The organism is Enterococcus sp. XAF26B05_ASV22, from assembly GCF_056727285.1.
This window is the reverse complement of sequence record NZ_CM161538.1, coordinates 2,191,041-2,248,711: the sequence shown is the minus strand read 5'-3', so window position 1 is coordinate 2,248,711 and position 57,671 is coordinate 2,191,041. Positions and strand designations below refer to the sequence as shown.

Annotated in this window: 51 protein-coding genes, 2 tRNA genes, 2 pseudogenes and 1 riboswitch (2 of these 56 cut by a window edge); of the genes and pseudogenes, 46 read left to right on the top strand and 9 right to left on the bottom strand. The window is 36.6% G+C overall.

What is annotated here, in order from left to right; all coding sequences use genetic code 11:
- From AC1PU0_RS11115 to AC1PU0_RS11095, 5 genes are all read left to right on the top strand, one after another.
- On the top strand, nucleotides 1-335 hold the 3' end of the coding sequence (locus AC1PU0_RS11115; RefSeq protein WP_206848151.1) for a hypothetical protein. The gene continues 520 nt to the left of window position 1, outside the view; only the last 335 of its 855 coding nucleotides appear in the window; its start codon lies beyond the left edge, outside the window; the stop codon is at nucleotides 333-335.
- 144 nt (nucleotides 336-479) lie between these two features.
- The gene (locus tag AC1PU0_RS11110; protein ID WP_206848152.1) at nucleotides 480-713 is read left to right on the top strand and encodes a DUF2969 domain-containing protein; all 234 of its coding nucleotides are present in this window, start codon (nucleotides 480-482) and stop codon (nucleotides 711-713) included.
- 90 nt (nucleotides 714-803) lie between these two features.
- Nucleotides 804-884 (top strand) — tRNA-Tyr (locus tag AC1PU0_RS11105).
- Between the two features lie 10 nt (nucleotides 885-894).
- Nucleotides 895-966 (top strand) — tRNA-Gln (locus tag AC1PU0_RS11100).
- Nucleotides 967-1,090: 124 nt separating this feature from the next.
- On the top strand, nucleotides 1,091-1,276 hold the full coding sequence (locus AC1PU0_RS11095; protein ID WP_206834051.1) for a hypothetical protein: 186 nt from the start codon (nucleotides 1,091-1,093) through the stop codon (nucleotides 1,274-1,276).
- A gap of 76 nt (nucleotides 1,277-1,352) precedes the next feature.
- On the opposite strand, the gene AC1PU0_RS11090 is transcribed toward AC1PU0_RS11095, so the two are convergent.
- The gene (locus tag AC1PU0_RS11090; protein WP_069655573.1) at nucleotides 1,353-1,961 is read right to left on the bottom strand and encodes a TetR/AcrR family transcriptional regulator; all 609 of its coding nucleotides are present in this window, start codon (nucleotides 1,959-1,961) and stop codon (nucleotides 1,353-1,355) included.
- A gap of 191 nt (nucleotides 1,962-2,152) precedes the next feature.
- Between AC1PU0_RS11090 and AC1PU0_RS11085 the strand changes: the two are divergent.
- Together AC1PU0_RS11085 and AC1PU0_RS11080 are read left to right on the top strand one after the other, a co-directional pair.
- A pseudogene (locus AC1PU0_RS11085) lies at nucleotides 2,153-6,401 on the top strand (acyl-CoA dehydratase activase-related protein).
- A gap of 353 nt (nucleotides 6,402-6,754) precedes the next feature.
- A complete protein-coding gene (locus AC1PU0_RS11080) occupies nucleotides 6,755-7,462 on the top strand; it encodes a GntR family transcriptional regulator (protein WP_069655575.1) in 708 nt (235 codons plus the stop codon).
- A 68-nt stretch (nucleotides 7,463-7,530) separates the two neighbouring features.
- Here AC1PU0_RS11080 and AC1PU0_RS11075 read toward each other — a convergent pair whose 3' ends face one another.
- From AC1PU0_RS11075 to AC1PU0_RS11060, 4 genes are all read right to left on the bottom strand, one after another.
- Nucleotides 7,531-8,037, bottom strand: coding sequence for a QueT transporter family protein (locus tag AC1PU0_RS11075; RefSeq protein ID WP_069655576.1), 507 nt, complete (start codon nucleotides 8,035-8,037; stop codon nucleotides 7,531-7,533).
- Nucleotides 8,038-8,230: 193 nt separating this feature from the next.
- Nucleotides 8,231-8,995 (bottom strand): 3-oxoacyl-ACP reductase, encoded by a 765-nt coding sequence (locus AC1PU0_RS11070; protein WP_206848154.1) that lies wholly within the window; start codon nucleotides 8,993-8,995, stop codon nucleotides 8,231-8,233.
- Nucleotides 8,996-9,201: 206 nt separating this feature from the next.
- Nucleotides 9,202-9,438 carry a DUF2829 domain-containing protein gene (locus AC1PU0_RS11065; RefSeq protein WP_069655578.1) on the bottom strand — a complete coding sequence of 79 codons (237 nt, stop codon included), beginning with the start codon at nucleotides 9,436-9,438 and terminating at the stop codon, nucleotides 9,202-9,204.
- Nucleotides 9,428-10,087 carry a YigZ family protein gene (locus tag AC1PU0_RS11060; protein ID WP_111247347.1) on the bottom strand — a complete coding sequence of 220 codons (660 nt, stop codon included), beginning with the start codon at nucleotides 10,085-10,087 and terminating at the stop codon, nucleotides 9,428-9,430. The genes AC1PU0_RS11065 and AC1PU0_RS11060 overlap by 11 nt, the downstream gene beginning before the upstream one ends.
- 196 nt (nucleotides 10,088-10,283) lie before the next feature.
- Between AC1PU0_RS11060 and AC1PU0_RS11055 the strand changes: the two genes are divergently transcribed.
- From AC1PU0_RS11055 to AC1PU0_RS10940, 24 genes are all read left to right on the top strand, one after another.
- Nucleotides 10,284-10,589 (top strand): DUF7662 domain-containing protein, encoded by a 306-nt coding sequence (locus tag AC1PU0_RS11055; RefSeq protein ID WP_206848155.1) that lies wholly within the window; start codon nucleotides 10,284-10,286, stop codon nucleotides 10,587-10,589.
- 103 nt (nucleotides 10,590-10,692) lie between these two features.
- A complete protein-coding gene (locus AC1PU0_RS11050; protein WP_069655581.1) occupies nucleotides 10,693-11,016 on the top strand; it encodes a PTS sugar transporter subunit IIB in 324 nt (107 codons plus the stop codon).
- A 243-nt stretch (nucleotides 11,017-11,259) separates the two neighbouring features.
- Complete coding sequence (locus AC1PU0_RS11045; protein ID WP_111247348.1) at nucleotides 11,260-12,588, top strand: ATP-dependent helicase ComFA; 1,329 nt, start codon at nucleotides 11,260-11,262, stop codon at nucleotides 12,586-12,588.
- Between the two features lie 358 nt (nucleotides 12,589-12,946).
- Nucleotides 12,947-13,264: a ComF family protein gene (locus AC1PU0_RS11040; protein ID WP_479998325.1), complete on the top strand. Its 318-nt coding sequence runs from the start codon at nucleotides 12,947-12,949 to the stop codon at nucleotides 13,262-13,264.
- 137 nt (nucleotides 13,265-13,401) lie between these two features.
- Nucleotides 13,402-13,953: a ribosome hibernation-promoting factor, HPF/YfiA family gene (hpf, locus tag AC1PU0_RS11035; RefSeq protein ID WP_010760772.1), complete on the top strand. Its 552-nt coding sequence runs from the start codon at nucleotides 13,402-13,404 to the stop codon at nucleotides 13,951-13,953.
- A 262-nt stretch (nucleotides 13,954-14,215) separates the two neighbouring features.
- Nucleotides 14,216-16,747 carry a preprotein translocase subunit SecA gene (gene secA / locus AC1PU0_RS11030; RefSeq protein ID WP_206848160.1) on the top strand — a complete coding sequence of 844 codons (2,532 nt, stop codon included), beginning with the start codon at nucleotides 14,216-14,218 and terminating at the stop codon, nucleotides 16,745-16,747.
- 80 nt (nucleotides 16,748-16,827) lie between these two features.
- Nucleotides 16,828-17,929, top strand: a protein-coding gene (prfB, locus tag AC1PU0_RS11025) for a peptide chain release factor 2 (protein WP_111247351.1) whose coding sequence is annotated in 2 segments (ribosomal slippage) — nucleotides 16,828-16,899 and nucleotides 16,901-17,929 — 1,101 coding nt in all. Because the reading frame shifts where the segments join, the coding sequence is not laid out codon by codon here.
- Nucleotides 17,930-18,036: 107 nt separating this feature from the next.
- Nucleotides 18,037-18,723, top strand: coding sequence for a cell division ATP-binding protein FtsE (gene ftsE / locus AC1PU0_RS11020; protein WP_069655586.1), 687 nt, complete (start codon nucleotides 18,037-18,039; stop codon nucleotides 18,721-18,723).
- On the top strand, nucleotides 18,716-19,600 hold the full coding sequence (ftsX, locus tag AC1PU0_RS11015; RefSeq protein WP_277989329.1) for a permease-like cell division protein FtsX: 885 nt from the start codon (nucleotides 18,716-18,718) through the stop codon (nucleotides 19,598-19,600). The genes ftsE and ftsX overlap by 8 nt, the downstream gene beginning before the upstream one ends.
- A gap of 204 nt (nucleotides 19,601-19,804) precedes the next feature.
- The gene (cls, locus tag AC1PU0_RS11010) at nucleotides 19,805-21,253 is read left to right on the top strand and encodes a cardiolipin synthase (protein ID WP_069655588.1); all 1,449 of its coding nucleotides are present in this window, start codon (nucleotides 19,805-19,807) and stop codon (nucleotides 21,251-21,253) included.
- Between the two features lie 181 nt (nucleotides 21,254-21,434).
- Complete coding sequence (locus AC1PU0_RS11005; protein WP_069655589.1) at nucleotides 21,435-22,289, top strand: phosphate ABC transporter substrate-binding protein PstS; 855 nt, start codon at nucleotides 21,435-21,437, stop codon at nucleotides 22,287-22,289.
- Nucleotides 22,290-22,661: 372 nt separating this feature from the next.
- Entirely contained in the window at nucleotides 22,662-23,582 is a 921-nt protein-coding gene (gene pstC, locus AC1PU0_RS11000) for a phosphate ABC transporter permease subunit PstC (protein ID WP_069655590.1), read from the top strand.
- Nucleotides 23,582-24,466, top strand: a complete 885-nt coding sequence (gene pstA, locus AC1PU0_RS10995) for a phosphate ABC transporter permease PstA (RefSeq protein WP_069655591.1) — start codon at nucleotides 23,582-23,584, stop codon at nucleotides 24,464-24,466. The genes pstC and pstA overlap by 1 nt, the downstream gene beginning before the upstream one ends.
- 16 nt (nucleotides 24,467-24,482) lie before the next feature.
- Nucleotides 24,483-25,283 carry a phosphate ABC transporter ATP-binding protein PstB gene (gene pstB / locus AC1PU0_RS10990; protein WP_069655592.1) on the top strand — a complete coding sequence of 267 codons (801 nt, stop codon included), beginning with the start codon at nucleotides 24,483-24,485 and terminating at the stop codon, nucleotides 25,281-25,283.
- 10 nt (nucleotides 25,284-25,293) lie between these two features.
- Entirely contained in the window at nucleotides 25,294-26,052 is a 759-nt protein-coding gene (pstB, locus tag AC1PU0_RS10985) for a phosphate ABC transporter ATP-binding protein PstB (RefSeq protein WP_069655593.1), read from the top strand.
- A gap of 18 nt (nucleotides 26,053-26,070) precedes the next feature.
- The gene (phoU, locus tag AC1PU0_RS10980) at nucleotides 26,071-26,742 is read left to right on the top strand and encodes a phosphate signaling complex protein PhoU (protein WP_069655594.1); all 672 of its coding nucleotides are present in this window, start codon (nucleotides 26,071-26,073) and stop codon (nucleotides 26,740-26,742) included.
- 200 nt (nucleotides 26,743-26,942) lie between these two features.
- Nucleotides 26,943-28,322 (top strand): hexose-6-phosphate:phosphate antiporter, encoded by a 1,380-nt coding sequence (uhpT, locus tag AC1PU0_RS10975; RefSeq protein WP_069655595.1) that lies wholly within the window; start codon nucleotides 26,943-26,945, stop codon nucleotides 28,320-28,322.
- Between the two features lie 15 nt (nucleotides 28,323-28,337).
- On the top strand, nucleotides 28,338-29,099 hold the full coding sequence (locus AC1PU0_RS10970; protein WP_111247353.1) for a tyrosine-protein phosphatase: 762 nt from the start codon (nucleotides 28,338-28,340) through the stop codon (nucleotides 29,097-29,099).
- A 70-nt stretch (nucleotides 29,100-29,169) separates the two neighbouring features.
- Nucleotides 29,170-30,108 (top strand): sugar-binding transcriptional regulator, encoded by a 939-nt coding sequence (locus AC1PU0_RS10965; protein WP_206848202.1) that lies wholly within the window; start codon nucleotides 29,170-29,172, stop codon nucleotides 30,106-30,108.
- A 105-nt stretch (nucleotides 30,109-30,213) separates the two neighbouring features.
- Entirely contained in the window at nucleotides 30,214-30,885 is a 672-nt protein-coding gene (deoC, locus tag AC1PU0_RS10960) for a deoxyribose-phosphate aldolase (RefSeq protein WP_111247354.1), read from the top strand.
- Between the two features lie 36 nt (nucleotides 30,886-30,921).
- Nucleotides 30,922-32,223 (top strand): pyrimidine-nucleoside phosphorylase, encoded by a 1,302-nt coding sequence (locus tag AC1PU0_RS10955; RefSeq protein WP_206848162.1) that lies wholly within the window; start codon nucleotides 30,922-30,924, stop codon nucleotides 32,221-32,223.
- A 262-nt stretch (nucleotides 32,224-32,485) separates the two neighbouring features.
- Complete coding sequence (gene liaX, locus AC1PU0_RS10950) at nucleotides 32,486-34,084, top strand: daptomycin-sensing surface protein LiaX (RefSeq protein WP_111247356.1); 1,599 nt, start codon at nucleotides 32,486-32,488, stop codon at nucleotides 34,082-34,084.
- 194 nt (nucleotides 34,085-34,278) lie between these two features.
- Nucleotides 34,279-34,602: a PspC domain-containing protein gene (locus tag AC1PU0_RS10945; protein WP_069655600.1), complete on the top strand. Its 324-nt coding sequence runs from the start codon at nucleotides 34,279-34,281 to the stop codon at nucleotides 34,600-34,602.
- Nucleotides 34,602-34,961 carry a phage holin family protein gene (locus AC1PU0_RS10940; protein WP_206848163.1) on the top strand — a complete coding sequence of 120 codons (360 nt, stop codon included), beginning with the start codon at nucleotides 34,602-34,604 and terminating at the stop codon, nucleotides 34,959-34,961. Before AC1PU0_RS10945 ends, AC1PU0_RS10940 begins: the two co-directional genes overlap by 1 nt.
- A gap of 41 nt (nucleotides 34,962-35,002) precedes the next feature.
- Here the strand turns inward: AC1PU0_RS10940 and AC1PU0_RS10935 are convergent, their stop codons facing one another.
- Entirely contained in the window at nucleotides 35,003-35,971 is a 969-nt protein-coding gene (locus AC1PU0_RS10935) for a GIY-YIG nuclease family protein (protein ID WP_206848164.1), read from the bottom strand.
- Nucleotides 35,972-36,224: 253 nt separating this feature from the next.
- Between AC1PU0_RS10935 and hprK the strand changes: the two genes are divergently transcribed.
- The 6 genes from hprK to AC1PU0_RS10905 all read left to right on the top strand — a co-directional run bounded on the left by hprK (nucleotide 36,225) and on the right by AC1PU0_RS10905 (nucleotide 41,923).
- Entirely contained in the window at nucleotides 36,225-37,163 is a 939-nt protein-coding gene (hprK, locus tag AC1PU0_RS10930) for an HPr(Ser) kinase/phosphatase (protein ID WP_206848203.1), read from the top strand.
- A 249-nt stretch (nucleotides 37,164-37,412) separates the two neighbouring features.
- The gene (lgt, locus tag AC1PU0_RS10925) at nucleotides 37,413-38,243 is read left to right on the top strand and encodes a prolipoprotein diacylglyceryl transferase (protein WP_069655604.1); all 831 of its coding nucleotides are present in this window, start codon (nucleotides 37,413-37,415) and stop codon (nucleotides 38,241-38,243) included.
- 256 nt (nucleotides 38,244-38,499) lie between these two features.
- Nucleotides 38,500-39,516, top strand: coding sequence for an NAD(P)H-dependent glycerol-3-phosphate dehydrogenase (locus AC1PU0_RS10920; RefSeq protein WP_206848165.1), 1,017 nt, complete (start codon nucleotides 38,500-38,502; stop codon nucleotides 39,514-39,516).
- Nucleotides 39,517-39,535: 19 nt separating this feature from the next.
- Nucleotides 39,536-40,432 carry a UTP--glucose-1-phosphate uridylyltransferase GalU gene (gene galU / locus AC1PU0_RS10915; RefSeq protein ID WP_069655606.1) on the top strand — a complete coding sequence of 299 codons (897 nt, stop codon included), beginning with the start codon at nucleotides 39,536-39,538 and terminating at the stop codon, nucleotides 40,430-40,432.
- Nucleotides 40,433-40,866: 434 nt separating this feature from the next.
- Nucleotides 40,867-41,304 (top strand): DUF948 domain-containing protein, encoded by a 438-nt coding sequence (locus AC1PU0_RS10910; protein WP_069655607.1) that lies wholly within the window; start codon nucleotides 40,867-40,869, stop codon nucleotides 41,302-41,304.
- Nucleotides 41,305-41,332: 28 nt separating this feature from the next.
- A complete protein-coding gene (locus AC1PU0_RS10905; RefSeq protein WP_206848166.1) occupies nucleotides 41,333-41,923 on the top strand; it encodes a YtxH domain-containing protein in 591 nt (196 codons plus the stop codon).
- A 51-nt stretch (nucleotides 41,924-41,974) separates the two neighbouring features.
- Here AC1PU0_RS10905 and AC1PU0_RS10900 read toward each other — a convergent pair whose 3' ends face one another.
- Nucleotides 41,975-43,075 (bottom strand): aminopeptidase P family protein, encoded by a 1,101-nt coding sequence (locus tag AC1PU0_RS10900; RefSeq protein WP_111247148.1) that lies wholly within the window; start codon nucleotides 43,073-43,075, stop codon nucleotides 41,975-41,977.
- Nucleotides 43,076-43,288: 213 nt separating this feature from the next.
- Here AC1PU0_RS10900 and ccpA point away from each other — a divergent pair, with 213 nt between their 5' ends.
- The gene (ccpA, locus tag AC1PU0_RS10895; RefSeq protein ID WP_069655610.1) at nucleotides 43,289-44,290 is read left to right on the top strand and encodes a catabolite control protein A; all 1,002 of its coding nucleotides are present in this window, start codon (nucleotides 43,289-43,291) and stop codon (nucleotides 44,288-44,290) included.
- Nucleotides 44,291-44,401: 111 nt separating this feature from the next.
- Here the strand turns inward: ccpA and AC1PU0_RS10890 are convergent, their stop codons facing one another.
- Both AC1PU0_RS10890 and AC1PU0_RS10885 read right to left on the bottom strand, forming a co-directional pair.
- A complete protein-coding gene (locus AC1PU0_RS10890; RefSeq protein ID WP_069655611.1) occupies nucleotides 44,402-46,864 on the bottom strand; it encodes a transglycosylase domain-containing protein in 2,463 nt (820 codons plus the stop codon).
- A gap of 151 nt (nucleotides 46,865-47,015) precedes the next feature.
- Nucleotides 47,016-47,345 (bottom strand): iron chaperone, encoded by a 330-nt coding sequence (locus AC1PU0_RS10885; RefSeq protein WP_206848168.1) that lies wholly within the window; start codon nucleotides 47,343-47,345, stop codon nucleotides 47,016-47,018.
- Nucleotides 47,346-47,775: 430 nt separating this feature from the next.
- Here AC1PU0_RS10885 and AC1PU0_RS10880 point away from each other — a divergent pair, with 430 nt between their 5' ends.
- The 8 genes and pseudogenes from AC1PU0_RS10880 to mgtA all read left to right on the top strand — a co-directional run.
- A complete protein-coding gene (locus AC1PU0_RS10880) occupies nucleotides 47,776-48,228 on the top strand; it encodes a DUF1801 domain-containing protein (RefSeq protein WP_206848169.1) in 453 nt (150 codons plus the stop codon).
- 87 nt (nucleotides 48,229-48,315) lie between these two features.
- A complete protein-coding gene (locus AC1PU0_RS10875) occupies nucleotides 48,316-49,206 on the top strand; it encodes a deoxyribonuclease IV (RefSeq protein ID WP_206834034.1) in 891 nt (296 codons plus the stop codon).
- 254 nt (nucleotides 49,207-49,460) lie between these two features.
- The gene (locus AC1PU0_RS10870) at nucleotides 49,461-49,682 is read left to right on the top strand and encodes a YneF family protein (protein ID WP_069633758.1); all 222 of its coding nucleotides are present in this window, start codon (nucleotides 49,461-49,463) and stop codon (nucleotides 49,680-49,682) included.
- 163 nt (nucleotides 49,683-49,845) lie between these two features.
- Nucleotides 49,846-51,597, top strand: coding sequence for an ABC transporter ATP-binding protein (locus AC1PU0_RS10865; protein ID WP_206848170.1), 1,752 nt, complete (start codon nucleotides 49,846-49,848; stop codon nucleotides 51,595-51,597).
- Nucleotides 51,597-53,381, top strand: coding sequence for an ABC transporter ATP-binding protein (locus tag AC1PU0_RS10860; RefSeq protein WP_206848171.1), 1,785 nt, complete (start codon nucleotides 51,597-51,599; stop codon nucleotides 53,379-53,381). Before AC1PU0_RS10865 ends, AC1PU0_RS10860 begins: the two co-directional genes overlap by 1 nt.
- Nucleotides 53,382-53,772: 391 nt before the next feature.
- Nucleotides 53,773-54,708: a thioredoxin-disulfide reductase gene (trxB, locus tag AC1PU0_RS10855; protein WP_206848172.1), complete on the top strand. Its 936-nt coding sequence runs from the start codon at nucleotides 53,773-53,775 to the stop codon at nucleotides 54,706-54,708.
- Between the two features lie 201 nt (nucleotides 54,709-54,909).
- Complete coding sequence (locus AC1PU0_RS10850) at nucleotides 54,910-55,110, top strand: hypothetical protein (RefSeq protein WP_479998321.1); 201 nt, start codon at nucleotides 54,910-54,912, stop codon at nucleotides 55,108-55,110.
- Nucleotides 55,111-55,279: 169 nt separating this feature from the next.
- Nucleotides 55,280-55,448, top strand: a riboswitch (M-box (ykoK) riboswitch).
- Between the two features lie 749 nt (nucleotides 55,449-56,197).
- A pseudogene (mgtA, locus tag AC1PU0_RS10845) lies at nucleotides 56,198-57,671 on the top strand (magnesium-translocating P-type ATPase) (its annotated part continues 1,151 nt past the right edge of the window); the annotation flags it as partial.

Genomic DNA, 57,671 nt, shown 5'->3' with positions numbered 1-57,671 from the left:
TAGTTGTTTTTATGGGTGTTTGCGGTGTTTTATGGGTCCTATTAAGTTTCTCTCTCTATTCTTCATTAAGAGGCTATTTCCATCGTTTATTAAGGTATTGGTCCTATATCTGGACGGGCAGCGGCTTAATGATGCTGGTTGTTCCTGCAATTATTTTAATGCAAGGCTTTTTAAAGAAGCTAGGGATTCAATCGAAAGCGATGTATGACTTTATTCAAACCTATTTATCGAGCTTTTTATGGTTGTTTATTATGATTGGCATTCTTTCTATTGTGGCAGGCGTTGTTTGTGGCATACTTAGCGAGAGCAAGAGAAAAGAATTATTTAGTGCTTAAGGCGCAGAAAGACTTTTATGAACACAAGACAAAAGTGTATAGCGTTTCTTTGAAATGAAGCAATAGTGGTGCAAAGCTAATCAGGTTTTGCCCACTTTCTTTTTTTCTCGTAACGTGATACCATAGATAGCTGGAGGGATGAAGATGTCAAAGAAAAATAAAGATATAGAAGTAAAAATAGAAGAAGCAGAAAAAAAAATAAATGGTGAAACCATCACAGTAAGTACCTTAACAATCGGCAAAAAAGAAATTGGGCAAGTCTTAGCACAAGATACAAAAAAATTTGCTGTTGTGATCGATGGACGGAATGAAGCAACCGTGAAAACGCTTGATGAAGCGATTGAATACATCATTCGCCAGTGGAATTTAAACGACTAAAATAAATAACAACTTTTTTTCGAAAAAGGCTTGCTTTTTCTTCAAAAGTTTTGTATTATAACTAAGTCAGGTTTTTTACTAAAACCTTTTGGAGGAATAGCGAAGTGGCTAAACGCGACGGACTGTAAATCCGTTCCTTAGGGTTCAGTGGTTCGAATCCACTTTCCTCCATTTTAACCTTTGGGGTATAGCCAAGCGGTAAGGCAACAGGTTTTGATCCTGTCATGCGTTGGTTCGAATCCAGCTACCCCAGTTTTTGTTAGAACAACTCATATTGAGTTGTTCTTTTTTTGACTAAATAATAGAGATAGTAACTTTTGTTCTCTTTTTTCGAATTATGTGATAAAGTGAATGAAAAAGCATGAGGAGTGTTCGGAATGAATATCAAAGAGAAAATAACTGAAACAGCAGAAAAAGTTTATGACTTAGCACGTGAAGGCAAATATGATGTCAAAGTAAATCTTTTTTCTAAAAAGAAAACGCACGATCAAACAAAAGGTATCCAAGTTGTGTCTGCCCGAGACACTGCTCATACAAAAAAATGGCGTGCGAAAAACCGCTAATAGCGTAGCGAATAAATAATAGCCTGGAACAACCTCGTTTGTGTGTTGTTCTAGGCTATTTTACTTTGGCTGAAAACTATTTATCAATCTCAAGCCCTAAAACAGTCAGGTGGCCGTTTCCAACTAATTTAATAACAAGTCTAGCTAAATGATTAGGAGACATGTCTGTGTCACTTGTGATCCACCAATGAAGCGTTCCTGTAAAGATTGACGTCATATATTCAATGATGAAATCAATCGGTACTTCAATCTCATTTTCCGTGATTTTTAGCTTAGAAAAAATATCTGCGTATTTCTCGTAAATAATATCTGCTAACTTCTTCCGTAATAACTCATTTGAACTACCATCCATGATTGTTAAAAAGAATGTTTTATTTTTTTGAATGTTAATATAAATAGTTGTCAGTAGGGCTTCAATTTGTTTGACTTTGATCCGGTTGCTGACAATAAGCTGTTCTGCATCGATAACAGAGGTGAAGGCATTGATTGCAAAATCAAAAATTTGTTCATAAAGGTCTTGTTTGTCTTTGAAATGAGCATAGAAAGTCGCGCGATTGATCATGGCTTCATCTGCAATGTCTTGGATCGTTATACAGTCATATCCTTTTTCATCTACTAAATGAATGAACGCTTCAATAATCATTTTGTGTGTTCGCATTACCCGAAGGTCGGTTTTCTTTGACATAAAAAATTCCTTTCGAAATAATCAACAATAGTTGGAAGTTTGTTGTTTATCTCACAAATTTGGATGTTTTGCTTGTTGCAATTCCATTAGAATCTTCCTAAAATATACATAAGTATTATATCAGACACCTTGTAGGATAATCAACAAAGTGTTGCGAATAAAAGGGTATGAAATTTAAGGAGATAACACATATGACATTAAGAGCAGGAATAGACGTCGGTTCGACAACTGTGAAATTGGTAATTATTGACGAAGAAAATCATACCAAATTTGCTAAATATGAACGACATTACTCAGATGTAAAAGCAGCAACCGAAAAAGTATTGAATGAAGCGATGACTGAATTGGGTGAAGAAACGCCGATTACCATGACAATTACAGGATCTGGTGGCATGGGGTTGGCAGATGTTTTAAACATTTCGTTTGTTCAAGAAGTGATCGCCTGTACGAAAACAGTAGAGGAAATCATTCCAGAAACCGATGTAGCGATTGAACTAGGTGGTGAAGATGCAAAAATCACCTTTTTTGAAGGAGCATTAGAACAGCGGATGAATGGGAGCTGTGCTGGTGGAACGGGAGCTTTTATTGACCAAATGGCTGTGTTGCTAAAAACAGATGCGAATGGCGTGAATGAACTAGCTAAAAACTATCAAACGATATACCCGATCGCATCAAGATGCGGTGTTTTTGCCAAGACAGATGTTCAACCTTTGATCAACGAAGGAGCCGCTAAAGAGGACATTTCAGCCAGTATTTTTCAAGCAGTAGTCAATCAAACAATTGCAGGACTTGCAGCAGGACGAAAAATCAAAGGGAAAATCGCCTTTTTAGGTGGTCCTCTCTTCTTCATGTCTGAACTTAGAAAACGATTCATTGAAACCTTAGATGTGAAACCAGAAAATATTATTTTTCCAGAAAATCCGCAACTATTTGTAGCGATGGGCGCCGCCATTTATTCGGAAGGGGCTAAATCAACTAGCTTAACAGATTTAATCCACCGTCTGACAAAAGGAGACCAAGAACAATTAAAACCAACCGATACATTAGAACCATTATTTCAAGATGAAGCAGAGCTAAAAGAATTTAGAGTACGTCACGATCAAGCAAAAGCGCAAGAAAAAGCGTTAGCTGATCATCATGGTGTTGCCTTTTTAGGAATCGATGCAGGATCTACAACGACAAAAGTTACGTTGATCGATGAAGAAGGAAACTTATTATTTTCATTTTACGGAAATAATCAAGGACAACCTCTAGAAACGACCATGAAAGTATTGAAAGAATTATACCAACAATTACCAAAAGATGTCTTTGTTGGAAAATCTGCTGTGACCGGATACGGTGAACATTTAATTAAAAATGCGTTGAAAGTTGATATCGGAGAAGTCGAGACTATGGCTCATTACAAAGCGGCAGATCATTTTCAACCAGGTGTTGATTTTATTTTAGATATCGGCGGTCAAGATATGAAGGCGATGACCATTAAAGATGGTGTGTTGTCCTCGATCCAATTGAATGAAGCGTGTTCTTCAGGTTGTGGTTCGTTTATTGAAACGTTTGCCAAATCATTGAACTTTGATGTAAAAGACTTTGCACTTGAAGCGCTAAGTTCTAAAGCACCCGTTGATTTAGGTTCTCGTTGTACGGTGTTCATGAATTCAAAAGTCAAACAAGTTCAAAAAGAAGGCGCTTCTGTTGGGGATATTTCTGCGGGATTATCATACTCCGTAATCAAAAATGCGATTTACAAAGTAATCAAAGTTCGACGTCCAGAAGAATTAGGAAAGAAAATCGTTTGCCAAGGTGGAACGTTTTATAACGAAGCTGTTTTGCGAGCCTTTGAACTGATCAGCGAACGCGAAGTTGTCCGTCCTTCTATTGCAGGTTTGATGGGCGCGTATGGGGCTGCTTTGATTGCATTAGAAAACTACGAATTAGGACAGGAAACAACGATCCTTGGTCTTGAAGAGTTGGATACGTTTACCGCAGATAAAGAGTTTACGCATTGTGGCTTGTGTGAAAATAACTGCATGATGACTGTGACGATTTTTTCTGACGGACGCCAATTTGTGACTGGAAATCGTTGTGAACGTGGCGCTAGAATCAAAGTAAAAAGAGAAGATCGTAGAGTCAATTTGGTTGACTATAAATACCGTAAACTATTTAAATATCATCCGTTAAAAGAAAAAGATGCTATTCATGGCAGAATTGGCATTCCTCGTGTTTTAAATATGTATGAAAATTATCCGTTATGGCATACGTTCTTTACAGATCTTGGATTTCGGGTAGAGTTATCACCACGTTCAAATAAAGAACTTTATGAAAAAGGAATGGAGACGATTCCGAGTGATACAGCTTGTTATCCAGCCAAAATTACGCATGGTCATATTCAAGCTTTGATTGATTCAAACATACCAATGATCTTTTACCCAGGGGTCGTTTTTGAACGGCAAGAATCAGCCGAAGCAGATAATCATTTTAACTGTCCAATCGTACAAAGCTATCCTGATGTTATTCGTAACAATGTAGATGATATTCGCGATGGGAAAGTTGATTATCGTAACCCGTATATTAATTTAGCAAATGAACAATCTGTTGCAAAGGTTTTGAGCGAAACCTTTGCAGACCTAGGAATATCAGCAGAACAAATTACACAAGCATTGCGTCACGGTTATGAAGAGCTAGATTCTTTCAAAGAAGCTATCCGTAACAAAGGGGAAGAAACACTGATAATGCTGAATCAAAAAGGGGAAAAGGGAATTGTTTTATCTGGTCGCCCATATCACTTAGATCCAGAAATCAATCATGGTATTGCGGATGTGATTACACAAGAAGGGTTCCATGTATTGACCGAAGATTGTGTTTCTCATTTAAGTGATGTCGGAAATTTACGTGTTGTGAATCAATGGGTGTATCATTCACGCTTGTATGCTCGGAGCTCGAGTGGTAGCGAAATCGAAGAATCTTGAACTCGTTCAGTTGAATTCATTTGGTTGTGGTTTAGATGCAGTTACAACGGATCAGGTAGAAGAAATCATGGATCAATATGGAAAAATCTATACTGTTTTGAAAATTGATGAAGGATCGAATTTAGGCGCGATTCGTATTCGTTTACGTTCCCTAAAAGCAGCTGTTGGGGAGAGAGAAAAAATGAATTTCGAACCAAAACTTCAACACGAGGAACCAGAAAAAATCATCTTTACGAAAGAAATGAAAAAAACGCATACGCTATTATTACCAATGCTCAGTCCGATTCATCAATCTGGTTTAGTAGATGTCGCTTTACAAGCTTCTGGTTATAATGTTGTTTGTTTACCCGCAGATGATCGAGAAGCTGTAAATGTCGGTCTGAAATATGTGAATAACGATGCCTGTTATCCGGCAATTATTTCGATTGGTCAATTAGTTGAAGCGCTAGAAAGCGGGGAGTACGATTTGGATCATGTCAGTGTTATGATGACACAAACAGGCGGCGGTTGTCGAGCAACGAATTATATCCCATTGTTGAGAAAAGCCCTGAATGATGCAGGCTTTCCGCAAGTCCCTGTGGTTTCTGTTTCGATGGGAAACAAAGGTGTTGAGTCTAATCCTGGCTTTAAATTTACATTACCAATGTTGAAACGTGTAGCTGTAGCCTTTTTGTACGGGGATTTATTTGAACGAGTCGTTTATCGCACACGTCCTTATGAAACACAAGTCGGCATGGTTGACGCCCTTCACGCTAAATGGTTAAAACAAATCGAAAGGAATGTCCGTAATGGTTCATTGACCTTATTCAATCGAAATATGAAAAAAATCATCAAAGAATTCGATGAAATCCCATTGAATGAAGTCAAGAAACCTAAAGTGGGAATCGTTGGTGAAATCTTAGTAAAATATTCGCCTACAGCGAATAATGATATCGTTCGTTTGCTTGAAGCTGAAGGAGCAGAAGCGGTTGTGCCGGATATTGTTGGATTTATGAATTATTCATTATACAATCAAATTTGGAAATACGACAATATGGGCATGTCTAAACAAAGTAAAACCTTAGCTCAATTTGCAATTCGGATCATTGAATATGTGGAAAAACCGATGGACAAAGCATTGAGAAATTCCAAACGTTTTGAGGGGCTGAGCTCTATTCATAAGCTAGCTGAAGAAGCAGGGAAGATTCTGTCAATCGGAAATCATACTGGTGAAGGGTGGTTCTTGACTGGAGAAATGATAGAGTTGCTAAAATCGGACGTGAATAACATCGTGTGTATGCAGCCTTTTGGATGCTTACCGAACCATGTTGTGGGAAAAGGTGTAACGAAAGAGTTGCGACGACAATACCCTAAAGCCAACATTGCACCAATCGATTATGATCCGGGCGTATCATTAGTGAATCAACTGAATCGAATTCGTTTGATGATGGCAACAGCTAATAAGATGATGGAAGAAGAAAACGTTCATTCATAAAATAATTTGAATGAATTGGAGCATTGCCAGGCATTCTGCTTCCATGATTTAGACAAATTCTTTGTGAGTGAGAGATAGCGCGAAATGTTATCTCCCACTCACATTTTCCTTTTCTGTAAGGATAACCTCAAATGGAAGTTTCTACTAGTATTCAATTTTGTTTCTTTTTGTTCATACTTCGGCATACAATAAAGAGGAGCCTAAAATCGTTCTTTATTGGAAAGAACATTTTTTTCCGACTGGAGCATACCAAATTGTATCTTTGACTCTTTCATTTGCTATAGTTGGAACTTTTGGTTGTATATGAGGTATATACCAGTTATAATGAAAGGGAATAAAAAGGAGGAAGTAAGATGGTGTCAAGTTTACCGGTTTATATTCAAATCCACGATAAAATTAAAGAGGACATTGAACATGGTGTTTGGAAGATTGGAGACAGGCTTCCATCAGAACGAGAGCTGGCGATCCATTTCAACGTCAGTCGAATGACGTTGAGGCAAGCGATTCAAACACTTGCAGATGAGGGGATTTTGGAACGTAAAATCGGTTCAGGAACCTATGTTGCCCGCAAAAAAGTACAAGAAAAAATGACGGGAACAACCAGTTTTACAGATATCATGCTTTCGCAAAATCGGGTCCCTTCCAGCCGGACTGTTTCCTATTATGTAGCTAAACCAAGTTCTAGCGAGATGGAAAAATTAAATCTGAAAGAAAATGAACAAATCGTACGCATGGAGCGGATTCGGTTTGCGGATGATTTGCCGATTTGTTTTGAGGTTGCGAGTGTGCCATACTCGTTAGTAGATCAATATAGCAAAGCGGAAATCACAAATTCTTTTTATAAAACGCTAGAAGAAAAAGGCAACAATAAAATTGGTCATGCGAATCAGACCATTTCGGCGATGTTAGCTTCAGAACAAATTGCAGATTATTTAAAAATAAAACGTGGTGATGCAATTCTTCGTTTACGTCAAATCTCTTATTTTGACAACGGTACACCGTTTGAATATGTACGAACACAATATGTAGGGAACCGTTTTGAATTTTATTTAGAAAAATAAACAAAAAAGGAAATGAATCATGTCGTCTCATCTTTAGTGAAGAGTCGTCAACAGTCATTTCCCTTTTTTTATTGTGTTAAATCAATATTTTTACTGATCCAATAAATCAAAATGCCACCAACCGTCATAGACAGCAATTCACCGATTGCAACTGTTAGCCATGTGTAGAAAAACGGAAGATGATAAAAATAGGTCAATTGTCCAGCGACCGTAAACATCGAAAGTGAACAAATAATTGCTGTTAAAACCATTTTCTTGATAGGGCTTTTTAACTGTTTTGTTACATAGTAAGATAAAAGCAATACAAAAAATGTTGATACACTGCCGATGATGACATCAACTAAACCCAAAGGTGAAGCAATGTTTGAGATGGCTACCCCTAATGTTACGGCTGGAATGTACCGTTTGTTGAACAGTGGCAAAAAGTTAAATAGTTCTGAGAATCTGAGTTGAATAGCACCAAAACTAAAAGGCGCTAAAAAAATTGTGACAACGACATAGAGTGCCGTGATTAAAGCCATTTTTGTCAAAGAAATGACAGACCAGGCGTTAGTCTGGGTGTTTGGATTATTCATTTGTGTTCTCCTTTGTAAAACAGATGCTCTGTTTTAGTAATAACTATGACCAAAGGAAGTGACAAGAGAATACTGCCAACTGAAGTGTCATAGTGCTGAAACTGGTGAAGCTAGCTTGTAAAAACTGCTTGACTGCTTTTTATGGTATCGAAAATCAGAGCATTTGTAAAGCAGTTATGATCATTTCAGTAGATTATTTTTCCAACCAACCACCATCGATTGTCATGACGGTTCCATGAATATAATCTGCTTGCTCGCTTGCCAGAAAAAGGGATAACGAAGCAACTTCCTCCGGTTTAGCCCAACGTCCAGCTGGCGTTTCGTTCGCAACCCAAGCCGCCATTTTTCCATCACCAGCAAAATCAGCGGCATTCATGGGGGTTTGAATTGCACCAGGAGCAATCGCATTTGCGCGAATACCTTGTTTCACGTAGTCATGATCCAATTGTTTAGTATAGCCGATAATAGCGTGTTTTGAGGCAGTATAGGCTGCTCCGCCACCACCTGCAACCATACCAGCAATCGAAGCCATATTGATGATTACGCCGTGTTTTTCTGCTAACATTTGCGGTAAAATTTGGTTGGTCACTAAAAAAGTTCCTTTTAAGTTGATCGATAATACGCGATCCCACATAGCTTCTGTTGTTTCCAAAGTCGGTGTATAGTCATCCAAAATACCAGCAGTATTCAGTAAGATATGGATAGGACCAAATAAGCTGTTTGCTTGTTTAACTGCAGCCGCGATATCCCTTTTTACGGAAACATCGCCAATGTAAGCAGAAAATTGTCCAGTAACATCATTTGTTTTTTCTATTGTTGCAGCTAAGCCAATCTCATCAAGATCGAAGCCTAATACATTGGCTCCTTGATTTGCAAAAGCAACGGCTTGTGCTTGCCCTATACCAGAAGCTGCGCCAGTTATAAAAATCGTTTTTTTTCTATATTCATCGAAATGCATCCATGGCCCTCTTTTCTTGATGCTATAAGAAAGGGTGTGGGACAAAAGTAAAATCACTTTTATTTCACACCCCAGATGCGAATAAACGGTGGGAGCAGAAGCAATCACTACGCTTCGCTTCGATCACATCAAATTCTAAGTGCTAAAGCACTAAGATTTGAAGGCTTCGAAAATAAGCTTTTGTCCCAGACTTTTTTATAGAATCTTTAATCAACGCTGACGATTTTCCAGTCTTCTGCCAAAACGTCACATGGCGTTGGTGAAAACATACTATATCCCTCGTCGGATGTTTTGATCAAAAAATAGGGAGTCACTTGAAGAAATGTACCATCCGATGTGCCAATCTCATCCCTGATCTCAATGTACAATTCAAATCCGCCCCAACCTTCTCTTACCGCTTTTGCCCCGTTTTTTATATGAGGTAATACTTCTTCAAATGTCATCTGTTTGCTCCTTTTTTATAATTGGTAATTCATGATAAGAACATTCGCCTTCTTCAAAAGTGACTTGTCCGTTTAATAGCTCCACGATTTCTGACAAAAATTGCTCGGATCTTGCCTCATCTACCAAGCAAATCGCCTCAACATGTTCTCCGTAAATCGTGTCTTTTAGAGTATATGGATTGTGCTCCATAAAGTTTTGAACGCTACCTAGGTTAGGATAACTGATTGTTAAACGAATTTCTAGCTGTAATTTTCCTTCAACCAATCCAATAGCATTCAAGGCATGAGAAACTGCATGACTATATGCCCGAATTAACCCGCCAGCGCCAAGTTTAGTACCACCGAAATAACGAGTGACAACAGCGACGACATTGATCAATTCCTGTTTTTTTAAAACTTCTAGCATAGGGGTTCCGGCTGTTCCACTAGGTTCACCATCATCATTACTACGCTGAATCTCGCTTTTTTCACCGATCACAAACGCGCTGCAATTATGAGTGGCTTTCCAATGCTCTTTTTTCTTTTGAGCAATAAATTCTTTGGCTTCCGCTTCTGAATAGACTCGTTTAAGAGAGCAGATAAAACGAGATTTTTTTATCTCGATTTCACTTTCCCCGTCAGAGCGAATGGTAAAATAACGATCAAGCATCTGCTCAGTCCTTTACTACATAATACTTCAAGTATAAAAAAAATAAAGCTGAGAAGCAACTATTCTCTACAAAATGGAGAAGAGACCATCATTTGCTTCTTTAGACTTTTATGAGATAATCATTAAAAAGAGAGGGAATATAGTAAAGCTAGTTCCTGGTAAATAAAGCTATAAAAAGAAAGAAGGAGTGACTGATTTGGCAAAAGAGCGTCAAAAGAAATATGATAGCGTTACCCATTATTTAACAACCAATGGCGGGTCACAAGTAACTTTAACGTTTACTCAGTTTGACGAGTTACTTTTCTCACATTCAGGACTTCCTAAAACGGCACGAACAGATGTCGATTGGTGGGCAAACGATCACAAACATCCTGAAAAAGGTGCATATGGTTGGCTCAATGCTAGTTATCAAGTTGTACAAGTCAATATTGGAAAAGAATACGTAGTTTTTAATAAATTACTGAAATCTAAGTGGCTTTTTTTAATTGCAAAATCAGAATAACTCATAAGCGGGAAGCGTTGACAAAATTCAGTTTTTTACTATACTATGGGTAAAGAGAATATAAACAGTGTTATATTATCATTAGAATAAGGAGATGGCTAACATGGCTAAAAAAACAATTATGCTTGTATGTTCAGCTGGTATGAGTACAAGCTTACTCGTAACAAAGATGCAAAAAGCAGCAGATGCACAAGGTTTGGATGCAGATATATTTGCAGTTTCTGCTTCTGATGCAGATAACAACCTAGAAAGTAAGCCCGTGGATGTGTTATTATTAGGCCCACAAGTTCGCTTTATGAAAAATGATTTTGAGAAACGTTTGGAACCAAAAGGCATTCCTTTAGAAGTAATCAATATGGCAGATTATGGCATGATGAACGGGGAAAAAGTTTTACAACAAGCATTGAATCTAATTGAAAATAACTAGTACAATAAGTGAGCCAAGACTTGTTTTAAGTTTTGACTCACTTGTTTTGTTTTTTACTCGAATTGAATGTCAATTTCATTTTCTTCATCTGACTAAGCAACTCATTTAACTAAATAAAAAGCGACTTATTTTTGGAAAAAGAATGAGTCGCTTTTTTCATGATGTCCTAGATAACGACTTAAAAAGTTGAAACAAGAAAAAATAGTCCGTTAAAATTGCGTAAGTTAACAATGGAGGGGATAAATGAAAGAGTTATGGGGGAGAAAAGTTTTAAAAAAAGAAATTGAACATATCGAACAAGCTGAACGACAGAGCCAAAAGCTGGTGACAATGCAAGATGTGAATGAAAAAACGATTCAATGTTTACGCTGTGGTCAGATTCACAATAAGAACACAGTCCAACTGGCGAATCGTCATTATTTTTGCCCAGCGTGCATTCAATTAGGCAGAGTAGATACTAGTCATGAGTTTTATCATTTACCTGAACCAAACCCAGTTAAGAGAACGGTCAATTTTGCTTGGGAAGGGCAACTCACTGAAGGACAACAAGCAGTATCCAATGATCTTTTAGAATCGGTGAAGAAAGGTGAATCTAGAATGATCTGGGCGGTTACCGGTGCTGGAAAGACCGAGATGTTGTTTGAAACAATCCACTATTCTTTAGAACGCGGCTTTCGCGTTGGGATTGCCTCGCCTAGAGTAGATGTTTGTCTGGAACTTTTCCCTAGAATACAGGCTGTTTTTCCAGAAGAGCCAACGATTCTTCTTCACGGAAAGATGGAAGAACAGTATCGCTATAATAAGCTTGTAGTATGCACAACCCACCAACTATTACGTTTTTTTCAAGCATTTGATGTATTGATCATCGATGAAGTAGATGCTTTTCCATTTGTCGATAACGAACTTCTACAATACGGTGTCGGTCAAGCAATCAAGCAAACTAGTTCACTTGTTTATCTCACTGCAACGCCAACCAAAGAATTAACAAAAAAAACAGCTCAAAATAAATTAAAAACGAGCATTTTACCAGCGCGCTATCATCGAAGAGTCTTGCCGGTCCCAAAATTGAAATGGTGTTCTAAGTGGCATGAGAAAATAAAGAAAGGGAACAGTCCTAGAACCCTTGTAACGAAAATTCGCACATTAGTGACAAAAAATGATGTCCTGATTTTTTGTCCAAGTATTTCTTTAATGGAAAAGTTGAAGGAAGCTGTTGAAAAGCATTTTCCAGAAGTACCATTAGCATGTGTTCATTCACAGGACCCAGAGCGATTAGAAAAAGTTCTAAAGATGAGAAACAAGGAATATCGAATTCTATTGACGTCCACTATATTAGAAAGAGGCGTGACGTTTGATGGTGTTTCGGTGATTGTTTTAGGAGCAAATCATGATGTTTTTGCAACATCAGCTCTTGTTCAAATTGCTGGTAGAGTCGACCGAAGAAAAGAATACACTGCTGGGGAAGTCTGGTTCTTGCATGACGGCTGTACGAAGGCAATGAAAGAAGCGATAAAGCAGATCAAAAAAATGAATACATTAGGTATCGAGAGGGGCTTGATTGATGAGATGTAATTATTGTAGTCAAAGGATCACCAGAAATTTAACAATCAAGGAAATTTTTTTGCCACAAAAAATAGTGTCAGAACAACTGTGTTCCCAGTGTGTCAAAGAATTCATATTATTGGAAAGAAAAGGAAGCTGTTATGGATGTCAACGTCGGTCTAACAATACATACTGCAATGATTGCATAAGATGGCAACAGCTTTATCCGAAGTATGATTTTCATCATGAAGCCCTTTTTTCATACAATCCAGCGATGCAAGAATGGTTTGAAGAATACAAATTTAAAGGGAATTATGGACTTAGATATAGTTTTAGGGAATTTTTGCAGACATACTTCAAGCAAAAAAAGAACTTTTTGGTGATCCCGATGCCGATTTCAACTGAACGAATGAAGAGTAGGGGCTTCAATCAAGTTGAAGGCTTATTGGATGCAGCGAATATCTGTTATCAGCCCTATCTTGTTCGTTTTGCAGATAGCTTATCACAAGTGCAAAAAACAAGGAAAGAACGAATGGCGTTAAAACAACCTTTCAAACTGACGCTAGAAGGGCAAAAAGCTGTCCTAAATAAAGACATCCTTTTAGTGGATGATATTTATACAACAGGTCGGACGATTTTTCATGCTGCACAGGTTATTTTGGAAAATGATCCTTCAAAACTGTATACGTTTTCTATCGCGAGATAGCAGAACAATTAAAATAAAAAATCGACCGCAATTTGGTTGGCAAAAGGAATATAATTCGTTATAATAGAATTAAGAAGAAGGATAACAGAGTGGTCCTTTTATTCCTTCTTTAGTGGCAGATGAAAGGGGTAATCGTTATGTTTAGATACAATGTGCGTGGAGAAAACATCGAAGTTACTGAAGCAATCCGAGACTATGTAGAGAAAAAAGTTGGTAAACTAGAACGTTATTTCAGTGATTCACCTGAAGCGACTGTTCATGTTAACTTAAAAGTCTATACTGAAAAGACAGCAAAAGTCGAGGTTACTATTCCTTTACCTTATTTAGTTTTACGTGCTGAAGAAACATCACCTGATTTATATGCAAGTGTTGATTTAGTTGTAGATAAATTAGAACGACAAATTCGTAAATTTAAAACAAAAATTAACCGTAAATCTCGTGAAACTGGGATGAATACTGCTAAAGCAGCTATTTTCTTAAATGGTGAAGAAACACCAGACGAAACGCCAGAATTAGACATCGTTCGTACAAAACGTCTTTCATTAAAACCAATGGATAGTGAAGAAGCTGTTTTACAAATGAATATGTTAGGACACAACTTCTTTATCTTTGAAGATTCAGAAACAAATGGAACCAGTATTGTTTACCGTCGTAAAGATGGCAAATATGGTTTAATTGAAACAGATTAAGTCCCTTTGATTTAACAAGGTTATCAAAGGTCGATTATTTTAAACTATTCGATTTGGAAGAGACTGAAGCAAGACGGCATACGTTTTGCCGAAGTCTCTTTTTTCCTTATTTTTAGAATAAGTACATAAAAAGTGATATAATATATTATTAATATTAAGAGAAGTTATTTCCTTTCTTAGCAAGTAGTGATAAAATAGAAAGGATGATTGTGCATTTAGTGCAAAAAATAAATAGAGCTTATTGAAAGGAACACTTAAAAACATGGCTAATTTTTTAAAAAAGATGATTGAAAATGATAAAAAAGAACTAAAACGCTTGGACGGAATTGCTGGTCAAGTGGAATCTCATGCTTCAGCTATTGCAGCATTGAGCGATGAAGAATTAAAGGCAAAGACAGATGAGTTCAAATCTCGTTACCAAAAAGGTGAAACACTAGATCAATTATTACCAGAAGCTTTTGCGGTAGTTCGTGAAGCAGCAAAACGCGTCTTAGGATTATATCCGTACCGCGTTCAATTAATGGGTGGTATTGTCTTACATGATGGGAACATCCCAGAAATGAGAACGGGTGAAGGGAAGACGTTGACTGCTACAATGCCAGTTTACTTAAATGCATTGACTGGCGAAGGGGTTCATGTAGTAACAGTCAATGAATATTTAGCAACCCGTGACTCTGACGAGATGGGCGAATTGTATAATTTCTTAGGCTTAACAGTTGGACTGAATATCAACTCAAAAACATCAGAAGAAAAACGTGATGCTTACAACTGCGACATTACCTACAGTACTAATAATGAATTAGGGTTTGATTACTTACGTGATAACATGGTTGTTTATCGTAATCAAATGGTACAACGTCCATTGAATTATGCAATCGTAGATGAGGTCGATTCAATCTTGATTGATGAAGCTCGTACGCCGCTGATTATTTCTGGACAAGCAGAAAAATCAACAGCACTTTATACACGTACGGATAATTTTGTTAAACGTCTAAAAGAAGACGAAGACTACAAAATCGATGTTCAATCTAAAACAATTAGTTTAACCGAAGCAGGTATTGAAAAAGCAGAAGAAAACTTTGGTTTAGAAAATCTTTATGATATTGAAAATACAGCCTTGACACATCATATGGATCAAGCCCTACGTGCGAACTTTATCATGTTACGTGATATCGATTATGTGGTTCAAGAAGGGAAAGTCTTGATTGTTGACCAATTTACTGGTCGTATCATGGATGGTCGTCGTTATTCAGATGGTTTACACCAAGCGATTGAAGCTAAAGAAGGCGTAGAAATCGAAGATGAAACAAAAACAATGGCAACAATTACATTCCAAAACTATTTCCGTATGTACAAAAAATTAGCTGGGATGACGGGGACTGCTAAAACAGAAGAAGAAGAATTCCGTGAAATTTATAACATTCAGGTTTTCCAAATTCCAACAAACCGTCCAATCGTTCGTGATGACCGTGCGGATTTATTATACCCAACACTACAAAGTAAATTTAAAGCAGTAGTTCAAGACATCAAAGAACGTTACCATAATGGTCAACCCGTTTTAGTTGGTACTGTAGCTGTTGAAACGTCTGAATTATTATCAGAGTTATTAAATCAAGAAAAAGTGCCGCATGAAGTGTTAAATGCGAAAAATCACTTTAAAGAAGCTGAAATCATCATGAATGCTGGTCAAAAAGGAGCGGTAACGATTGCGACCAACATGGCTGGTCGTGGTACTGATATCAAGCTTGGTCTAGGCGTTATTGAACTCGGCGGTTTAGCTGTGATTGGTACAGAACGTCATGAATCACGCCGTATCGATAATCAATTGCGTGGGCGTGCAGGTCGTCAAGGGGATCCGGGGGTTTCTCAATTCTATCTATCACTTGAAGATGATTTGATGAAACGTTTTGGTTCAGAAAGAATCAAAGCATTCTTGGATCGTATGAATATTGAAGAATCAGATGCAGTGATCCAAAGTAGAATGTTAAGTAAACAAGTAGAGTCAGCCCAAAAACGTGTTGAAGGGAATAACTATGATACACGTAAGAATGTCTTGCAATATGATGATGTAATGCGTGAGCAACGTGAAGTGATTTATGCACAACGCCAAGAAGTTATCATGGAAGATAAAGAATTGACTGATACATTACTAAATATGGTGAAACGTACGATCACACGTGTGGTAGACAGCCATACACAATTAGAAAAAGAAAATTGGAATCTTGATGGAATTGTTGATTTTGCTTCTTCTACATTGGTTCATGAAGATTCTATTTCTAAAGCAGATTTAGAAGGGAAGTCACCAAAAGATATCAAAGATTACTTAGTGAAACGTGCTCAAGAAGTCTATGATGTCAAAGTAGAACAATTAAATGGGCCAGAACAAATTCTAGAATTCCAAAAAGTTGTCATATTACGTGTTGTAGATACAAAATGGACAGATCACATCGATGCGATGGATCAATTACGTCAGTCTGTGGGCTTACGTGCGTATGGACAAAATAATCCATTAGTTGAATATCAAACAGAAGGCTACAATATGTTTGAAGAAATGATTGGAGCCATTGAATACGAAGTAACGCGTCTATTTATGAAATCTGAAATCCGTCAAAATGTGCAACGTGAACAAGTTGCACAAGGTGAAGCTGTTCATCCAACAGAAGAAGATGAGCCTCAAAGTAACACAAGTGCTAAGAAGCAACCTATTCATGTTGACGAAAAAATAGGCCGTAACGATCCTTGCCCATGTGGGAGTGGCAAGAAATACAAAAATTGCCACGGCAAAGATCAATAACAAGCGATGAAGGTGAGGCGTTCGCCTCGCCTTCATTTATTTGTAAACTAGCGTATTGAAAGTGAAAGGAAGAAAATATCATGGAAAATGCTGAAATCCGAACTATTTTAGATGAAATGAATCAATCAATTACTAGCTTCAGGGGGTCTCTTTGACTTAGATCAGTTAGAAGAAGATATCGCAGAAGCCGAAAACAGAATGGCAGAACCTGGATTTTGGGACAATTCAGAAACCGCGCAACAGTTGATTAATGAAACCAATTCTTACAAAGAAAAATATCAACAATTTCATCAATTTGCAGATGAGCTGGAAGAATTAGAAATCATGAGTGAGATGCAGCAAGAAGAGTATGATGCTGATACGCAGGTGGAACTGGAAGAACGTTTATTGACACTAAAGGAAAAATTAAGCATTTATGAACTTTCTTTATTGTTAAACGAGCCATATGATAAAAATAATGTTATCATGGAACTTCACCCAGGAGCTGGAGGAACTGAATCACAAGATTGGGGTAGCATGTTACTTCGGATGTATACTCGTTGGGCTGAAAGCCATGGGTTTCAAGTTGAAACATTGGATTACCAATCTGGAGATGAAGCAGGTATTAAAAGTGTGACTCTTCTTATTAAAGGATATAATGCATATGGTTATCTGAAATCCGAAAAAGGTGTGCATCGTTTAGTCCGTATTTCTCCATTTGATTCGGCAAAACGTCGTCATACGTCTTTTTGTTCGGTAGACATTATGCCTGAATTGGATGAAAATGTTGAGATTGACATCAATACCGATGATTTAAAAGTCGATACGTATCGTGCGAGTGGAGCTGGTGGGCAGCATATCAATAAGACCGAATCAGCGGTACGAATTACGCATATTCCGACTGGAACCGTTGTTGCAAGCCAAGCTCAACGTTCTCAACTTAAAAACCGTGAGCAAGCAATGGGGATGCTTAAAGCAAAACTTTATCAACTAGAAATGGATAAAAAAGCCCAAGAAGCAGCATCATTACGCGGTGAACAATTGGAGATTGGATGGGGCTCGCAAATTCGTTCCTATGTTTTTCATCCTTATTCAATGGTCAAAGATCATCGTACCAATTATGAAACAGGAAATGTACAGGCAGTAATGGATGGAGACTTAGATGGATTCATTGATGCTTACTTGAAACAAAAATTAAATTGATCAATTTACAGAAATGAAATAAAATTGTAAACTGTTGAAAGAGCCTTGAAACAAAGTCATGTTATAATGGTTGATAGTCTAGAAAACAGAGATGGAGAGAATACGCCATGATTGAAATGAAAGATGTAATGAAGAAATACTCGAATGGTACAACTGCTATTCGAAATATTTCAGTAGAAATAAAACAAGGTGAATTCGTTTATGTTGTTGGCCCTTCTGGAGCCGGAAAATCAACGTTCATCAAATTAATGTACCGTGAAGAAAAAGCAACAAAAGGACGTTTGAAAGTTGCCAGTCATGATTTAATGAAAATAAAAAATTCAGAAGTTCCTTACCTTAGAAGAGAAATCGGGATTGTCTTTCAGGATTACAAATTATTGACAAAAAAAACAGTATATGAAAATGTTGCCTATGCAATGCAAGTTGTTGGGCGTAAACCAAGAGATATCAAGAAAAGAGTAATGGAAGTTCTTGATTTAGTTGGTTTAAAACATAAAGTTAGAGTATTCCCAAGTGAACTATCTGGTGGGGAACAACAACGTGTTTCTATTGCTCGAGCAATTGTAAATACACCAAAAGTGTTGATTGCCGATGAACCAACAGGAAACCTTGACCCGGAAAACTCATGGGAAATCATGAAATTGTTGGACCGGATCAATGCTCAAGGAACAACGGTTGTAATGGCAACACACAACAGCACGATTGTAAACACGATCCGTCATCGCGTAATCGCCATCGAAAATGGCCGAATTATTCGAGACCAAGCGGAAGGAGAATATGGCTACGATGATTAGAACGTTCTTTTCTCATGTCCTAGAAAGTATCAAAAGTTTAAAACGTAATGGGTGGATGACAATTGCTTCAGCCAGCGCCGTTACAATTACTTTAGTTCTTGTTGGGATTTTTATGGCAGTAATTTTTAATGCAACAAAATTAGCAAAAGACATTGAAGAAAACGTAACAGTTTCTGTTTTCGTTGACATCGGTACAACACCGGATGAAATGCAAAAACTAGAAAAAGATTTAAATAAAATCGACAATGTAGAAACAATCTCCTATTCAAATAAAGACAAACAATTAAAGAAAATCCAAAAACAAATGGGTGAAGCGTGGAACTTGTTTGAAGGTGACAGCAATCCATTGTACGATGTGTATTACGTAAGTGCGAAAGAACCATCAGATACGAAAGAAATCTCAGCAAAAGCAGCAAAACTACCGAATGTATTTAAAGCGGATTATGGTGGCGTTTCTTCCGATAAGATTTTTAGTATCGCAGGAAAAGTTAGAACATGGGGACTAGGTGCCGCAATATTACTATTGTTTGTTGCAGTATTCTTAATTTCTAATACGATTCGAATTACGATTATTTCGCGCCAAAGAGAAATCCAAATCATGCGTTTGGTTGGAGCAAAAAATGGTTATATTCGTTGGCCTTTCTTTATAGAAGGAGCTTGGATCGGTTTGATTGGTGCGATCATTCCAATTTTGGTACTAACGTTTGGCTATCAAAAATTTTATACATTGTTCAATCCACAATTGCTAAGTTCAAATTATTCATTATTAAAACCTGAATCATTTGTTTGGCAGATTGATGTATTGATGATCGTCATTGGTATGTCGATAGGATCACTTGGATCTATTATCTCAATGCGTCGCTTCTTAAAAATTTAGGGAACTTAAAGAAGTTGGGATAGAATATGATGTAATCGAAGAAAAGCATAATAGTTGCTTATGCTTCAACCGTTTATCCGGATTCCTTAGGGGGTGGGGTGTGACTCGTAGAGTCATGTCCCACCTCCTTTTTTTCTTTACTTATTTTCATAATTTCGTTATGCTTTATTGGGGATGTATGAGTGAAGTGATTGGGGTGCGTAGATGAAATTTTTATATGATAATTTATTTGTTATTATTTTTATTGCTAATATGCTTTTATCATTAATTATCGTTTTTCGAGAACGGAAACAAACAGCTCAGACATGGTCGTGGCTGTTGGTCTTGATGTTTATTCCCGTTTTAGGGTTCATTCTTTATATTTTCTTAGGTCGAGGTATTTCAAAAGATAAAATCTTTGATATGAAAATGCAGGCAAAAATCGGGATGAATGCCGAAATAGAAGCAGAGAAACAATCATTATTAAGAGGGTTATTTCCTCATCCTCCAACTGGGGAAGTAGATTCAAAGCAATTGATTTATATGTTGACTATTTTCGAAAGCTCTTTGTATACAACAAAAAATGAGGTTCTTTTATATACAGATGGTCGAGAGAAATTTGATAGCTTGATTGAAGATATCAGACAAGCTAGAGATCATGTTCATATGGAATACTACATTTATCGCGGTGATACTTTAGGAAAAGAAATTCGACAAGAACTCATCAATGCTGTGAAAAGAGGCGTAAAAGTTCGTTTGCTTTTAGATGCTTGGGGTTCGACACAAGTAAATATGAAATTTTTTGAAGAACTAAGAAAAATTGGTGGAGAAGTGGCTTTTTTCTTTCCGTTGTTTGTTCCCTATCTAAATCCAAGAATCAATTATCGCAATCATCGGAAAATTGTAGTGATCGATGGAAAAATTGGTTATACTGGTGGATTTAATGTTGGAAATGAGTACCTTGGTAAGGTTAAAAAATTTGGTTATTGGCGAGACAATCATCTTCGAATTTATGGTGAAGCTGTTTATAGTTTGCAAAATCGTTTTTTAATGGATTGGAATTCACAACATCGAAAAGAACTCAGCTATGATGCAGCATATTTTCCAACAATTCATTCTGATGGTAAAAAAGCTGTTCAAGTTGTTACTAGCGGTCCTGATTCAGAACTTGAGCAAATAAAAATGACGTATTTAAAAATGATTTCAATAGCAAAGAAAGAAATTTTGATCCAAACGCCATATTATATACCAGATGCCTCGATTCACGAAGCGCTAAAGTTAGCTTTGTTATCAGGTGTAAAAGTGCGTATGCAAATACCAAATAAGCCAGACCATATGCTAGTTTACTGGGCGACATACTCATTTTCAGCTGAACTGCTAGAATATGGTGCTATTATTGAAACCTATGAACAAGGATTTATTCATGCTAAAACGATGATTATTGATGGTGGAATCGTATCTGTAGGATCTGCAAATATTGATGTCCGTTCATTTCGACTTGATTTTGAAGTAAATACAGTTATTTATGATCAAACATTTTCTGAAAAAGTACGAAATGCATTCTATGAAGATTCTAAAGTATCAGAATTGTTAACAGAAGAAAAATACTGCAATCGCGGTGTACTCATCAAATTAAAAGAAGGTTTAGCTCGGCTAATTTCACCTTTATTATAAACTAGTGCAAAAAGTGCAATCTGGTAGTTCAGTTGTACTTTTTAATTTATTCTGTTTCTTAAACGCTATGTTTGTTATTTAATTCAAAAAAATGATGAACTGGAGCAACTTATAATTTTCAATGGAAAGAGTTAATGTTAAAATGAATTGATTGAATTGAGTTTGGAGGATTATCAGATAAATGAAAAAGAAAATGCTATTATTTTTTAGTTTAATTGGAGTACTAACTTTATCAGGTTGCGCTAAGTGGATTGATCGTGGTGAATCGATCACTGCCGTCGGATCTTCAGCATTACAGCCTTTGGTTGAAACTGCAGCGGAAGAATTTCAAAATCAACATCCAGGTCGCTTTGTTAATGTTCAAGGTGGCGGAAGTGGTACAGGATTAAGCCAAGTTCAGTCAGGTGCAGTGGATATTGGAAATTCAGATTTGTTTGCGGAAGAAAAAAAAGGAATTGACGCGTCTAAATTGACAGATCATAAAGTTGCCGTAGTAGGAATTACGCCAATCGTTAATAAAAAGGTTGGCGTATCAGATATTTCTTTAGAAAACCTAAGAAAAATTTTTTTAGGAGAGATAACTAATTGGAAAGAAATCGGTGGGAAAGATATTCCTATTGTTATGCTGAATCGTGCTGCAGGAAGTGGTACACGAGTGACGTTTGAACGTTGGGTATTAGATGGCAAAACAGCGATTCAAGCTCAAGAACAAGATTCAAGTGGAATGGTACGCTCTATTGTTGCTGATACACCAGGAGCAATTAGTTATACTGCTTTTTCTTACGTTAATGACGAAGTCAATACACTAAGTATTGATGGTGTAAAACCAACAGACGACAATGTTGTCACAAACAAATGGACTATTTGGTCTTATGAACATATGTATACATTAGGAAAGCCAAAACAATTGACAGACGAATTCTTGGACTTCATGTTGTCAGACGATGTACAGGAAAAAATCATTGCGCAATTAGGCTATATTCCTGTGTCTAAAATGGAAGTAGAACGTGATTGGCAAGGAAATCTTATTAAATAATCAACCTTTACACAAAATTTACAAACTTAACATAAGATTTACATGTTATTAAACGTAAATTTATGTTCAAAAGTTAGACTGTTTTTATCATGGAACGTGTTGAGCATATGGGGAATTGTTGGAAAAAATAAATTCCGATCGAGCTCGTTACGTTTTTACTTTGACACACAGTGAATGAAATGAACTGATGTTGGAAAGTGCAAGGTGAAGCAAAGCGGAACGTTGTTACCATATGATATCTAGCTTCACGAGCTAACTCTTCGGGAAAAAGATAAAAATAGAGTGTGGCAAAAAACGCCACATTCGATTTTTCCTATTTTCCAGTCAGAGTCAAACAAGCTCGTTACGCTTTTAATTTAAGGAGGAATTTTCTTGGAAGATGTGCAGAAGAAATTGTTAACAAAATCAAAGCGCGCCAGAATGGAACAACGAGGGAAATTTATTAGTTTTCTTTGTATCGCTTTGATTGTTTTGGTTGTTTTATCGATCTTTTATTTTGTGGCAAGTAAAGGTTTGGCGACTTTTTTTACAAATAAAATTAAAGTATCCGACTTTTTATTCGGTACAAACTGGAATCCAAGTGAAACGGGAACGGATGGCCAACCAATGGTAGGGGCTTTACCGATGATTGCGGGTTCTTTTATTGTAACATTTATGTCAGCAATTATTGCAACACCATTTGCGATTGGAGCAGCTGTATTTATGACAGAAATTTCACCAAAAAAAGGATCGAAAATTTTACAACCAGTTATTGAACTATTAGTTGGAATTCCTTCTGTGGTATATGGTTTTATCGGTTTATCTGTGATCGTCCCTTTTATTCGTTCAATTTTCGGTGGTACGGGTTTTGGGATCTTAGCGGGTACATTTGTACTATTCATTATGATTTTGCCAACAGTTACAACTATGACAGTTGATGCGTTAAAATCAGTTCCTCGTCACTATCGTGAAGCATCGCTAGCCTTGGGAGCGACCCGCTGGCAAACGATTTACAAAGTGGTTTTACGCGCTGCTGTGCCTGGCATTCTAACTGCTGTAGTTTTTGGGATGGCACGTGCCTTCGGTGAAGCATTGGCAATTCAAATGGTTATCGGAAATGCGGCTATCATGCCATCAAGTTTGACAACGCCTGCGTCTACTTTAACAAGTATTTTGACGATGGGGATTGGAAATACAATTATGGGAACTGTAGAAAACAATGTGCTTTGGTCACTTGCGCTGATCCTATTATTGATGTCATTATTCTTTAATATTATTATTCGGATCATTGGTAGGAAAGGGGCCTTGAAATAATGAATGCAAAAAAAGCAGATAAATTTGCAACAGGCGTCTTATATGCTATTTCAGGTGTGATTGTTTTGATTTTGGCAGCATTGCTGCTTTATATTTTAATTCGTGGGATCCCCCATATATCTTGGAACTTTTTGACAAAACCTTCTAAAGCGTATCAAGCTGGCGGCGGTATTGGGATTCAATTATTTAACTCGTTGTACTTATTATTGATTACGATGCTCATCAGTTTTCCTATCTCATTAGGTGCGGGTATTTATCTATCAGAGTATGCGAAGAAAAATTGGGTTACAGATGTGATTCGCACATCAATCGAAATTTTAAGCTCACTTCCTTCAGTTGTTGTTGGTTTGTTTGGTTTCTTGATTTTTGTGGTGCAACTTGGGTATGGTTTCTCAATTATTTCAGGAGCATTGGCCTTAACATTTTTCAACTTACCTTTATTGACAAGAAATGTGGAAGAATCATTAAAAGCAGTTCATTATACACAGCGAGAAGCTGGACTCTCTCTGGGATTATCCCGTTGGGAAACCGTGATGAAAGTAGTCGTTCCAGAAGCGTTACCAGGTATTTTAACTGGTGTAATTTTGAGTTCTGGAAGAATTTTTGGTGAGGCAGCAGCATTGATTTATACTGCAGGACAAAGTGCACCAGCATTAGATTTCAGCAATTGGAATCCGTTAAGTGTCTCAAGCCCAATCAGTATTTTCCGTCAGGCTGAAACGTTAGCAGTCCATATTTGGAAAATCAATACAGAAGGTACAATGCCAGATGGCGCAGCTGTTTCTGCTGGAGCCTCTGCTGTTCTGATTTTAGTCGTGTTACTCTTTAATTTCGGCGCACGTTTTATCGGAAACAGATTATATAAAAGAATGACATCAGCCTAATGTTAGGGGAATCAGAATGAAAGAATATAATTTAAATGACACCAATATTATTAAATTACCAGAACCAATCGCTTTACATACCGATGATCTACACGTTTGGTATGGTGAAAATGAAGCCATCAAAGGCGTTGACTTAGAGTTTGAAAAAAATAAAATCACTGCTTTGATTGGTCCTTCTGGTTGTGGTAAATCGACTTATTTACGCTCGTTGAATCGGATGAATGATGGTATCGCTAATACCAAGGTAACGGGAGATATCATGTATAAAGGGGTAAACGTCAATACCAAAGAAGTCGATGTCTATGAAATGCGTAAACGAATCGGCATGGTATTTCAACGTCCTAACCCATTTAGTAAATCTATTTATGAAAACATAACCTTTGCTTTAAAGCAACATGGTGAAAAAGATAAGAAAAAACTAGATGAAATTGTTGAAACTAGTTTAAAACAAGCTGCACTTTGGGAACAAGTCAAAGATAATCTAGATAAAAGTGCACTTGCTTTGTCTGGTGGGCAACAGCAACGTTTATGCATTGCTAGAGCCATTGCCATGAAACCGGATATTTTACTTTTAGATGAACCTGCCAGTGCACTAGATCCAATTTCAACCGGAAAAGTCGAAGAAACATTAGTCAATTTAAAAGATGATTATACGATTATTATCGTAACGCATAATATGCAACAAGCTGCTCGTATCAGTGATTACACGGCCTTTTTCTATCTAGGTAAAGTGATTGAATACGATGAAACAAGAAAAATCTTTACACGACCAAAAATTCAAGCGACAGAAGATTACGTTTCTGGACATTTTGGTTAGGAGGAGCAAGATGACAAAAGAGATTATTTCATCAAAAGATTTGCACTTATATTACGGTAAAAAGGAAGCTTTAAAAGGCATTGATTTGAGCATTAATCAAGGAGAAATCACTGCGATGATTGGTCCTTCTGGTTGCGGTAAATCGACCTACCTACGCTCGTTGAATCGGATGAACGATTTGATTCCAGGCGTAACGATTACTGGTAGTGTAGTGTATAAAGGCAAAGATATCTACGGTCCAAAAACAGATATTGTAGATTTACGCAAAGAAATCGGTATGGTCTTTCAACAACCTAATCCGTTTCCCTTTTCTATCTACGAAAATGTGATTTATGGTTTACGCTTAAAAGGTGAAAAGGATAAACAAGTTTTAGATGAAGCTGTTGAAAATAGCTTAAAAGCAGCCTCTGTGTGGGATGATGTAAAGGATAAACTACACAAAAGCGCCTTGTCTTTATCTGGTGGACAGCAACAACGTGTATGTATCGCTCGTGTTTTAGCGGTCGATCCTGAAATTATCTTATTAGATGAACCAACAAGTGCACTAGATCCTGTTTCCAGTGGTAAAATCGAAAATATGCTTTTAACGCTAAAAGAAAAATATACGATGATCATGGTAACACACAATATGTCTCAAGCATCTAGAATCTCCGATAAAACGGCTTTCTTTTTACAAGGAGAATTGATAGAATTCAACGATACAAAGAAAATATTCTTAAACCCTAAAGAAAAACAAACAGAAGATTATATTTCTGGAAAATTTGGTTAAAAAAAAGGAGGATAATACATGTTGCGTAGCCAATTTGAAGAAGAGTTATTAAATCTGCATAATCAATTTTATGAAATGGGCATGATGGTAAGTAATGTCGTACATAAATCTGTACGTGCTTATATTAATCATGATAAAAAGATTGCCAATGAAGTGATCGAATACGATGTACAAATCAATGATATGGAAGTAAAATTAGAAAAGAAAAGCTTTGAAATGATTGCTTTACAACAGCCAGTTACTACTGATTTAAGAATGATTATCACTGTGATGAAAGCCAGCTCTGACTTAGAAAGGATGGCAGATCATGCTGTATCGATCGCAAAATCTACGATTCGTTTAAAAGGCGAAACAAGAATTCCGGAAATCGAAAAAGAAATTTCAGATATGTCTGATTATGTGAAGAAGATGGTTGATAATGTCTTGATCGCTTATGTAAAAACAGATCAAAAAGATGCGCGTATGATTGCTAAGATGGATACTCGTGTGAATGAGTATTTTGATAGTATCTATAGTCATTCGATCAAAGCCATGCAAGCAAATCCAGAAACGGTTGTTAGTGGAACCGATTATCTGCATGTTGCGACATATTTAGAACGTATTGGAGACTATGTAACGAATATCTGTGAGTGGATTGTTTATCTAGCAACAGGAAAAATCACAGAATTGAATAGCAATCACGACGAATAAAAAGATAATTAAAAGACAAGAGGATGACTCAAAGAGTTGTACTCTTGTCTTTTTAGTTAATACAGTTTAGCAGTTAAAATGTAAAAAATAAATTTGAACATAATTTCAATATCGTGTTTACATTTGTTCTTACCTCGTGTATTATACAATTATATTGGAAAGCGCTAACCATTATAATTAAAATTTTGGGGTGAGTTAATTTGGAAGAAACGAATGCAGTTGTTGGTACAATCAGTCGACCAACGTTGGCTGAACAAAGAAAACAATGGTTCAAAGAATTTATGAAACCGTTTTTGGTCGTTGTGGTAATCTACATCACAATGTACATGATTCGTAATAACTTTAAAGCAGCACAACCATTACTGAAAAGCCAACTAGGCCTTACAACGACAGATCTTGGTTACATTGGTTTTGTCTTTTCGATTGTTTATGGATTCGGTAAATTTATTGTGGGTTATATTGTTGATGGGAAAAATACAAAGAAAATCCTATCTATCTTGTTATTATTATCTTCAATCACCGTTTTATGTATGGGAATACTGTTCACAATGAATAATGTCCCTATGGGCTGGATTGTTGTTTTATGGTCATTAAACGGCTTATTCCAATGTGTTGGAGGACCAAGTTGCGCTTCTGTCATCACGCAATGGACAACAAGAAGCAATCGTGGTAGATACATTGGATTATGGAATGCTTCTCACAATATTGGGGGCGGTTTCGCCGGGATTTTTGCGGTCTGGTGTGCTACTACTTTCTTTAAAGGTCAAGTTGCAGGAATGTTTATTATTCCAGCAATCGTAGCTGCTGTCGTTGCGATAGGAACTTTTTTTATTGGCAAAAATAGACCGGAAGATTTAGGGTGGAATTCTAGTGAAGAAATCTTTGGTGAGCCAGTTGAAGAGGCCAACGTCGATGCTGAAAACTTAACGAAATGGGAAATTTTTAAAAAATATCTATTAACCAATCCTTATATTTGGGTGTTGTGTGTTGCGAATGTTTTCGTTTATATTGTACGAATTGGGATCGATAACTGGGCACCACTATATGTTACTGAACATTTGAATTTTTCACAGGAAGCCGCCGCTCAAACCATTTTTTATTTTGAAATGGGTGCTTTAGTTGGGTGTTTAGCTTGGGGATATATTTCAGATTTACTAAAAGGGCGTCCAGCACTGGTTGCTACTGTAAGTACGATTTTACTCCCGATTGGTATTATCGGATATCAGCTTGGTACAACTGAATTTGTGATCAATGCTTCATTATTTATGTTAGGTATGATGGTTTTTGGACCACAATTATTGATCAATCTATCAATGCTGGGATTTGTTCCTAAAAAAGCAACAGTTGTTTCAGGTGGATTATTAGGAGCTTTTGCCTATCTGTTTGGAGATTCAATGGCAAAGATTCTCTTAGCTAAAATTTCCGATCCAGCAAAAGACGGAGTGAATTTTTTTGGTCATGTTTTGCATGGTTGGAATGATACATTTATTATCTTTTACATTTCAATCGTAATCATTGCTGTTCTTTTAGGAATCGTGGCATTTGCAGAAGAAAAAAGAAGAAAACAATTAAGTGCATAAAGGTGGAATAAACAAATGAACGTACAAATTACGAATTTTAGAGATTTAGGTGGTATTAAAAATAAAGAAGGGAAAACAATCAAGTCCAAAAAATTATTGCGCTCAGGTCATTTAGTGAACTTAGATGAAGAAACACAAAGGCTATTAGTAGAAGGGTTTAATCTGACTAGAATCATTGATTTTAGACGAGGTTTTGAAATTAGTGAATCTCCAGATACGCCGATTCAAGAAGTGGAGTATGTTAATTTAGATTTACTTGGAAAAATGAATGCTAAAAACTCTAGTTTGGCTGATTTTGCTAAGTTGAAATCAATTGAAGCTGTTGATAAACATATGTTAGGCGTATATGAAGACTTGATTTTAAATCCAGGAGCACAAGAAGGGTTTACAGAATTTATGGACTACATATTAGCCAATAAAGAGGGAGCAACGATTTTCCATTGTTTTGCTGGTAAAGACAGAACAGGTTATGCATCAGCATTATTGTTATTGTTGCTAGATGTGGAAAAGGAAGAAATTTACAAAGACTTTCTAATTACAAATACTGAAAGAAAACAAGCCAATGATGAACTCGTACAACACTTCAGAGAGCAAGGATTTAATGAAGAACAACTAGAGTCTTTAGCTACGGCTCTTTATGTAAAAGAAGAATACTTGGATCATACATTTAAATTGATTGAGAAACAGTTTGGGACAGCTGAAAACTATGCGGCTGAGTGTTTGAATTTCGATCAAGTAAAATTGGCTGAATTGAGAAACATCTATTTAACTGACTAAAAAACGCTATTTGTCTTCCTTGATTGTTCTTGCTATAATGGGCTTAAATAATAAGGAACGGACAATGAGCATGGATAAAGAAAAACAACAACTGAGTATCGAAGTTGCAAGACTGTACTATCAATCTTCGTTTAGTCAACAAGAAATCGCCGAAAAATTAAATGTGTCACGTCCAACGATTTCTCGTCTATTGCAATATGCAAAAGAAAAAGGCTATGTTCAAATCACGATTTTTGATCCTTTTTCTGATTTATTTGAAATCGAAAAAAAACTCAAAGAGAAATATGGACTAACGGAAGTACATGTCGCTTTTTCACCTGATCCAAACTACAATTCGATATCGGAGTATCTAACTTCATACGCAGCTGAGTATCTTGAAGAAACAATCAAAAACGGGGATATCGTCGGGGTGAGTTGGGGTACGACAATGCATAAGACGGTCTCTAAAATGAGTCGACTGGATGTAAAAGGTGTCGAAGTTGTTCAGTTAAAAGGTGGTATTGCGTATTTCGATGTTAATAACTATGCGTTTGAAACAATCACATTATTAGCTGAACAATTAAATACAAAAGCAAGAACCTTTCCTTTGCCAGTCATTTTAGATAGTAAGAAAGCCAAAGATTTGGTTGTAAAAGATCGTCATATCAGCAAGGTTATCGAATTAGGTAGGCAAGCCAATATCGCTGTCTTCACTGTAGGAACAGTCCAAAGTGAATCATTGCATTTCCGTTTGGGTTATTTTACGGAACAAGAAGAAACGTCACTTAAAGGGAATGCAGTAGGGGATATCTGTTCAAGATTTTTTGATAAAAATGGACAAATCAGCGACCAAGAAATCAATAGTCGGACGATCGGTATTGAACTTGATGAATTAAAGACAAAAGAAAAATCAATTTTAATTGCAGGCGGTGACCGAAAAATCAAGGCGATTCATGGCGCCTTAGTTGGTGGTTATGCTAACGTACTGTTGATTGATAAATTTACAGCAATGAAATTGTTACAGCACTAGTTATACTACTAAATCGGAGTAGAGGTTATTTCTACTCTTTTATAAAAATTTTATTTGAACGGAATTTCAATCGTTAAGAACGGATTTTCTGAAAGGGAGAGTACAATGAACGTAAACAAAATGATCGATCACACATTACTAAAACCAGAAGCAAATGAGGACGCTCTATTCGCCTTGATAGAAGAGGCTAAAAAATATGAATTCGCATCGGTATGTGTGAATCCTTACTGGGTTTCTTTAGCCAGTAAAGAATTAGCTGGGACTACTGTTGAGGTATGTACAGTTATTGGATTTCCTTTAGGTGCAAATACAACAGCTACAAAAGCATTTGAGACAGAAGATGCCATCAAAAATGGTGCAACAGAGGTTGATATGGTCATCAATGTTGGCGCGCTGAAATCAGGAAATGACGACATTGTTTTAAAAGATATTGAAGCCGTTGTGAAGGCTGCTCAAGGTAAAGCACTAATTAAAGTGATTCTAGAAACTTGTTTATTGACGGACAGAGAAATTGCGTTAGCATCAAAACTATCGGTTCAAGCAGGAGCTGATTTTGTAAAAACATCAACTGGTTTTTCAACTGGTGGTGCTACAATCAAGGATATTGCGTTGATGCGTAAAACCGTAGGGCCAGATATCGGAGTAAAAGCCTCTGGTGGTGTTCGGACGGCAGAAGATGCTAAAGCAATGATTCATGCAGGGGCTTCAAGATTAGGTGCAAGTTCAAGTGTGGCTATTGTGGATGAAACAAGCAAAAATACAACCGATGGCTATTAAAAAATATAAATAATTGGAGAACGCGAGGCCCAAACTATGAGAATGGTAGATATTATTGAAAAAAAAAGAAACGGTAAAGAATTAAGTAAAGACGAAATTGAATTCTTTATTAATGGTTTAACAAATGGTACGATTCCAGATTATCAGGCAAGTGCCTTTTTAATGGCTGTATATTTTCAAGATATGTCAGATGAAGAAAGAGCTAATTTAACATTGGCAATGGTTCATTCTGGTGATGTGATTGATTTATCGAATATCGAGGGAATTAAAGTGGATAAACATTCAACTGGTGGTGTTGGTGATACAACAACCTTAGTTTTAGCGCCTCTTGTGGCGGCTCTTGATATTCCATTTGCAAAAATGTCAGGACGCGGTTTAGGCCATACAGGTGGTACGATTGATAAGCTAGAAGCTTTTGCTGGTTTTCATGTGGAACTGACAGATGAAGAATTTACTGAGATGGTCAATCGAGACAAGATATCAGTAATCGGTCAATCTGGTAACTTAACGCCAGCTGATAAAAAGTTATATGCTTTAAGAGATGTAACTGCCACTGTTAGTTCAATTCCGTTGATTGCAAGCTCGATCATGAGTAAAAAAATTGCAGCCGGTGCTGATGCGATTGTTTTAGATGTAAAGACGGGGGCAGGAGCCTTTATGAAAACCGAGGAAGATGCGGCAGAACTCGCTTCAGCAATGGTGAGAATTGGCAATTTAGTAGGTAGAAATACAATGGCGATTATTTCCGATATGTCTCAACCTTTGGGAAATGCGATCGGGAATTCATTGGAAGTGCAAGAAGCGATTGACACTTTACAAGGCAATGGACCAGAAGATCTAACTGAGCTAGTCTTAACATTAGGAAGCCAAATGGTTGTCCTTGCTGGCAAGACTGATTCTTTAGTTAAAGCGAGAGAGCTCTTGCAAGGAGTTATCACAGACGGTTCAGCTCTGGTTAAATTTAAACAATTCATCAAAAATCAAGGTGGTAATCCTGCATGGGTAGATGACCCGAAGCTGTTGCCGCAAGCAAACTTCGAAATAGAAGTTATTTCTGATTCAGACGGTTTCGTTTCTGAGATAGTTGCTGATAATATTGGGGTAGCTGCGATGAAACTTGGTGCAGGTAGAGAAACAAAAGAAGATGACATCGACTTGGCGGTTGGTTTAGTCCTAAGAAAAAAAGTCGGCGATCAAGTGAAAAAAGGAGAAAGTTTAGTCACGATCTTTGCTAATCGAGAAGAGGTTGAGGATGTTGTAACGATGATCAAAGAGAACATTCGTCTCGGATCAGACGTTCCAGAAAGTAAGTTGATTTATCGTGAAATTCACAATTAGTCAAAATAAGTAAAAAGTGCGAGTTTCATGTTGAATATAAGAGGATGGGATGTGACTCGTAGAGTTTTATCCTATCTTTTTTTTGATATAATACGACTTTCTACCTATTATATGATTCGAAAATTAAAATAAATGACGAGTTACCCTTTAGGACTACCAAAAATTCATTCTTAAGTCCTATGACAAACAACTAAAAAGAAGGCATAATAGGTACATAAGGAAAACACCCTCGGGTGAAAAATTTGCTAAGGAGGCAATTTCCATGAAAGAAAGAGAAAGAGTATTAGACTTAGTTAAAAAAGGTATCCTATCTTCAGAGGAAGCTTTAGTCTTATTAGAAAATATGGCGACAGAAAAAGATGAAAAACAAATCAAAAAAGCTGCCGACCAAGTAAACGTAACAAATCCAATGGTTGATACAAAAGAAAATGACAAAGTCGTAGATTTATTAAATAAGTTAGAAAATCAAAAAGAAGATACAGTAGAATCAGAAGTTTCTGATGAAGATGTCAAAGCAAAAGAAGCGCAAGATCATGAACGTTTAGAAAAAATTCTAGATGATCTAGCGACAGAAGCAAATCGTGCTTCCGTTGAACTAGATGAAATCAATGCTGAAATTGCTGGCGTTAAAGAAGAAATCAAAGAAGCACAAGAAAAATTGATGGAATTAAACACTAAAGAAGAATTAAGCGAATTAACAAACGAAGATTTAGCGTTAAGAACATCACTTGAAACAGAAATTAAGTCATTAGAAGATTCTTTAGATGAACGCACGCAAGAAAAAATCGCGTTAGAAGCTGAATTGAAGAATATTCGCAAAGAACAATGGTCTGGTACAAAAGATCGAGTTGCATCAAAATTTGATATTCCAGATGATTGGAAAGATCAAGCCACAGACACAATCAATCAAGTCGGAGAAAAAATGAGTGAAGCAGGATCTCAATTAGGCTCATTCTTGAAGAAAACATTTAACTCATTCTCAGAAACAATGAATGATAACATGGAATGGAAAGATGTTAGTTTTAAAGTTCCTGGTGTTGCTACAACAAAATTTGAACATGAATTTAATTATCCCTCTCCTCTTGCGAGTTTGATTGATGTCAAAGTAGCAAACGGAAATATCGTATTTAAAACTTGGGATCAGCCAGATGTTAAAGTAGAAGGAAAAATCAAACTGTATGGTAAAATGGATGCTGAAACCCCACTTGAAGCTTTCTTAGAAAGAAGTCAAATCGATGTGGATGATGAAGTGATTTCCTTCCAAATTCCAAACAAACGTGTTCGGGCAGACCTGATTTTCTACTTACCAGAACGTACATTTGATCATGTATCCATTAAACTATTAAACGGAAACGTAACAATCGAATCATTAAAGGCAAAAGATGTTTATGCTAAATCAACAAATGGGTCAATCACATTTAATAAAATTGATGCAACAATGCTTGAAATTGAAGGTGTAAATGGCGATATCAAAGTCTTAGATGGAGAAATTTTAGATAATATCATTGAAACAGTCAATGGGACTGTAACAATCACTGCAACACCACAAACAATCGGAGTTTCATTAATCAATGGTGATGTTCGTATCACTGCCAAAGAAAATACACTACGTAAAGTAGAAGCAAGTTCTGTTAATGGCAATGTAAAGATTGCTTTACCAAATGAACTTGGTATCGAAGGGACAGTCAAAACAAGTTTAGGCAGCATCAATAGCCGATTAAGTGATTACGAAGTGATTCGTGAAAAGAAAGAAAGAACCAATCAATTATTACAATTTAGACGTTTAAATGATGATGATATGGCTCAAATCAATGCTTCTACAACAACAGGAAACATTTATTTAAAAGACACAGATAAATAAATGTGTAGAACAATGAATCGACAAAAAGTGTCCATTCTTCGAACAAAAGTTAAGAGAACAACTCTTAACTTTTGATCAAGGAAAACAAATAAAAGAATGGTAGAACAGGAAACAATCTAGTTTTTTCAGTTGAAAAAACTTTTGTCTCACTATCTATTCTAGTGTATAATTTTTAAGATGAGAGGTGAAAAGAGATGAAAAAACAATTGACAAAATCTCCTAATAATGTGGTATTAACAGGAAGTTTAGCAGGGATTGCTGAGTGGATCGGTGTTGATCCTACCATAGTACGTGTGATTTATGTTATTCTTGCAATTTTCTCTGCAGGATTTCCAGGATTCTTACTATACATTGCGTTAGCTGTATTGCTTCCTTCTGGAAGAAGTAGAAATTACGACAATTATGGAAATAAAAATCCGTATAATAGAAATACACGTAATCCAAATCCATATGCAAACTCACAAAAACAAAGAAAACAAGCTGAGAAAGTTGATGATGATGACTGGAGTGACTTCTAATGACCTATTTTCAACGTTTGATTGTTAATACGTTGACATTCGTTTCAGTCTCTGTGATTTTTCCAAATATGATTTTCGTAAGAAGTATTTGGATGGCGGTGATCGCAGCATTTGTGCTCTCCATATTGAATATGTTAGTAAAACCAGTGTTGACGATTTTATCCCTTCCATTTACTTTACTTACTTTTGGTTTGTTTAGCTTTATTGTGAATGCAGCCATATTGAAGATGACGTCTTCATTCGTTGGAGAAATGAACTTTGGTTTTTCAAGCTTTGGAGCAGCGATTCTAATGGCAGTGATTATGTCTTTAGTCAATATGATCGTTAGTGAACGTAATTTAGATAAATATAGTGAATAAGGATAAAACCCAACTTAACGTTCTGGGTTTTATCCTTATTTTTATACAAATGGATCAGTAAGTTCCACTAGTTGACATTCTTTATGATAATGAATATAGCTATATAAAATAGTGATAAAATCGACTTGTTGTTTGGAAAATGGGTAAATAGTATCAGGCTTATTTTTAGGAAGAATTTTTTTGGCAAGTTCATTCGGTGTATATTTAGTGGCAGTTCGTTTGGTCAGTGTTCGACTACTTACAACAAGTCCTTGATAGATCAAATAATATTTTATTTTCGATTGAATTGGAATAATTAAAAGTTGCCAATTCGTTTGAGAGGCTAAAATCAATTTTTTATTTTGATTGAAAAAACGTGTAATAAATTGCCAATCTTCTCGTAACTTTAACGCTTTTTCAAATGACTGGTTTTCAGACGCTAAAATCATTTTTGTTTCTAAACGATTTTGGGGCATCTGATTATTTAGCGTAAATGCCTCAAGTAATTCTGTAGAAATTGTTTTTGAGTCAAGTAGAGATGTGGAACTCTCAGAGAATGAGTGTTGCCAATCATTCGTTTGGTTTAATCCGTATAGGTTTTCTAATATTTGTTTTAGTTCTGACAATTTTCTGTTTGTTGAAAAAGGCCCGAAGCAATTTTTTTTCGTGGGAACAGTACGTATATTGATTGAAATTTCTGGTTGTTCAGTATTGATCTCAATGTATTTATATTGTTCAAAAGAATTCATTTGCCGATTATAGATTGGGCGGTATTTTTGAATTAAATGACATTCTAATAATAGTGCATCAAGTTCAGTATCTACTTCAAGAACCTCAAAATCAGATAGTTGTCGAATCATTCGGATTGTTTTACTTGAATGTTGGTTGTTCTTCCTAAAATAGCTACTAACGCGTTCTCGTAATTTTTTTGCTTTGCCTACATATATAACTGTTCCGTGTTTATCTTTCATCAAATAAACACCTGGGGTTAAAGGGAGATGTCTTACTTGCTCTTTTAAATTATCGTTCATAAGAAACACATCCAATTGATTGTTTTTGGCTGGATACGGTAATACAAATTAAGTATACAAATTAATTGGGGATAGTCAATCGTTAACTAGGAATAAATAGGCAGCACAATTTTTGAATAAAAATAAGACCCAGAAAAAATTTATCAGTGAGAACACAAACAAAACAAAGACAATATTCCTAATAGCTAGAAACTTCCCACATGAAATGATAAAATGGAACGAGTAGGAAACTGGAAAGGAATGAATGATAAAGATGGAAGAAGTTGTAAAAATTCATCAACTGGTAGAAAAGCTTTCTTTAGAAGTCGTTTATGGCGATGAAGAAAGTTTAAATAGAGAAATCACAACAGGAGATATTTCCCGTCCGGGATTGGAATTGACTGGATATTTTAATTATTATCCTCATAATCGTTTACAGCTATTTGGTAGCAAGGAGATTACATTTTCTGAACGTATGATACCAGAAGAACGATTGATGGTGATGCGTCGGTTGTGTGAGAAGGACACGCCTGCTTTTATTATTTCTAGAGGTCTGGAAGCACCTGATGAAATGGTGCAAGCAGCAAAAGAAAAAGGCTTGGCTGTTTTACGTTCGCCAATCTCTACATCGCGTTTGTTAGGAGAATTATCAAGTTATCTCGATAGTCGATTAGCAGCAAGAACTAGCGTACATGGTGTTTTGGTTGATGTTTATGGACTTGGTGTCTTGATTCAAGGTGATAGCGGTATTGGTAAAAGTGAGACAGCATTAGAGTTGATCAAGCGTGGACACCGTTTGATTGCAGATGACCGAGTAGATGTTTATCAGCAAGATGAATTAACCGTTGTGGGTGAACCACCTAAAATTTTACAGCATTTGATTGAGATTCGAGGCATTGGAATCATTGATGTGATGAATTTATTTGGCGCGAGTGCTGTCCGCGGCTTTATGCAGGTTCAACTAGTTGTTTATTTAGAAGCATGGGAAAAAGACAAGAAATATGACCGTTTAGGGTCAGATGATGCGATGGTCGAAATTGCTAACGTGGATGTTCCTCAAATTCGTATTCCTGTTAAAACAGGGCGGAACGTGGCAATTATTATTGAAGTGGCTGCAATGAATTTCCGTGCGAAAACGATGGGATATGATGCAACTAAGTCATTTGAAGAACGGTTGACACGATTGATAGAGGAAAATTCAGGGGTTATCTAGCTATGCGGGCTAGTTCTTCGGAAAAAGACAAAATCTGATTGTGGTAAAGAACACCACGCTCATATTTTTCTATTTTTCATTCAGAGCTAAACGAGCCCGCTTCGCTTTTAATGTTATCTAGCTATGCGGGTTAGCTTTTTGGAAAAAAGATAAAATCTGATTGTGGTAAAGAACATCACGCTCATATTTTTCTATTTTTCATTCAGAGCTAAACGAGCCCTTTTCACTTTTAAATTAGGAGGAAGCCAAATGTTAGGACAAGTAAATCCAGTGGCGTTTAATTTTTTTGGAATATCCGTATACTGGTATGCAGTTATTATTGTTTCAGGAATCGTGCTAGCTGTTTGGCTAAGTAGTAGAGAAGCCGTTCGAGTTGGCTTGAAAGAAGATGATGTGATCGACTTTATGTTGTGGGGCTTACCAAGTGCAATTATTGGTGCTCGTTTGTATTATGTGATTTTTCAATGGCAAGATTATGTTGATAACCCAATTGAAATTATTTTGACCAGAAATGGTGGACTAGCAATATATGGTGGGCTGATTGGTGGAGGAATCGCATTGTTTTTCTTTACAAGACATCGATTTATTTCCACTTGGACATTTTTGGATATTGCAGCACCAAGTGTTATTTTAGCGCAAGCAATCGGGCGCTGGGGTAATTTTATGAATCATGAAGCATATGGGCCAGCTACTACACGGACATTTTTAGAAGGATTGCATTTACCGAAGTTTATTATCGACAATATGAATATCGACGGAACATATCACCAACCAACTTTTTTATATGAATCTATCTGGAATGTTTTAGGGTTTATTGTGTTGATTGTTTTAAGGAAAAAGAAAAATTTCTTAAAAGAAGGCGAAGTATTCTTCGGCTATATTATCTGGTACGCTTTCGGCCGTTTCTTTATTGAAGGGATGCGGACAGATAGTTTATATGCCTTCGGAAGTATTCGAGTGTCACAAGTAGTTTCCCTGGTGTTATTTTTCGGTGCAATTTTACTTGTGATCATTCGTCGTAAAACAGGAACTATAAAATTTTACGATCGTGATAAAGGAACGTCAAAAAAGGCAGTTTAGAACTGCCTTTTTCAACATAGCTATGGTAAAATGGTAAGTGAGTATGAAAGTTAAAAAGCTAGTTATTTAAAGAAATCGTAAGTGGAGTATTTGAAAGGTTTATGGAGATGTTATGATCTAGCGTCATCAACTAGCTCTTCGGAAAGAAGATAAGAATTAAAGGAGTCAAAGAACGACTCAATTAATTTTTCCTATCTTTCAGTCACAGCTGACAAGTTTATTCAGCTTTTCTTATTTTGAAAGGAGATTTTCACCAATGAAACAAAAAGTTGCTGTTTTAGGTCCCGGATCATGGGGAACTGCATTGGCACAGGTTTTAGCAGAAAATGGTCATGAAGTTCGTATCTGGGGACATAATGAAGCACAAATTGATGAAATCAACAAGCACCATACCAATCATCATTATCTGCCTGATTTGGTTATCCCAGAATCGATTAAAGGGAAATTGTCATTAGAGGAATGTATTCAAGATGCAGATGCAGTCTTGTTTGTTGTTCCAACGAAAGCGATTCGAACGGTTGCACAAGAGTTTACGGAGAAATGTAAGAATCAACCGTTAATTATACATGCTAGTAAAGGATTGGAGCAAGGGAGTCATAAACGAATATCTGAAGTTTTAATGGAAGAAATTCCAACGAATAAAAGAAGTGGTGTGGTTGTGTTATCAGGCCCAAGCCATGCAGAAGAAGTTGCTGTTCATGACATTACAACAATAACTGCTGCAAGCGAGACGATCGCTGAGGCAACTTATGTTCAGTCTTTATTTATGAATGATTATTTTAGAATCTATACAAATGACGATGTAATTGGTGTCGAAACAGGCGCTGCACTGAAAAATATTATTGCTTTAGGTGCAGGTGCAATTCGTGGCTTAGGATTTGGAGATGATGCGAAAGCTGCAATTATGACACGTGGGTTAGCTGAAATCAGTCGTTTAGGTGTAGCGATGGGAGCAAATCCTTTAACTTTTATTGGGTTAAGTGGAGTAGGAGACTTGATTGTTACTTGTACAAGTGTTCACTCTCGTAACTGGCGAGCTGGAAATCTCTTAGGAAAAGGACACAGTCTAGATGAAGTTCTTGAAAACATGGGAATGATCGTCGAAGGCGTCTCAACAACTAAGGCGGCCTATGAGCTGTCGCAACAGTTAGATGTCGATATGCCAATCACAGAAGCGATATATAACGTCCTGTATGAAGGTCAAGATGTAAAACAAGCGGCAAAAGAGATTATGCTACGTGACGGTAAGACAGAAAACGAATTTTCTATATAATTTTAGGAGGCCAATTGGCATGAAAGTAAAAAAAGCAGTTATTCCAGCAGCTGGGCTGGGAACAAGATTTTTACCAGCAACTAAAGCGATGGCAAAAGAAATGCTTCCAATCGTAGATAAACCAACGATACAATTTATTGTTGAAGAAGCATTGGCAGCAGGAATCGAAGATATTTTGATTGTTACTGGCAAAGCAAAGCGTCCAATTGAAGATCATTTTGATGCAAACTTCGAATTAGAGAGCAATCTTCGTGAAAAAAATAAAACAGATCTATTAAAATTAGTGGAAGAAACAACTGATGTTAATCTTCATTTTATTCGTCAATCTCATCCAAAGGGATTAGGACATGCTGTATTACAAGCAAAAGCATTTGTTGGAAATGAACCATTTGTTGTTATGCTGGGTGATGATATCATGGAAGATAAAATCCCATTATCTAAACAATTGATGAACGATTATGATGAGACACATGCGTCAACGATTGCTGTAATGAAGGTTCCTCATGAAGAAACATCGAAATATGGTATTATTAATCCAGAGGCAGAAGTGTCAAAAGGCTTGTATAATGTAAATAATTTTGTTGAGAAACCAACACCAGAAGAAGCGCCTAGTGATCTAGCGATTATCGGTCGTTACTTGTTAACACCTGAAATTTTCCACGTGTTGGAATCACAAGAACCAGGAGCTGGTGGTGAAATTCAATTAACAGATGCTATTGACACTTTGAACAAGACTCAACGTGTATTTGCTAGAGAATTTACGGGCAAACGTTATGATGTAGGAGACAAGTTTGGTTTTATGAAAACAAGTATTGAATATGGATTGGTTCACCCTGAAGTGAAGGACAACTTACGTGAGTATATTATTGAGTTGGGTGCTGAACTTGCTAAAGAAGATACTCAAAAAAAGAACTAAGCTAAAGTTTTTTAGGATTTTTTCATTTGAAGGATGCTGGGACAGAAGCGTTTAATCCCGAGAACCACGTAGGTACTGTGCAACATCAACTCATACTTCGTTGTGTTTTACAGCAATAAGAAGGAATTCACGAAAATTGTTTCTCAAATTTTTGTGAATTTCAGCTTATTTCCGAAGCCTTCAAATCTTAGTGCTTTAGCACTTAGAATTTGATGTGATCGAAGCGTAGTGTAGTGATTGCTTTTGCTTCCACCGTTTATTCGTATCTAGGGTGTGAAACAAAAGTGATTTTACTTTTGTCCCACGTCCCCTTTTTTATAAAATTTAGCGCTGTAAATTATACTTAAGATAACAAGGTTAACTGAATAATTTGTGAAAAAGATCAGTTGGTGTTATTCTAAGAATATGGAATAACTGATGGAAGGAGCAAAAAGATGACAGGTGGAGAGGTTGCAGCGATTATCGCTGCAGTAGCGTTTGCTGTATTAGTGGTATTTATTGTTTTAGTATTGATGAAAATTAGTAAGACTGTAGAGAAAGTTACTACTACGGTTGATGAAGCAAATAAAACGATTGAGGTTGTAACGAAAGATGTTGATATTTTATCTAGGCAAGTCGAGGGACTTTTAGTGAAAAGTAATGAGTTGCTAGATGATGTTAATAAAAAAGTTGCGACGATTGACCCATTGTTCGAAGCAGTGGCAGAGTTAAGTGAAAGTGTTTCCGAATTAAACTTTTCTAGCAGAAATTTACTTGGAAAAGTAGGGGCAGTCGGAAAGACGACAGCTAAAGCTGGTGTCGTCAGTAAAGTAGGCGGAGCGGCATTTAGAGCATTCCGTCCAAAAAATCACCCAAAACAAGTGAAACAATAAAATAATAAAAGATAATGGAGGAATAAACATGGCGAAAAAAGGCGGATTTTTTATAGGAGCAATTATTGGTGGAACAGCAGCGGCAGTAGCAGCACTTTTGTTGGCACCAAAATCAGGTAAAGAGTTACGTGAAGATCTAGCAAATCAAGCAGATGATTTTAAAGAAAAAGCAACGGATTATACAGATTACGCTGTGCAAAAAGGTTCTGAGTTATCATCGATTGCTAAAGAAAAAGCTAGCGTGCTAGGTGAACAAGCAGGTGATTTAGCTGGAAATGTTAAAGATAAGACAAAAGATTCATTAGACAAGGCGCAAGGCGTTTCAGATACAGTTTTAGAATCGTTCAAAAAACAAACAGATGATTTGTCTGATCGTTTTAAAAAGACAGCGCAAGATGTAAACGATCAAGTCGATGAATTAGGTGACATCGCAGAAGACGCTTCTGACGATATCTTTATTGATGTTAAAGAATCAGCGCAAAAAGCTAAAGAGACTGTTTCAGAAGGTGTTGCTGAAGCAAAAGAAGCAACAAAAGATGTTCCAGAAAAAGCAGAAGAAGCAAAAAAAGAGACAAAGAAGGCTGTTAAAGAAACAGTTGAAGATGTTAAAGGTAAATAACAGTAAAAAGCAAAGCCCGCATTCGCACAAGGATGTGGGCTTTGCTTTTTGTTATTCGATGATTATTAATTCTTTTGATGTTTTTGTAAATGCTTCACAGCCATTTTTAGTCACATGTAAACAGTCTTCAATACGTACACCGACTTTTCCAGGTATATAAATCCCTGGTTCAATTGAGAAGCACATCCCTTCTTCAATCACCAAATCATTTCCAGTTACTAAAGAAGGGTATTCATGAACAGTAGTACCAATACCATGACCCAAACGATGATTGAAATAGTCGCCATAGCCATAACCACTGATCACGCCACGAGCAACATCGTCTAATTCACCAGCAGTAACGCCAGGTTTAACCGCATCCATAGCCTTTAATTGTGCTTCCAATACGATTGAATAGATTTCTTTTTGGAAATCAGTTGGTTCTTTGTATGCAACTGTTCGAGTAACGTCACTGCAATAGCCATTATAAACAACACCTAAATCAAATAAAACCAAGTCTTGCTTCGCAACAGCCGTATTTCCAGGATTACCGTGAGGACTTGCTGCGTTTTTTCCAGTTAGAACTAAAGTATCAAAGCTCATTGAACGAATACCTTGACGTTTCAGCTGATATTCGATTTCAGCGAGAATTTCTTGTTCTTTAGCCCCTTCCTTAATGGCTTTGAAGCCAATCTCTAAAGCGACATCTGCCCAATCCCCAGCTTCCATTAGTTTCGTTACTTCAGATGGTGTTTTAAGTAATTGTAATTTTTCAATAATTGGAGTGACACTAGCTGAAAAATCGCTATTTGAAAAATAATTAGTTAAAATATCAAAACGGCTGACCGTTAAAGAGTCTTTTTCAGTTGCAATTTTACTTGGATTTCCATTCTTTTTGATCAATTGAGCAATTTTTTCCCAAGGGTTTTCACTATCAAGATATCCATAGACAGGATAAGACCATGAGCTTTTTTCAGCATCTTCAACTTCTAAAGCTGGGGTAAATAGAAAAGGATCATGGTTTAATGAGATAAATAAAGCTAACACTCGTTCATGAGGATCACTTTTGTAGCCAGAAAAATAGGCAATATGTCCAGGATCACTAATATAAGTGAGGTCAATATTCTCGTTGGCCATCCATTTTTTTAATTCATTCATTTTTTCTTGATTCATAAATATCCTTCTTTCTGTTAAGGCTGATTACTGTAAAACTTATCTTTATCATACCACGAAATTGTGTAAAGCGCTTTTTGAAATGTAGAGTAAATTTTCATGAAAATAGGATAAAACGGTTGCAATAATAAAAAAACTCTGCTATTCTTAGTGAGAAATGTAAACAGCGTTTTCAGAAAATGAAAACAACTATAAATATTTAGGAGAATTAACATGGAAAAACAAACAATTACTATTTATGATGTTGCTCGTGAAGCAAATGTATCCATGGCGACTGTATCTCGTGTAGTTAACGGCAATCCCAATGTGAAGCCAGCTACACGCAAAAAAGTGTTAGAAGTAATTGATCGCTTAGACTATCGTCCCAATGCTGTAGCTCGTGGTTTAGCTAGTAAGAAGACAACGACTGTAGGAGTTATTATACCTGACGTGAGTAATGTCTTTTTTGCTTCATTAGCTCGAGGAATCGATGACGTTGCTACAATGTACAAATATAATATTATTTTGGCAAACTCTGACAGTAATGATCAAAAAGAAGTTAATGTATTGAATAATCTGTTGGCAAAACAAGTGGATGGAATCATCTTTATGGGACACCATATTACAGATGAAATTCGTGGCGAGTTTTCACGTTCTAAAACACCTGTTGTTTTAGCTGGTTCAATCGATCCAGATGAACAGGTTGGTAGCGTAAATATTGATTATACAGAAGCAACAAAAGATGCTACAAATCTATTAGCTAAAAACGGCAATAAAAAAATTGCTTTTGTTAGTGGCGCATTGATTGATCCTATCAATGGTCAAAATCGCATCAAAGGCTATAAAGATGCATTAGCTGACAATGGCTTATCTTATAATGAAGGCTTGATTTTTGAAGCTGAATATAAGTTTAAAGCAGGTATCTCTTTAGCTGAACGTATCCGCAATAGTGGCGCGACAGCAGCTTATGTGACAGATGATGAATTAGCAATTGGTTTATTGGACGGAATGATTGATGCTGGTGTGAAAGTACCAGAAGAATTCGAAATCATCACAAGCAATAACTCACTGCTTACGGAAGTTTCTCGTCCGCGTCTTTCAAGTGTGACACAACCTTTATATGATATCGGTGCTGTAGCAATGCGTTTGTTAACGAAATTAATGAACAAAGAAGAGATCGAAGATAAAACAGTTACCTTACCTTATGGAATGGATCAAAAAGGTTCAACTAAATAAAAATTTTAAACACCTAGTTAAAGGATTCTTTTTGGCTAGGTGTTTATTTATTATTTTAGAAAGTGAAGACGCAAAAATAAGTCAGCTATTTTTTTAGCTGACTTATTTTTATTAGTTACTATTACCGCTTGAAGTTGGCGTAGAATTTTCTTTCTTATCATCCTCTTTCTTCTTTTCTTCTTTTTTCTCAGAAGAAGAAGGTGGTGTTGAAGAGGAAGGCGTTTTTGGTGTTGCATAGCGGCCCCAATAGGCGCTATAGTTAGCATCTGATCCACCATAGCCAAATTTATATTGACTCTTCGGAGCACCATCTTTCGCATAGAAGGATTCGACATTTGGCCCAGGCGCAGTATAGGTTCCGCCATTATAGGTGAAAGTACCTGGTTTTTCTCCTGTGAAGCTTGAGACAGTTGATTTAATCACGTCTTTTGAAAGCGTGAATTTTTCACCAGCGCCGAATAAATCAGGTCTGACTGAATAGATTGCATTTGCCAAATTTGCTAAGTAGGCACTATTTTGATCACCACTATTTGGGCTCATTGCTGTTGGGTTATCATAACCTGTCCAAGAACCTAAGGTAATAGTCGGTGTTGAAACAACTAACCAAGCATCTTTATAGGCATCGGTTGTTCCTGTTTTACCGACCCAATCCACATTGCCAAAAGCAGGATTAAGACCATTGATCATATTTTTGAAGGGAGTAGTTATCTTTGAATCTAAGACTGAACGCATCATATCATTCATAATAGATGCCGTCGCTTCTGAATAGACTTGAACAGGTGCATCTTTATGTTCATAAATAACTTTTCCGCTATTATCAGTAATCTTATCGATCATATAGCCTTTTTGATATTGCCCTTTATTAGCGAGTGTTTGAAATCCATTTGTTTGAGTTAAAACAGTTGCTTCTATAGAACCTAAAGGCGCTGATTCGTAAGCCCATCCATCGTTAGCAGGGTAATTCATTTTGCTTAGATAGTTATTGTAAGCAAAATTATCATCGCCCATCTGTGCTTTCATCGCTTCATTTAGATGATAGACAGGAATATTATACGACCACTCTAATGAATGGCGAACAGTATCGAATGTGTTTGTTCCAGAATTTGTTGCATTTGTTAGCTCATCACCACTTCTGTATGACGTAGGATAATTGGCTAAGCGACTCTCTGAACCAACCATTCCCTGATCGATAGCAGGGCCATAAACTGAAATTGGTTTAATCGTAGAACCAACTTGTCTGAGGGTGTCTAATGCATGGTTGCTTTGGCTGACATTGAAGTCACGACCCGCTACAAATCCAATAATTCTACCTGTTTTATTGTCCATCAAAACATTCCCAGTCTCGACAAGTCCAGCACCATACCCATCATCTAACATATAACCATAGGTTGCAACAGCATTTTGCATGGTATCGTAAACGGTTTGATCGATTGTTGATTGAATCGTATAGCCTCTATTTTGAATTTCCTTTCGAGCTTGATCCTTGTATTGAGAAAGTCCTAGGTCATCTAATGTTTCTTTTTTTACCCCAGCTTTTTCTATATTGATATCCATTACGACATTCGTTGCTTGTTCCAATACGGCATTATATAAGTAGCCTTGAGTATTTTGATTAGATTCTTGTTGTGGTTGGAAATCTTGCTTTAAGTCATAGTTTTTCGCCGCTTCATATTCTTCTTTAGTAATGGCTTTTTCACGATACATACTGAATAAAACAAAATCTTTTCGTTTCATGCCATAGGCCATATTCTCGTCATCTTTTAAAGCGCCTGTATTGCTATATGGCGTATAGATGATCGGACTTTGTGGTAAACCTGCAATAAATGCGGCTTGAGGAAGTGTTAGATCATTGGCATTTTTACCAAATAAACCTTTCGCCGCTTCTTCAACACCTGCAATATTTTCCCCTTTGTTATTACGACCAAAAGGAGAAACATTTAGATATGTTGTCACGATTTCATCTTTTGAAAAATACTTTTCAATACGGTAGGCAAGTAGAATCTCATTTGCTTTTCGCTTGAATGTTGTTTCATCTGTCAAGATTTGTTGTTTGACTAACTGTTGTGTTAACGTCGATCCTCCAGATGAACCGCCTATACCTGTCGCGTCAGAAACGAGCGCTCGGATGACCGCTTTTGGAACGACTCCTTTATGTTCTTCAAAGTATTCATCCTCGGTAGAAATAATCGCCTTTTTCAAGAGTGGTGAGATGTGTTCTGAGTCAACTCTTGTTCTGACTAAATCGGATTTGATCATCGCAATATTTGTACCGTCAGCATAAGTCATTCGGGATACTTCGGAGATGTCACTAATTTCCGTTTGGAGTTCTTCTTTTGTTGGTGGTTGTGTATCTTCAACCAGAAAAGCAAAATACCCCATACCGATCCCAAGGCCTAAAGCGCCTCCTAATAATAGAACAACAACTGCAAAGACAAATAATGATTGCAGTACACGAATCACGACATTTATAGTTAAAAAAATTTTTTTCTTTTCTGGTCCTTTAGTAGAATGTTGTTCCGTTTTACGGGAATTATTCTGATTGTCCAAAAGCTTCACCTCAATATAATGATACATTCCGTGATATTATAGCAAAAAAAATCTATAATGAACAGTTGTTCAGTTATTTCTGGGTACTTAATCAAAAAAACTTACTATAAATGACTGAATAACCTTAGTTTTATTTTTTTAATCTATAAGAAAGTTTTACTTGTTTTTATAACTATTTTTACTTTTTAGTATTTTCTTTTAATCTAAAGAACACGATTTTTTCAATCAATTCTATTGGTAACTCCTGATCAAGAAAAAATCGAATGGCACCTTTACTTGTGGTGAATTTTGTTACTTCATTTTTGAATGCTTTGATTGCAGTTGGTGCTGGATAAAACCTAACATTAGCAAAGTGAACTAAATTCCCGTTTAAATAGAAGGTGGGCATGCCATAAGACATTTTTTCAGTTGCTTCTGGGATAAGTTGCTTGATAGTCGAATAGAGTAATTTTAGTTTAGCTTGGCGATTTTCTAGTGCGTTTGAGATATAGTCTTCAATAATGGGCATGGTATTTACCTACTTTTTTCATGGTTGATGTATTTAGTATACCATGGTGTCAGGAGTGGTGTATTCATTTTCATTCATAAAAATCAAGAAGGAAATAATGGTCTATCGCGACGAAATTTTTCCAGCTCTTAATGTAGATAAAAAGGATAGCTATATCGCAGATAGTACGTTAAAATTTAATCGAATGGTTCTTTTTTATCAACCATAGAATCATTTATTGAAAATCACAAAGAAGCAAAAATCGTCTTCAATCAACTAACATTAGGATAAAAAAAAGTTAGGCGAGGTATATCTATAGTGCTAGGAAATTAAAGAACGCAAAGGAAAAAAATGAAATGATTGAGTTTTTGGGAAATGGAGTTAAATCTAAAGAATTATACAGAGCAGATAGCTCTGGTAAATAAGCGTTTAAACTAAAGGGGGGCTGAAGATGGATCAAGTGCAAAATTATATAGAGAACATTGAGGTAAAATGGCAAGATGCATATTTAAGATTAGCGAATGTTATTACGGAAAATATACCTGAAGGATTTGTCTTACGTTTACAATATGGGATGCCAACTTATGTTGTTCCACTAAGTGTTTTTTCAGAAGGATATTTAGGCAGATCGGACGAACCATTACCGTTTATTAGTTTAGCTGCTCAGAAAAAGCATCTATCTTTGTATCATATGGGAATCATGGGAAATAAAGAATTGTTGGCATGGTTTCAAGAAGAATATCAAAAGGTAGTTCCAACAAAACTAAATATGGGAAAGAGTTGTATCCGATTTACTAATCCAAACACAATTCCATATGAACTGATTGGGGAATTGATCGGAAAAATTTCAATGGAAGAATGGATTGCGAGTTATATTCATTTTACAGAAAAAAATAAGAAGTAGTTGTGCTTATTATAAGAGGCAAAAAGATTGTTTTTTCTGTTCGTTTCACGTACTCTTTTAAAGAATGGAAAATTTAGGAGGATCATTATGTTATTAGGTTCACATGTTAGCATGAGTGGGAAAAAAATGTTATTAGGTTCGGCAGAAGAAGCCGCAAGTTATAATGCAACAACATTTATGATTTATACGGGGGCACCGCAAAATACACGCCGTAAACCAATCGAAGAAATGAACATCGAAGCAGGTCAAACATACATGGCTGAGCACAATCTGAGCAATATTGTGGTTCATGCTCCTTATATTATTAATCTAGGAAATACAATTAAAGTAGAGAATTTTGGATTTGCGACTTCATTTTTACGTCAAGAAATTGAACGTGCGCATGCATTAGGAGCGACGCAAATCACACTTCATCCAGGTGCTCACGTTGGAGCCGGCGTAGACGCTGGTCTGAAGCAGATTATCAAGGGACTTGATGAAGTATTATGGAAAGAGCAAATTCCGCAAATAGCACTTGAAACAATGGCAGGCAAAGGCACTGAATTGGGTCGTACCTTTGAAGAGTTGGCAACAATCATTGAAGGTGTTAAGTTAAATGAAAAGTTGTCTGTCACAATGGACACCTGTCATATCAATGATGCAGGTTACAACGTAAAAGATGATTTTGACGGAGTTTTGGAAGAATTTGATAAAATTATTGGATTAGATCGTTTGAAAGTAATCCATGTAAACGATTCAAAAAATCCGATGGGTTCTCATAAAGACCGTCATGCCAATATTGGTTTTGGAACAATTGGTTTTGATGCGTTAAATAAAGTTGTTCATCATGAAAAGTTAAAAGAATTACCTAAAATTTTAGAAACACCTTATGTCGGAGCGGATAAAAAAACGAGCAAAGCACCATATGGCTACGAAATTGCGATGCTAAAATCACAAAAATTTGATCCTGATTTATTGGAAAAAATTGAAGGGCAGTAGGCTCAATTTTACTCTTTAAAAAAAGCGAAAAAAAGCGGAAATGGTCTTTTGAAAATTTCTTGTGAGGAATATGACAAAAGACCTTTTCTTTTCGGTCTGTTTCTAGTAAAATGATTTCTTGAGAGCAATTTGTCAAAAGAGGGATAAATCCCCTCATTAAAAATAAGAAACGGTAAGTAAGATAAGAATAGTGACTGCACAACAAATCCGCAGAAGTTCTTGTCTGGCTTTTCTAATAGAAAGGAGAGTTTTATATGTCAACAGGTTTAGTAGTATTGATCGCGATTATCGCTTTATTAGTAGGTGCAGCAGGTGGATTTTTCCTTGCGCGCAAATATATGCAAGATTATTTTAAAAAGAATCCTCCCGTTAATGAGGATATGTTACGGATGATGATGATGTCTATGGGACAAAAACCTTCTGAGAAGAAGATTCGTCAAATGATGCAGCAAATGAAGAACCAAGGAGACAAATAAGTTTTTTTGCTGCTATTCAACATTCAAGAGTGCAACGGGCCGATTTTTTGGTCCGTTTTTTTGTACTTATTTTTTAATAAATGAAAGGAGTTGTACTGAAATGAGTAAACAACAAATGAATGATGTGAGCGCACAGTAGTCAATTTAGAAGAGGAGAATGTAAATGTCTATTTTTAAAAAGTTAGGGTGGTTTTTCAAACAAGAGAAAAAAAGCTATATCATTGGGGTATTTTCATTGGTTATGGTAGCTCTTGTACAATTAGTTCCGCCAAAAGTTATCGGTATCGTGGTGGATGAGATCGCTGCAAAAAATCTGACGATAAAACCTATTTTATTTTGGGTCAGTATTTTATTAGCAGCAGCATTAGCACAATATATTTTTCGATATATTTGGAGGACGCACATTTGGGGTAGTGCAGCAAAGCTTGAAAAAGAGTTAAGACGGCAATTATTCCATCATTTTACAAAAATGGATACTGTTTTTTATCAGAAATACCGAACAGGTGATTTGATGGCTCATGCAACGAATGATTTAAATGCTATTCAGAATGTTGCAGGAGCAGGGATTCTGACCTTTGCAGATTCACTTATCACAGGTGGGGCCACGATTGTTGCGATGATTTTATTTGTGGATTGGCGTTTAACATTGATTGCATTGATTCCGTTACCATTATTGGCGGTCACGTCTAGAGTTTTAGGGTCGAAATTACATGATGCTTTCCGTGATTCACAAGCAGCCTTTTCAACAATCAACGACAAAACACAAGAGAGTATTACTGGAATAAAAGTTATCAAAACTTTCGGGCAAGAAAAAGAAGATATTCAAGATTTCACAGAAAAGATTGATGACGCGATTGTGAAAAACAAGCGCGTAAACTTTCTAGATGCTTTATTTGATCCGTTTATTACGTTGATCATTGGGATTTCTTATGTTTTGACAATTATTATAGGCGGACGTTTTATTATGGAAGGCACGATCACAATCGGTCAGTTGATATCGTTTATCAGCTATATTGGGATGCTGGTTTGGCCGATGTTTGCCATTGGTCGTTTGTTCAATGTCTTGGAGCGAGGCAATGCAAGTTATGATCGTGTGAATGAGTTGCTGCATGAAAAAACACATATCATCGAGAAAAAAGATGCAATACAAACACCTGCTATAGGTCAGGTGTCGATGGAAATTACTCAGTTTACTTATCCTAAAGATGACCACGTAACGTTGGAACAAATCAACTTTACGATTGGTGTGGGAGAAACATTAGGCATCGTTGGTAAAACAGGAGCCGGAAAAACAACGATTTTAAAATTGTTGATGCGTGAATACGATCATTATCAAGGTCAAGTGACTTTTGGTGGGCATGACATCAAAGAATATTCATTGGATGCGTTAATGAATTCAATGGGGTATGTTCCTCAAGATCATTTTCTGTTTTCAATGACTGTACGGGATAATATTCGTTTTGCTAATCCTGATTTTACAGAAGCAGAAGTGGAACAAGCAGCTGAAATGGCTTTTATAAATAATGAGATCAAAGCATTTCCTAAAGGCTATGATACATTGGTTGGAGAACGAGGTGTTTCTTTATCAGGTGGTCAAAAACAACGGATTTCAATTGCTAGAGCGTTGATTGTCGATCCTGAATTATTGATTTTGGACGATGCTTTATCAGCGGTCGATGCTAAAACAGAAGAAGCAATCCTCTCTAATCTGAAAGAAGCAAGAAAAGAAAAAACAACGATTATTTCAGCCCATCGATTAAGTAGTGTTATGCACGCAAAAGAAATTATCGTCTTAGATGAAGGGAAAATCGTTGAACGTGGGACGCACCAAGAGCTATTAAGTCTTGCTGGATGGTATAAGCGCATGTGGGATAAACAACAATTAGAAGCGAAGATTGAAGGGAGTGAAGCATAATGGAAGAAAAATACGAATCAGAATGGACAAAATCGGTTCCGTTAAAAGAACAAGTCTCGATCGTCAAACGATTGCTAAAATTTGCACGGCCATTTCGGCGGACTTTTTTTACAGCGATTTTGTTTGCATTGATCCTATCAATTATCAATATTATTTTACCAAGAATCATTCAAACCTTCATGGATGATTATTTAACACCGAAAACGGCTACTAATCAAGTGATTCTCTTTTTTGCTGGGCTATATCTATTCGGTGTGATGGTTAAAAGTATCGTCTGGTTTTTCCAGTGGTTTTTATATTCCAATGCTTCACTAAAAACCTATCAGTATATTCGTGTGAAGTTGTTTGAAAAGTTACAGACATTAGGGATGCGTTATTTCGATCAAACACCAGCGGGGTCGATTGTTTCACGTGTCACGAATGATACAGAAACGTTGTTTGAATTTTGGTATGTCTTTTTGATGGTGTTAACAGGAATTTTTGCCGTAATTTCATCCTTTATTGCGATGTTTCAAATCAGTGGGAAAATTGCGTTGTACAACTTGATTTTCTTACCTATTTTATTGATTGTGATTTGGTATTATCAAAAATTCAGTTCTAGAATCTATAGAAGTATGCGTGAAAAATTAAGTCAGTTGAATACAAAGTTAAACGAATATATATCAGGGATGCAAATCATTCAGCAATTTAGACAAGAACAACGTTTGGAAAAAGAATTCGAAGCGACCAATAATGATTATTTACAGACACGTTTTTCAATGATCAAAACGAATTCTTTGCTTTTAGGTCCAATCATTAATTTCCTCTATACGTTAGCGATTGGTTTGACATTGACTTTGTTTGGTTATGACGCACTACATTCTCCTGTTGAAGTTGGAATGATTTATGCTTTTGTGACCTATGTCCAAGCGTTCTTTAACCCGATGACACAAATGATGGATTTTCTAAGTGTTTTTACAGATGGGATGGTAGCTGGTAGTCGAATATTGAAAATCTTTGATAACGAAGAAGTCACACCACAGCAAAAAATCGGAGCTAATGCCGAAATTATCCGTGGGAAAATTGAGTTTCGTAATGTTAGTTTTTCTTATGATGGTCAGAATAATGTTTTAAATAATATCAGTTTTATTGCGAATCCTGGTGAGACAGTTGCATTGATTGGGCACACCGGGAGTGGTAAGAGCTCGATCATTAATGTTTTGATGCGATTCTACGAATTTTATGAAGGTGAAATCTTGATTGATGATCGGGATATTCGTGAGTACCCATTACTTGAATTAAGAAAAAAATTAGGGCTGGTTTTACAAGATGCTTTTATGTTTTATGGTGATATCGCTGGGAATATTCGAATGTTGAATCCAAAAATCACGGATGAACAAATTAAAGCCGCGGCAGAATTTGTTCAGGCAGATAAATTTATAGAAACTTTACCAAAAAAATACCATGCTAAAGTGATTGAACGAGGGGCAAGCTATTCTAGTGGTCAACGTCAGCTGATTTCATTTGCTAGAACAATTGTGACCGATCCAAAAATCCTTGTACTGGATGAAGCTACAGCGAATATCGATACGGAAACAGAAGGGATGATTCAAGAAGGGTTAGCAAATATGCGTCAAGGTAGGACTACAATTGCAATTGCTCACCGATTATCTACTATTCGTGATGCCGATTTAATTTTAGTATTAGACAAAGGTCGGATCGTCGAACGCGGCAATCATGAACATTTATTAGCTCAAAATGGATTGTACGCAGATATGTATCAATTACAAAATAGTGAAGGATAAAAAAGAGCCTGAGAAAAGCGTTTAGCTCCTAGAAATAAGAAGAGATTCACGAAAATTACTTTTCAACTTTTTGTGAATTTCTGCCTATTTCGGACGCTATCAAATCTTAGTGCTTTAGCACATAGAATTTGATGCAATGGAAGCACAGCGTACTCGTTCCTTTTCCTTATCGTACAGTTAGATTTAGAGGTGACTTTTAAAGTTAGTTCTAAATCTTTTTTTTCTTATTAAAAGTAAGTACAAAAGAGATGCTATCCAAAAAAAAGCATGCTATAATAAAAAACGAAATAAATTTATTTTGAAAATACCATCATTGGGCAGAAAGATAGACATTCAACTTGTTAAGTTGTAAAGTAAATGTACTTGAAAAATTCGGAGGGTGAAATGACTTATGTATGATGTAATTATAATTGGGGCAGGGCCTGCTGGAATGACTGCAGCGCTATATGCGTCACGTTCTAATCTTTCGGTATTGATGATTGAACGCGGTGCGCCTGGCGGACAAATGAACAACACAGCTGAAGTAGAAAACTATCCAGGTTTTGATTCAATCATGGGACCTGAGTTAGCTTATAAAATGTACGAAAACGTCGAAAAATTTGGGACTGAAAATGCCTACGGTATTGTGATGGATATCAAAGATCAAGGTACCTACAAAGAAGTTATTTGTGATGATAAAACGTATCAAGCGAAAACTGTAATCATTGCGACAGGTTGTGAACACCGTAAATTAGGTGTGAAGGGCGAAGAAGAATTTGCAGGACGCGGTGTTTCTTATTGTGCTGTATGTGATGGGGCCTTTTTCCGTAATAAAAAACTTTTAGTGATTGGTGGTGGGGATTCAGCGGTTGAAGAAGCGATTTATTTAACACAATTTGCTTCAGAAGTTGTGATTGTGCATCGTCGAGATGAACTACGTGCACAAAAAATCATCCAAGATCGTGCGTTTGCCAATGAAAAAATTTCTTTTGAATGGAATACTGTTTTAGAAGAAATCGTTGGGAATGATATGGTCGTGACAGGTGGACAATTAAGAAATATCCTAACCGATGAAGTGAAGGAAATTGAAGCAGATGGTGTCTTTATCTATGTTGGACTTGATCCATTGACTGAGCCATTCAAAAAATCTGGTTTAACAAATGCAGAAGGCTGGATTGAAACAGATCAAGATATGAAAACAAGTATGCCTGGTGTATTTGCTATTGGAGACGTTCGTGAAAAAACATTACGTCAAATCACGACAGCAGTAGGCGAAGGCGGAATTGCAGGACAACAAGTTTATAAATATATTGAAGATATGACTGAGGCGGAAGAATCCTCGTTATAATTTTGGTTGATCAAGAGCTAGGTCAAAACTTATTAAGTTTTGGCTTAGCTCTTTTTTCGTACAAAAAAAATTTTTTAATCATCTAATTAGTCTAGCTTTATTCGTTATGAAAATGTATCCGCTTCTTGTAGTCAATCAGCCAATGCCTTAAACAATATAAAAGAACCAACCAATACCGCGACAAGAACGAAGGCGTTACCGTTGTCGTGTCCAACTTACGTATGGATGTGGGTGACCGATCCAAGTAAAGTCACACAAGCAGACGTTCAATTCAATGAAAAATACAAAGAATACCTAGATATTTTGACGAAACCAGAAAAGGGTTTGGTTGGCGAGTATTTTCAAACAATTACAGGAGAACTGACAACAGGGAAGCCATTAACGGGTTTAGAAAAAGCGTAACGGTGGTCGACCATCGCAAGTGCGACCACAACCATAGCAATTGGTGCTTATTATGGAGGAAAAGACTTTACTGGTAAAGGGACAAACGCACCGAAAAACAACTATAATTTGTTGGTTTTTTCTTTTGACAATTGTAAAAATATGAACTATGATGGTTAAGGACTAATAACTGAATAATTGTTAGGTGAGGCTCCTATTTGGACACAAGCTACTGCCGCGAAAGAATCGAGAGACTCTTAGTTGGTTGAACAGGAATGATCGTGAAGGTTATTCATAATGTAGCTGATAAGAAATTATCTACGCCCTATAGTGCTAAAGCTCAACGATAGAGAAACTGTTATTTATGTTGCTATTTCACGCACACTCTATTGTTGAGTGTGCGTTTTTGCTGTGAATCACAGCGATTGGCTACGCCAGAGCTGATGATGAACAGTACTTGGCGACTGCAAGGAGAGAAGTTCCGCAAAAAGAAACAAGCATGTAGAAGAAAAACAGAAGCTAGTAAACAAAAACTCTAAGAACAGAAGAACGTACTGGCTACGCCAGAGCTGATGATGAACAGTACTTGGCGACTGCAAGGAGAGAAGTTCCGCAAAAAGAAACAAGCATGTAGAAGGAAAACAGAAGCTAGTAAACAAAAAGTCTAAGAACAGAAGAACGTACTGGCTACGCCAGAGCTGATGATGAACAGTACTTGGCGACCATAGGGAGCGAAGTTCCGCAAAAAGAAACAAGCGTGTAGAAGGAAAACAGAAGCTAGTAAACAAAAAGTCTAAGAACAGAAGAACGTACTGGCTACGCCAGAGCTGATGATGAACAATACTTGGCGACTGCAAGGAGAGAAGTTCCGCAGAAAGAACCAAACAGCTAGAAGAAAAACCAGATAGTAAAAAAAGTACAAGGAACAGTCTGTAGGATAGTAAAATACCCACCTAACAAAAAATCCATCGTTCCAAAGTAAACGAAAGAGAGGAAGAGTCACATGGAAGACCCCAGTCAGACGAGAAATAAATTAAATGTAGCCTTCATCTTGAAGACGATGGAAATGAAATGATTTTTTCTTTCCCTTCAAACAGATGAAGCAAAGGAGGAAAAGAAAATGATGAATAAAAAAATAGTAGATACAAAGAAAACAACAAAAGACCAAGAATTAAGAAAATTAGCAATGCTTTCTGAACGTGAATTGATGATGGAACTACGGACATCAGAAAATGGGTTATCTGAAGAAGATGCAAAGAATCGTTTGGAAGAATATGGACCAAATGAAGTATCCGCACAGAAGCCAACTCCAGCAATTATCATGTTTTTAGAAGCATTTAAAGATCCATTTGTTTATGTTTTAGCTTTATTGATGGTCGTTTCAGCTGCAACAAAAGATTTTGAAGCAGCACTTGTGATGGGAATCATGATTTTAGCTAGTGTTATTATTGCCTTTATTCAAGAATATCGTTCCCAAAAAGCGAGTTTGAATCTAAAAGAACTTATCGAAAATACGACTGCTGTAACACGTACTGGTCAAACGAAAGAAATTCCAATGGACGAAGTTGTACCTGGGGATCTTGTAACGCTTGCGACGGGTGATATGATCCCAGCAGATGCTGTGTTGATTTGGACAAAGGATTTATTTATTAATCAATCTTCTCTAACAGGGGAGTCAATGCCAGTAGAAAAATTTGTGGATGCAGGTATTGATAAAAATTCAGAATCTGTTTCCGCCTTAGATATGCAGGACTTGATTTTTATGGGAACTGACGTATTGAGTGGACAAGGAAAAGCGATTATCTTAAAGACTGGACAAAATACTTTTTTTGGTGATATTGCTAAAAATGCTACGACACAACGTGGAAAGACTTCTTTTGATATTGGTTTGACAAAGGTGAGTAAATTTTTACTAAGAATGGTGATGATCCTGTTTCCAATCGTTTTTTTGATTAATGGCATTACAAAAGGTGAATGGGGCGAAGCGTTTTTCTTCGCAATTGCAGTCGCTGTTGGATTAACGCCTGAAATGTTGCCAATGATCGTAACGAGTAACCTAGCAAAAGGGGCATTAAGTTTATCCAAACATAAAGTCATTGTGAAAGAATTACCTTCTATTCAAAATTTAGGTAGTATGGATATTCTTTGCACTGACAAGACCGGTACGATTACGGAAGACAAAGTTGTTTTGGTTCAACACTTAGATCCACTAGGCGAACTTAATAATCAAGTTCTAGATATGGCTTATCTAAATTCTCACTACCAAACTGGTTGGAAAAACTTGATGGACGTCGCTGTGATCAACTTTTATGAGGAAAATAAAAATCAAAGTCCATATCATTCCGTGACAAAACTTGATGAAATTCCGTTTGATTTTTCTCGTCGTCGTTTAACGGTGGTGGTCAATGCAGATGGTCATCAATTTATGATCACTAAAGGGGCAGTAGAAGAGATGGAAGCAGTTTGTACACATGCTGAAATCAATGGAGAGATCGTACCGTTAACACCTGAATTACAAAAAAGAATGCGTGAAGTCAATATTCGTATGAATGAACAAGGTATGCGCGCTTTAGCAGTTGCTG

Coding starts and splice junctions, on each gene's coding strand:
- pstB (WP_069655593.1), top strand. CDS start 25,294: ATGACAAAAGAGATTATTTCATCAAAAGATTTGCACTTATATTACGGT.
- galU (WP_069655606.1), top strand. CDS start 39,536: ATGAAAGTAAAAAAAGCAGTTATTCCAGCAGCTGGGCTGGGAACAAGA.
- AC1PU0_RS11110 (WP_206848152.1), top strand. CDS start 480: ATGTCAAAGAAAAATAAAGATATAGAAGTAAAAATAGAAGAAGCAGAA.
- AC1PU0_RS10890 (WP_069655611.1), bottom strand. CDS start 46,864: ATGTATCATTATATTGAGGTGAAGCTTTTGGACAATCAGAATAATTCC.
- ccpA (WP_069655610.1), top strand. CDS start 43,289: ATGGAAAAACAAACAATTACTATTTATGATGTTGCTCGTGAAGCAAAT.
- secA (WP_206848160.1), top strand. CDS start 14,216: ATGGCTAATTTTTTAAAAAAGATGATTGAAAATGATAAAAAAGAACTA.
- AC1PU0_RS10920 (WP_206848165.1), top strand. CDS start 38,500: ATGAAACAAAAAGTTGCTGTTTTAGGTCCCGGATCATGGGGAACTGCA.
- AC1PU0_RS11050 (WP_069655581.1), top strand. CDS start 10,693: ATGGCTAAAAAAACAATTATGCTTGTATGTTCAGCTGGTATGAGTACA.
- phoU (WP_069655594.1), top strand. CDS start 26,071: ATGTTGCGTAGCCAATTTGAAGAAGAGTTATTAAATCTGCATAATCAA.
- lgt (WP_069655604.1), top strand. CDS start 37,413: ATGTTAGGACAAGTAAATCCAGTGGCGTTTAATTTTTTTGGAATATCC.
- AC1PU0_RS10880 (WP_206848169.1), top strand. CDS start 47,776: ATGGATCAAGTGCAAAATTATATAGAGAACATTGAGGTAAAATGGCAA.
- AC1PU0_RS10860 (WP_206848171.1), top strand. CDS start 51,597: ATGGAAGAAAAATACGAATCAGAATGGACAAAATCGGTTCCGTTAAAA.
- cls (WP_069655588.1), top strand. CDS start 19,805: ATGAAATTTTTATATGATAATTTATTTGTTATTATTTTTATTGCTAAT.
- hprK (WP_206848203.1), top strand. CDS start 36,225: ATGGAAGAAGTTGTAAAAATTCATCAACTGGTAGAAAAGCTTTCTTTA.
- AC1PU0_RS11065 (WP_069655578.1), bottom strand. CDS start 9,438: ATGACATTTGAAGAAGTATTACCTCATATAAAAAACGGGGCAAAAGCG.
- AC1PU0_RS10885 (WP_206848168.1), bottom strand. CDS start 47,345: ATGCCCATTATTGAAGACTATATCTCAAACGCACTAGAAAATCGCCAA.
- AC1PU0_RS10940 (WP_206848163.1), top strand. CDS start 34,602: ATGACCTATTTTCAACGTTTGATTGTTAATACGTTGACATTCGTTTCA.
- AC1PU0_RS11060 (WP_111247347.1), bottom strand. CDS start 10,087: ATGCTTGATCGTTATTTTACCATTCGCTCTGACGGGGAAAGTGAAATC.
- AC1PU0_RS10900 (WP_111247148.1), bottom strand. CDS start 43,075: ATGAATCAAGAAAAAATGAATGAATTAAAAAAATGGATGGCCAACGAG.
- AC1PU0_RS10945 (WP_069655600.1), top strand. CDS start 34,279: ATGAAAAAACAATTGACAAAATCTCCTAATAATGTGGTATTAACAGGA.
- AC1PU0_RS11080 (WP_069655575.1), top strand. CDS start 6,755: ATGGTGTCAAGTTTACCGGTTTATATTCAAATCCACGATAAAATTAAA.
- ftsE (WP_069655586.1), top strand. CDS start 18,037: ATGATTGAAATGAAAGATGTAATGAAGAAATACTCGAATGGTACAACT.
- pstA (WP_069655591.1), top strand. CDS start 23,582: ATGAATGCAAAAAAAGCAGATAAATTTGCAACAGGCGTCTTATATGCT.
- AC1PU0_RS11075 (WP_069655576.1), bottom strand. CDS start 8,037: ATGAATAATCCAAACACCCAGACTAACGCCTGGTCTGTCATTTCTTTG.
- AC1PU0_RS11070 (WP_206848154.1), bottom strand. CDS start 8,995: ATGCATTTCGATGAATATAGAAAAAAAACGATTTTTATAACTGGCGCA.
- AC1PU0_RS11005 (WP_069655589.1), top strand. CDS start 21,435: ATGAAAAAGAAAATGCTATTATTTTTTAGTTTAATTGGAGTACTAACT.
- AC1PU0_RS10955 (WP_206848162.1), top strand. CDS start 30,922: ATGAGAATGGTAGATATTATTGAAAAAAAAAGAAACGGTAAAGAATTA.
- AC1PU0_RS10865 (WP_206848170.1), top strand. CDS start 49,846: ATGTCTATTTTTAAAAAGTTAGGGTGGTTTTTCAAACAAGAGAAAAAA.
- AC1PU0_RS10965 (WP_206848202.1), top strand. CDS start 29,170: ATGGATAAAGAAAAACAACAACTGAGTATCGAAGTTGCAAGACTGTAC.
- AC1PU0_RS10875 (WP_206834034.1), top strand. CDS start 48,316: ATGTTATTAGGTTCACATGTTAGCATGAGTGGGAAAAAAATGTTATTA.
- ftsX (WP_277989329.1), top strand. CDS start 18,716: ATGATTAGAACGTTCTTTTCTCATGTCCTAGAAAGTATCAAAAGTTTA.
- AC1PU0_RS11090 (WP_069655573.1), bottom strand. CDS start 1,961: ATGTCAAAGAAAACCGACCTTCGGGTAATGCGAACACACAAAATGATT.
- AC1PU0_RS11045 (WP_111247348.1), top strand. CDS start 11,260: ATGAAAGAGTTATGGGGGAGAAAAGTTTTAAAAAAAGAAATTGAACAT.
- AC1PU0_RS11040 (WP_479998325.1), top strand. CDS start 12,947: ATGCCGATTTCAACTGAACGAATGAAGAGTAGGGGCTTCAATCAAGTT.
- trxB (WP_206848172.1), top strand. CDS start 53,773: ATGTATGATGTAATTATAATTGGGGCAGGGCCTGCTGGAATGACTGCA.
- AC1PU0_RS10935 (WP_206848164.1), bottom strand. CDS start 35,971: ATGAACGATAATTTAAAAGAGCAAGTAAGACATCTCCCTTTAACCCCA.
- AC1PU0_RS10905 (WP_206848166.1), top strand. CDS start 41,333: ATGGCGAAAAAAGGCGGATTTTTTATAGGAGCAATTATTGGTGGAACA.
- AC1PU0_RS11095 (WP_206834051.1), top strand. CDS start 1,091: ATGAATATCAAAGAGAAAATAACTGAAACAGCAGAAAAAGTTTATGAC.
- AC1PU0_RS10970 (WP_111247353.1), top strand. CDS start 28,338: ATGAACGTACAAATTACGAATTTTAGAGATTTAGGTGGTATTAAAAAT.
- deoC (WP_111247354.1), top strand. CDS start 30,214: ATGAACGTAAACAAAATGATCGATCACACATTACTAAAACCAGAAGCA.
- hpf (WP_010760772.1), top strand. CDS start 13,402: ATGTTTAGATACAATGTGCGTGGAGAAAACATCGAAGTTACTGAAGCA.
- AC1PU0_RS10910 (WP_069655607.1), top strand. CDS start 40,867: ATGACAGGTGGAGAGGTTGCAGCGATTATCGCTGCAGTAGCGTTTGCT.
- liaX (WP_111247356.1), top strand. CDS start 32,486: ATGAAAGAAAGAGAAAGAGTATTAGACTTAGTTAAAAAAGGTATCCTA.
- AC1PU0_RS10870 (WP_069633758.1), top strand. CDS start 49,461: ATGTCAACAGGTTTAGTAGTATTGATCGCGATTATCGCTTTATTAGTA.
- pstB (WP_069655592.1), top strand. CDS start 24,483: ATGAAAGAATATAATTTAAATGACACCAATATTATTAAATTACCAGAA.